The organism is Dyadobacter luteus (assembly GCF_003383615.1).
Classification (GTDB): domain Bacteria; phylum Bacteroidota; class Bacteroidia; order Cytophagales; family Spirosomataceae; genus Dyadobacter; species Dyadobacter luteus.
The window spans coordinates 57,672-99,337 of sequence record NZ_QNUL01000026.1; the positions used below are offsets into that span (position 1 = coordinate 57,672).

General features: G+C 42.8%; 34 protein-coding genes (1 of these 34 only partly in view). 9 read left to right on the top strand and 25 right to left on the bottom strand.

Going from position 1 to position 41,666, the window contains the following annotated elements; all coding sequences use genetic code 11:
• The 8 genes from DSL64_RS23270 to DSL64_RS23305 form a co-directional block, all read right to left on the bottom strand.
• Nucleotides 1–1,386, bottom strand: the 5' portion of a protein-coding gene (locus DSL64_RS23270) for a bifunctional UDP-N-acetylmuramoyl-tripeptide:D-alanyl-D-alanine ligase/alanine racemase (RefSeq protein ID WP_115833348.1). Its footprint begins 1,086 nt before the window's first position; the window shows 1,386 of its 2,472 coding nt (coding positions 1–1,386); its start codon is at nt 1,384–1,386; the stop codon falls past the left edge of the window.
• Between the two features lie 167 nt (nt 1,387–1,553).
• On the bottom strand, nt 1,554–2,246 hold the full coding sequence (locus tag DSL64_RS23275) for a hypothetical protein (protein WP_115833349.1): 693 nt from the start codon (nt 2,244–2,246) through the stop codon (nt 1,554–1,556).
• A gap of 10 nt (nt 2,247–2,256) precedes the next feature.
• A complete protein-coding gene (locus DSL64_RS23280; RefSeq protein WP_115833350.1) occupies nt 2,257–2,637 on the bottom strand; it encodes a GntR family transcriptional regulator in 381 nt (126 codons plus the stop codon).
• A 12-nt stretch (nt 2,638–2,649) separates the two neighbouring features.
• The gene (locus DSL64_RS23285) at nt 2,650–3,432 is read right to left on the bottom strand and encodes a hypothetical protein (RefSeq protein WP_115833351.1); all 783 of its coding nucleotides are present in this window, start codon (nt 3,430–3,432) and stop codon (nt 2,650–2,652) included.
• A 65-nt stretch (nt 3,433–3,497) separates the two neighbouring features.
• On the bottom strand, nt 3,498–4,334 hold the full coding sequence (locus DSL64_RS23290; protein ID WP_115833352.1) for an ABC transporter ATP-binding protein: 837 nt from the start codon (nt 4,332–4,334) through the stop codon (nt 3,498–3,500).
• A gap of 215 nt (nt 4,335–4,549) precedes the next feature.
• Nucleotides 4,550–5,146 (bottom strand): nucleotidyltransferase family protein, encoded by a 597-nt coding sequence (locus DSL64_RS23295; protein ID WP_115833353.1) that lies wholly within the window; start codon nt 5,144–5,146, stop codon nt 4,550–4,552.
• A 3-nt stretch (nt 5,147–5,149) separates the two neighbouring features.
• Nucleotides 5,150–6,349 carry an XdhC family protein gene (locus tag DSL64_RS23300; RefSeq protein ID WP_115833386.1) on the bottom strand — a complete coding sequence of 400 codons (1,200 nt, stop codon included), beginning with the start codon at nt 6,347–6,349 and terminating at the stop codon, nt 5,150–5,152.
• Nucleotides 6,336–7,493: a cysteine desulfurase family protein gene (locus DSL64_RS23305; RefSeq protein ID WP_115833354.1), complete on the bottom strand. Its 1,158-nt coding sequence runs from the start codon at nt 7,491–7,493 to the stop codon at nt 6,336–6,338. The genes DSL64_RS23300 and DSL64_RS23305 overlap by 14 nt, the downstream gene beginning before the upstream one ends.
• Nucleotides 7,494–7,723: 230 nt before the next feature.
• On the opposite strand from DSL64_RS23305, the gene DSL64_RS23310 reads away from it, so the two are divergent.
• Complete coding sequence (locus tag DSL64_RS23310; RefSeq protein WP_115833355.1) at nt 7,724–8,359, top strand: peroxiredoxin; 636 nt, start codon at nt 7,724–7,726, stop codon at nt 8,357–8,359.
• 76 nt (nt 8,360–8,435) lie between these two features.
• Here DSL64_RS23310 and DSL64_RS23315 read toward each other — a convergent pair whose 3' ends face one another.
• Nucleotides 8,436–9,140, bottom strand: coding sequence for a DUF6962 family protein (locus tag DSL64_RS23315; RefSeq protein WP_115833356.1), 705 nt, complete (start codon nt 9,138–9,140; stop codon nt 8,436–8,438).
• Between the two features lie 201 nt (nt 9,141–9,341).
• On the opposite strand from DSL64_RS23315, the gene DSL64_RS23320 reads away from it, so the two are divergent.
• The gene (locus DSL64_RS23320; protein WP_115833357.1) at nt 9,342–10,043 is read left to right on the top strand and encodes an MCP four helix bundle domain-containing protein; all 702 of its coding nucleotides are present in this window, start codon (nt 9,342–9,344) and stop codon (nt 10,041–10,043) included.
• 59 nt (nt 10,044–10,102) lie between these two features.
• On the opposite strand, the gene DSL64_RS23325 is transcribed toward DSL64_RS23320, so the two are convergent.
• On the bottom strand, nt 10,103–10,654 hold the full coding sequence (locus DSL64_RS23325; RefSeq protein ID WP_115833358.1) for a hypothetical protein: 552 nt from the start codon (nt 10,652–10,654) through the stop codon (nt 10,103–10,105).
• Between the two features lie 221 nt (nt 10,655–10,875).
• Here DSL64_RS23325 and htpG point away from each other — a divergent pair, with 221 nt between their 5' ends.
• Nucleotides 10,876–12,702 carry a molecular chaperone HtpG gene (gene htpG / locus DSL64_RS23330; protein WP_115833359.1) on the top strand — a complete coding sequence of 609 codons (1,827 nt, stop codon included), beginning with the start codon at nt 10,876–10,878 and terminating at the stop codon, nt 12,700–12,702.
• 59 nt (nt 12,703–12,761) lie between these two features.
• Here the strand turns inward: htpG and DSL64_RS23335 are convergent, their stop codons facing one another.
• The 4 genes from DSL64_RS23335 to rho all read right to left on the bottom strand — a co-directional run bounded on the left by DSL64_RS23335 (nt 12,762) and on the right by rho (nt 16,649).
• Nucleotides 12,762–13,286: a helix-hairpin-helix domain-containing protein gene (locus tag DSL64_RS23335; protein WP_115833360.1), complete on the bottom strand. Its 525-nt coding sequence runs from the start codon at nt 13,284–13,286 to the stop codon at nt 12,762–12,764.
• A 25-nt stretch (nt 13,287–13,311) separates the two neighbouring features.
• Entirely contained in the window at nt 13,312–13,797 is a 486-nt protein-coding gene (locus DSL64_RS23340; protein ID WP_115833361.1) for a helix-hairpin-helix domain-containing protein, read from the bottom strand.
• 19 nt (nt 13,798–13,816) lie between these two features.
• Nucleotides 13,817–14,728 carry an OmpA family protein gene (locus DSL64_RS23345; protein ID WP_115833362.1) on the bottom strand — a complete coding sequence of 304 codons (912 nt, stop codon included), beginning with the start codon at nt 14,726–14,728 and terminating at the stop codon, nt 13,817–13,819.
• A 148-nt stretch (nt 14,729–14,876) separates the two neighbouring features.
• Nucleotides 14,877–16,649 (bottom strand): transcription termination factor Rho, encoded by a 1,773-nt coding sequence (gene rho / locus DSL64_RS23350; RefSeq protein WP_115833363.1) that lies wholly within the window; start codon nt 16,647–16,649, stop codon nt 14,877–14,879.
• A 493-nt stretch (nt 16,650–17,142) separates the two neighbouring features.
• On the opposite strand from rho, the gene DSL64_RS23355 reads away from it, so the two are divergent.
• The 3 genes from DSL64_RS23355 to lptC are packed head-to-tail and all read left to right on the top strand — an operon-like array spanning nt 17,143 to nt 19,737.
• Nucleotides 17,143–17,862, top strand: a complete 720-nt coding sequence (locus DSL64_RS23355) for a type III pantothenate kinase (RefSeq protein WP_115833364.1) — start codon at nt 17,143–17,145, stop codon at nt 17,860–17,862.
• Complete coding sequence (gene bamG / locus DSL64_RS23360; RefSeq protein WP_229217202.1) at nt 17,849–19,141, top strand: BamG family beta-barrel-assembly machinery protein; 1,293 nt, start codon at nt 17,849–17,851, stop codon at nt 19,139–19,141. The genes DSL64_RS23355 and bamG overlap by 14 nt, the downstream gene beginning before the upstream one ends.
• Nucleotides 19,142–19,152: 11 nt before the next feature.
• Nucleotides 19,153–19,737: an LPS export ABC transporter periplasmic protein LptC gene (lptC, locus tag DSL64_RS23365; protein WP_229217203.1), complete on the top strand. Its 585-nt coding sequence runs from the start codon at nt 19,153–19,155 to the stop codon at nt 19,735–19,737.
• A gap of 1 nt (nt 19,738) precedes the next feature.
• On the opposite strand, the gene DSL64_RS23370 is transcribed toward lptC, so the two are convergent.
• The 11 genes from DSL64_RS23370 to DSL64_RS23420 form a co-directional block, all read right to left on the bottom strand.
• A complete protein-coding gene (locus tag DSL64_RS23370; protein WP_115833366.1) occupies nt 19,739–20,185 on the bottom strand; it encodes a c-type cytochrome in 447 nt (148 codons plus the stop codon).
• Complete coding sequence (locus tag DSL64_RS23375; protein ID WP_115833367.1) at nt 20,182–20,847, bottom strand: SCO family protein; 666 nt, start codon at nt 20,845–20,847, stop codon at nt 20,182–20,184. Before DSL64_RS23375 ends, DSL64_RS23370 begins: the two co-directional genes overlap by 4 nt.
• A 2-nt stretch (nt 20,848–20,849) precedes the next feature.
• On the bottom strand, nt 20,850–21,284 hold the full coding sequence (locus DSL64_RS23380) for a viral A-type inclusion protein (protein ID WP_115833368.1): 435 nt from the start codon (nt 21,282–21,284) through the stop codon (nt 20,850–20,852).
• Between the two features lie 37 nt (nt 21,285–21,321).
• Nucleotides 21,322–22,977 carry a DNA repair protein RecN gene (recN, locus tag DSL64_RS23385; protein WP_115833369.1) on the bottom strand — a complete coding sequence of 552 codons (1,656 nt, stop codon included), beginning with the start codon at nt 22,975–22,977 and terminating at the stop codon, nt 21,322–21,324.
• A 122-nt stretch (nt 22,978–23,099) separates the two neighbouring features.
• Nucleotides 23,100–23,345 carry a hypothetical protein gene (locus DSL64_RS23390; RefSeq protein WP_115833370.1) on the bottom strand — a complete coding sequence of 82 codons (246 nt, stop codon included), beginning with the start codon at nt 23,343–23,345 and terminating at the stop codon, nt 23,100–23,102.
• A gap of 15 nt (nt 23,346–23,360) precedes the next feature.
• On the bottom strand, nt 23,361–24,281 hold the full coding sequence (gene porD, locus DSL64_RS23395; RefSeq protein WP_115833371.1) for a type IX secretion system protein PorD: 921 nt from the start codon (nt 24,279–24,281) through the stop codon (nt 23,361–23,363).
• Nucleotides 24,278–25,486 carry a bifunctional phosphopantothenoylcysteine decarboxylase/phosphopantothenate--cysteine ligase CoaBC gene (gene coaBC, locus DSL64_RS23400; protein ID WP_115833372.1) on the bottom strand — a complete coding sequence of 403 codons (1,209 nt, stop codon included), beginning with the start codon at nt 25,484–25,486 and terminating at the stop codon, nt 24,278–24,280. The genes porD and coaBC overlap by 4 nt, the downstream gene beginning before the upstream one ends.
• Nucleotides 25,487–25,579: 93 nt before the next feature.
• Nucleotides 25,580–25,891 (bottom strand): DNA-directed RNA polymerase subunit omega, encoded by a 312-nt coding sequence (locus DSL64_RS23405; RefSeq protein WP_115833373.1) that lies wholly within the window; start codon nt 25,889–25,891, stop codon nt 25,580–25,582.
• A 54-nt stretch (nt 25,892–25,945) separates the two neighbouring features.
• Entirely contained in the window at nt 25,946–26,875 is a 930-nt protein-coding gene (locus tag DSL64_RS23410; RefSeq protein ID WP_115833374.1) for an outer membrane protein assembly factor BamD, read from the bottom strand.
• 73 nt (nt 26,876–26,948) lie between these two features.
• Nucleotides 26,949–27,563: a T9SS type A sorting domain-containing protein gene (locus tag DSL64_RS23415; RefSeq protein WP_115833375.1), complete on the bottom strand. Its 615-nt coding sequence runs from the start codon at nt 27,561–27,563 to the stop codon at nt 26,949–26,951.
• Nucleotides 27,564–27,751: 188 nt separating this feature from the next.
• Nucleotides 27,752–29,305, bottom strand: a complete 1,554-nt coding sequence (locus DSL64_RS23420; protein ID WP_229217204.1) for an OstA-like protein — start codon at nt 29,303–29,305, stop codon at nt 27,752–27,754.
• A gap of 193 nt (nt 29,306–29,498) precedes the next feature.
• Here DSL64_RS23420 and tilS point away from each other — a divergent pair, with 193 nt between their 5' ends.
• From tilS to DSL64_RS23435, 3 genes are all read left to right on the top strand, one after another.
• On the top strand, nt 29,499–30,842 hold the full coding sequence (gene tilS / locus DSL64_RS23425) for a tRNA lysidine(34) synthetase TilS (protein WP_115833377.1): 1,344 nt from the start codon (nt 29,499–29,501) through the stop codon (nt 30,840–30,842).
• Nucleotides 30,843–31,554: 712 nt separating this feature from the next.
• Nucleotides 31,555–35,922 (top strand): T9SS type A sorting domain-containing protein, encoded by a 4,368-nt coding sequence (locus DSL64_RS23430; protein ID WP_158547975.1) that lies wholly within the window; start codon nt 31,555–31,557, stop codon nt 35,920–35,922.
• 516 nt (nt 35,923–36,438) lie between these two features.
• Entirely contained in the window at nt 36,439–41,577 is a 5,139-nt protein-coding gene (locus DSL64_RS23435) for a T9SS type A sorting domain-containing protein (RefSeq protein WP_115833379.1), read from the top strand.
• Nucleotides 41,578–41,666 lie beyond the last annotated feature (89 nt).

Consider the following 41,666-nt stretch of genomic DNA (forward strand, 5'->3'; position numbering starts at 1 on the left):
TTCCAGCACTGTTCCATGTACCTTTTGCTGTAACCTGTGTACGATTTTCTCAAATGAAAATGGCCGGGCTCCCTTCACAAGAACCAGATTGTCATGTAAACTGGCATACGCGAAATCTCTCAGGAAGGCATCCGTATCAGCATAAAATTCCTTCTGTTCGATTTGAAATAAATCTGCCTGACTAGTGATTTCAGGGCCGATAGCGATAAGCCGATCTATATTTTTCTCTTTGAGCAACCGGGCTATGACATTGTAAAGTTCAGCAGGAGTTTGTCCGGTTTGCAACACGTCAGAAAGTACAACTGTCTTCAGTTTTCGTTGCTCTTGCTGTCCCAGGAAATTCAGCGCCATCGACAATCCCTGCAGGTCGTTGTTGTAGGCGTCGTCGATGATATAGCAATGATTGATTCCTTCTTTCAGTTCAAGTCTCATGGATACAGGACGCAGCACTTCAATTCTCTGTTGAATGATTGAGGCCGGTATACCGAAATCCAGCATGAATACCAGACAATGTATCAGATTTTCCAGAGATGCTTCGTCCCGGAAAATAGTTTCAAACCGGTGTGAGCCTAACGTGCCCTGTATACTAATGAGTGTGGTCGTTCTCTTGAAAGTATAGCTTACCTGTACATCTGCTCCGCCGTTTACACTCCAGCTTACTGTTTTAAGGAAAGGATTGACAGGCCGGAGTATCAGACTGATTTCTTCATCAATCTCCGTATAGTCTTTTCTGTAAATCAGCTTTTGAACTTTGGTGAAAAGGCGAAGTTTTTCTGTGATCTTTTGCTTTCTGCTTCTGAAACCATCGTCGTGTGCAGAGCCGATATTGGTAAAAATACCAGTTGTAGGTTGTATGATTTGTTGCAGGTACTCCATCTCATGTGCCTGCGAAATACCTGCTTCGAAGATCCCAAGCGTATTTTCCTTACTCATATTCCACACAGAAAGCGGAACTCCAATCTGTGAATTGTAACTCTTCGGACTCGCCACCAGACGCTGCCCAGGAGCAAGCAACTGCGCCAGCCATTCTTTTACAATGGTTTTGCCGTTACTTCCGACAATACCTATGACAGGTATAGAGAACTTACTTCGATGTGCAATTACGGTCTTCTGCAAAGCTTTAATACTCGATGCCACTACCCATATTCTGGCGTCGCTCCACGTACTGGTGAGTGTACGTAGCTCAGGTGTAAACGAACCGATCTCCAATACGAATTCCCTGACGCCCTTCTGGTACAGTTCCGGCAAAAACACATGACCATCATGACGAGGGCCTTTGATGGCGAAAAAGATACTTTGTGCAGGAAACGAAATCTGACGGCTGTCTGTCAGCAGGTAAGTGGCTCCGGTTTCAATGGCTCCGGCGGTATGTTCAATTGTACTCATTCCAATCAATTTATCAGTTTGCAAAGGTATCAATCCTTTAAATATGCAAGGATATAATTGTGGAAAATCGGATAGGAGATTTTGAAATAAGCGAAGCAGGAAAATGAAACATGCGCCATCTTTTCAGGATGACGCATGCGATAGGTTCACTGGCTAACAGATGGTATTTATAAGTATTTGATTTTCTTCAAGGTCTTGGCTGGCAGCTGAATTTTTACATTACTATCCGTCTTCATGGAGAGTGTGCCAAAGCTATCGTCCTCAGATGTGAATTTGCTGGAATCGGAAAGAATTAAAGAGGCTGTCGATAATTTATTTGTATTGAGAATGGTGATTTCAGCTCCTCCGGAGGTTTGGACGGTGAAATCTTCGAATTGATTATTGCTTAGTGAAGTAGCCATCCCTCTTTGCTGCAACGCAAATGTTTGGCTCTTGTGATCTTTAATTCTGGTAAATATGCCGTCTGAATCAAGTCCGTTTAAGGCTGGTACCTTAATAATCACATTGGGAGGAATATTAGTCCATTGCTCAAAGTAAGGTATCTTTTTTGCATTCCAATTGTAGTTAACAAACAGGGTGTCCTGCTTTACAGTCCAGGTCACGACCGGGCTTTTGTCTCCATTTTTAAGTTGGGTAGTGAGTATTTCATTGTCTTTACCATACTCAACCTGGGTTACGCCGTAGTAGTTGCCAGCCAGTTTTATGTAGCTGAATTCCTGTAAGATGTGTCGTTCAAAACCGTGATAAGGATTATGGGGATCTATCTCGTCAAACTGTTTTTTGATTGCCACATTCGAAGCCATCATGGCAACAAATGAAAATGCCAATAAGGCGATGATCAAAATAGTACTTTTTTTCATGAGTGTAATGTTATGGTGTTTCAGGGTATGCTTCTGACACAAAGGCCTCATATTTAGCCTGTAATTCTTCAATATTGATATTGAGCAGATACATCGTTTTGAAAAGCTCAGGAAGTTCATTTTCCATGAACCGCTCCTTACGATAGACGATTACGAGCTGGTCTGCATTCTCAGCAGCAGAATAGCCAATTCCCCGTTTATTGAAGATGATTTCTTTATTCTGCAAAAACTCATATGCCCGCATGACTGTGTTAGGATTTACTTCCATAATAACTGCCAGGTCTCTCACAGAAGCGATTCTTTCGCCTGGCGGCCACTTGCCAAGCAGAATCTGCTCGCAGATGTAATCTGCTATCTGTATGTATATAGGTTGCTTGTCTTTAAAATCCATTGGTGTCCGTGATTAAATCTCTTTTTCTTTCAATCGTACAAATGATATATACCACGTGGTCAGAAGGAATAGAATAGGAAAGGTGTAAAGTAATGCCTGCTCACTTTCTGAGTGCGCGAGATAGTAGTGTTTTCCTGATGGAGAATACCAGAGCTTCCAGGCTGAAAATGGGAAAGATACAACCTGTGCCGGGGAATCGGTGACCTTGTATATGTAAATGATATGTACAGCTGTGAAAGTGATCGCTATGAAAAAGAGCAAAACAGCGGTTTTAACATATGACAATTTGCGGAAGTAAATCGAACCCAGAAATACGCAACCCTGAATAATCATATGCAGGTAAATAAAATAACGCAATACATCATAAGGAATTGAACTGTATCTGGATGAACCTGTTTGGCTGCTGTTGGCAATGCCAATAAACCAGAAATGTAACTTTGAAAATAGAAATGTAACCGGAATGATGAAGATCAGGTTCAGTAACAGAGGAACCAGGAATTTTTCAAGTTGTGAAGCCGGTACCATCAGGGATGCAGTAGCGGTATCTGTAGTTCCGTATTGCGTAAAAACGGTGGAAGTATACAGGCTTCCTCCAAACATCACTACCATAAAAAGGGCAAGTGCATGCAGTAACATCAGTATCTGACTGAAACTGTTGGTAAGAATAATTGGCAGCATGAGCGTCATCATGATGACCAGCAAAAGTCCGCCTGTTAATAAATACTTTCTGCCTTTTTCTGCCCAATCAAGTTTAAGGAAGAGCCAGAATCGCTGTAGATCGAAGGTTTGGTTCATATTGAAGAAATGTGATAACTATTGGTATATGACTTAATATTGAGTAATAAGGAAATCTGGCTTTGCTATGGTCTGAAGATATGTCTAACCCGATCAGGATTTTTAGTGACGGCATTGAAAAGATGTTCCAGATCAACACGGCTTTCTTCGCGGTCAGAGTTTTCAAACACTGCTTTATAGCCACGTAAGGATTGTTCAGCATACAAAACCCGATTATCAAATTCCACGCTTGGAAGCGTTCCGAAATGCAGTCGTTCAGCTACTTCTTCCAGGCTGTGCTGAATCATAATCTGGTTGTTATCAATAATAATAACAGCATCTATCAGATTGTCGAGATCGCGTACCTGGTGTGTTGAAATCAGAATGAGCCGGTCAGGTTCAAGCGCTGAGGAAACTACCTTCCTGAATTGGCTTTTGGACGGAATATCCAAACCGTTGGTGGGCTCATCCATTAACAGGACTCTCGTATTCGTAGCAAGAGCAAACGCCGTGATCAGCTTTTTCTTCTGCCCATAGGACATGTCTGTGAGTTTGTTTTTCCTTGGGATATCAAACTGATGTATGTGTGACATAAACTGCTCGTGATCAAAACGCGGATAAAACGGAGCCAGAACTTTCACATACTGGTCAATGGTCACAGATGGCAGATAAATCTCTTCCGGAATAAAGAATATGTCTTTCAGGAAGTCGGGGAGACGCTTTTGAGGTATGAATCCATTAATATCAATAGTGCCGCTCAAAGGAAAAAGCAACCCCGCCATGTTTCTGATCAGGCTTGATTTCCCGGCTCCGTTTTTACCCAGCAGCCCATAGATATGACCTGGTTCGAGCTGCATGGATAAATTTTCAAACAGTAACTTCTGCTTACTATAACCGAATGATAATCGATCAAGTTTGATCATGGCTTAGTTGTTTAGTGTATTAGTTATATAGTACACTGTAAAAGTAAGCGTGTAATTTCATATTCCAAATGTTTATGGGAAATATTTTGAGTAAAATGATCTTAATACAAATGATGGACAGGGGTGTGCGGAGCTGGCAGAGGAGCCAATGACATTTCTTTTGATAGATACATACGCCTCTGTCGCTCTCTGTGTAACCTAAAAGTGGCAGGGTATCACATGTCATTCAGTTTGCGGTAATCCTCCTGGGTGTCAATATCAATTCCACCCAATGCAAAAGGGACAGAAGCAACGTTTTCCCGAAATTGCTTGATCAGTTTTTTCGCTCCCTCTGCTCCTTTTAATTCCAGCAGGGCATCGAAATATTCTTTCCCGAATAGTACAGGTGTACCAAGAGAATCGTCATAAAAACTGGCTATAATTCCTTTTTCTGATGACTGAGCCTTTTGAACAAGACTTAGGAATAGAGTTGAATCTACAAATGGCTGATCGCTTACAGCCAGGATTATGCCCTGAAGTGAAGAGGTATTATCAAGGGCTGTTATGCCCGTGCGAATGGAGGACGACATCCCTTCCTCCCAATTTTTATTGTGCACAACAATCGTGGAAGAATCATTTATTTCAGCGGAGAGGAGTGCTGCATTGGCACCAGTTACTATAGTGACAGGAGAAAGTCGTGCTTGTGTAGCAGCATCAATCACATTGCGAATCAGTGTTTTGCCATTATACTGAAGTAGTTGTTTGGGTTGTCCAAGTCGGGAGGAGTTACCTGCTGCCAGTATTACTATTCCAAAGTGATGCTCCTTATTCATACCTCAGATCGGATTTTGGATAGCGCAAAGAAATCCTTCTGCAACTGATTTGGAGTAATCCAAATTCTGACCGGCGCGATTGTGAATAGGCTCGGATTTTTCTCTTAAAAAAGTTCCCAGCCGGTTGTTCATCACAGCCTTGATCTCTGAGAGTACGGACAGTGCTATTTCTTCAGATGTTTCAGCGCCTATATCCAGTCCTGTAGGTCCGAAAATTTTACTTTTTTGCTTCTCGGTGACGGTAAGTCCATCCTTTTCAAGATCATCAAACATCCGATCCAGCTTCTTTTTCGGACCCAATGTTCCGATGTATGGACAAATGTCCAGCATGATAAGCTCCTTCAGAAGTGCAATGTCATAATTGTAATTATGGGTCATTAGCACAAAAAATGTCTGCTCATCTGGCGTAATATGTGTGAGCACGTCATTGGCTTTGGAAACCAACACCTGTGTGGCTTTCGGGAATCTTTGGTAAGTTGCATGACCATTCCGGCCATCTACGACAATGATATTCCAGCCCAAAACCGATGCCATGTCCATGAGCGGAATGGTGTCGTTACCTGCACCGGCAATCACAAGTGACGGAGGGGTTTTGAGATATTCTACAAAGCCTGTCAGATTTTGACCGTCAATTACAAAACTCTTAAAAAACGAATCCTGAATTTGTTGAGCATGTTCGATTTCTTTTAAGAAAACATCATTACTTACAATAGAAGCTACACTATACTCGGATATATTTTCTTTTTCAAGGTACAGACAGCATGTTCCTGGCTGAAAATCTTTCCGTCCTGTCAGAGAAAACAATGTGAGCAAAACCGCATTTTGCCTTTTTGCGGATGCACGCTTCAGTAAAGCAATAGGATTGTTAACCTGTTCGGGATCAATAGGTTCGAAAAGAATATGTACTATACCATTACACCCCAGTTGCACCCCCAGCGTATTGTCATCATCATCTGTGGTATCGTACGTTACCAGTTTGTTTTTCTGTTGAGAAATTGCCAAAAGTGCTTTCCTAAGTGCATCACCCTCCAGGCAGCCACCGCTTATAGCACCGGTCAGCTGTCCATCGTCAGTAACAAGCATCCGCGCTCCGGGTCTCCTGTACGACGAACCTTCCACATGAACCACTGTGGCCAGCGCCATGCTTTTTTTTGCCGAAACTGCTGCGTCGAATGCATTAATGATGTCCTTAATTTCTTTCACTGCGATGTGCATTTACAATTTTGGAAATTACCTCTATGGCCAGATCAATGTGTTCAGATGTGGTGAATCTGCCTAAACTGATTCGGAAAGAGTTGCGGATCAGTTCTACCGGAACGCCCATTGCCATTAACACGTGACTTGGTTGAATAGTTGCTGAGGTACACGCTGAGCTTTGGGAAAATGCAATACGTCCGGAAGCTTCCAACATCATCTTTTCTCCATCCACACCGGGGAAGGTAATGTTGGAGCAGTGAGGGAGTCGCGAGGAAGAACCGCTATTTATGATGACATCAAGGTTCCCCAATTCTGATTCCAGCTGGCTACGCAGGCGGCTCAAACGTGCAGCTTCGGATGCTAATTCTGTTTCTGCCAGTTCACATGCTTTTCCCAGGCCGACAATTGCCGGCACATTCAATGTACCGCTTCTGCGGTTTCTCTCATGCCCGCCACCATCAATTTGTGCTGTAAGTGTTGGCCCATTTTTCTTTTTAACGTAAAGAACTCCTATCCCTTTCGGACCGTATAATTTATGCGCACTAAAGGCCAACAGGTCAATATTGTTTTCCTGTACATCCACTGGTATTTTACCAACAGCTTGAGTGGCGTCGGTAAAAAAGTATATGTCATGCTTGGCTGCGATGTTACCAATTTCTTTGATGGGCTGAATAACTCCTGTTTCATTGTTGGCGAACATTACCGCAATGAGCAACGTATCTTTATTTATTGCTGCTTCAAGCTCATCCAAACGAATCAGCCCGTTTTCATCTACAGGCAGGTAGGTAACCCGCCCACCTTTTTTCTCAATAGCGAGGCAAGTATCCAACACTGCTTTGTGTTCCGTTTGGACCGTAATCAGGTGACTGGCTTTTTGACCGTTGCTTTCAAAAACACCTTTTACTGCCAGATTAACAGCTTCAGTGGCACCGGAGGTAAAAACGATTTCTTTTGGAGAAGCGCCGATTAAAGCCGCAATACTTTCTCTTGCATGTTCCACGGCTTCTTCCGCTTCCCAGCCAAATGAATGAGTTTTGCTTGCAGCATTACCGAACTTGTCCAGAAAATAGGGCAGCATTTCTTCCAGCACACGAGGATCCATCGGTGTGGTGGCGTTGTTATCAAGATAAACGGGTAAATGGGAATTCATGGTGGTGAATATACCTTGATTTTGGTTACAGGGCAGTCAGTCAAAGTAAGTAAATTAACTGAAATTTCGAAAACTTGTAAGAATATGAAGCTATTCAGTAGGCTTATTATACCTTTTATTAAATCTTAGATTCTGGCCCGGGTTTTTCTCTATAATGAAACTAATTATTTAAATTTGTGTTAAACTCTATAAGTTTAATAGATTATTGTTTCATTTAAAATCTTAAAATTATGTCACTTCGACTTGGAGATATAGCCCCTGATTTTGAGGCTAACACTACACAGGGGCAGATCCAATTCCACGAATGGCTGGGTAGCAGCTGGGGATTGTTGTTTTCTCACCCTGCTGATTTTACACCGGTTTGCACCACTGAACTTGGAAAAACTGCGCTTTTGAAAGGTGAATTTGAAAAGCGTAATGTGAAAGTACTTGCCGTGAGTGTTGATGATATCGATTCACACAATCGCTGGATTCCGGATATCAATGAAGTCAATAATACGGAGGTTAACTTTCCGATCATCGCTGATGAAGGCCGCAAAGTAGCTGAATTGTATGACATGATCCACCCGAATGCAAGTGAAAAAGCGACAGTTCGCTCTGTATTTGTAATCGGTCCTGACAAGAAAATTAAACTGACACTGACTTATCCTGCTTCTACAGGACGTAATTTCAATGAAATTTTGCGTGTTATTGACTCTTTGCAGTTGACTGCTAATTACTCTGTAGCAACTCCTGCAGACTGGGCGGACGGAGATGATGTGATCGTTGTTCCGGCTGTTAGCACAGAAGATGCTGAAAAGAAATTCACAAAAGGTCTGAATATTGTGAAGCCATACCTGCGCTACACGCCACAACCAAATAAGTAATATCTGTTATTTTGATATAGAAAAAGTCCTTCATTACACAGCGTAGCGAAGGACTTTTTTATTGTTTCGGAGCTCTTTAGTTCTCGGTATAATCCTCACCATAATATTTCATATCTCTGGCTCCCAGGTAATAGTAATAGATGGACATCGCCATCGGAATGTGAGCAATGTCGTTATAATTGAACCAGGGGCCAAAACTGAATTTCAGCGCATGAAAACCGGCTGAAACTGCCCCAAGAAAAGTAGCGATAAAAATGTAGCGGCTTCCCGGGTCACTCTTCTTCCGATATACATAAATTTCTATCAGACATAACATCAGGAAAAGGCCGTAGAATGCATGCACTTCCACAACAATAAAGTTGAGGGTGACAAGAGCCAGTACAAAAAAAATGGAAAGCTCTATGTAATTAAGCCATCCCAGATATTTTCCTATTTTTTGTGAGAGTAAGGGTTTTACATGCCAGATAGCTGCGCGTTCAAAAAGGGCTACCGCAATCATACTTGAAAACCAACCGGGAATTTTTCCAGGCTGCCCGGTTAGATATAGAAAGCCATGTCCGAGTATACCGCCGATTGCTGTTGCCAAACCCATAAATAGGAAAAAGTACTGGGTTTGTTTGTACATCCTATGTGTTCTGCCCAGTTGGTTGAGCTTCACAAATCCGTACACACATACTGCCGTCATCATCAGGCTGGATAAAACAGAAGAAGGTTCCAGAATGGTGATACCAAACAATTGGATCTGGTGTACCTTACTGAAATCAATGGCTAAGACATTCATAAAATTAAAAGTATTGCAATAACGCTGTTATCAGAATTTCCAAAGTAACTACAATTGAGCCGTTATCCCATCATTTGAGACCATGTTATGACTGTTTGACTACATACAAGGAAGCTGCTATGAAAGAGTAGGTGGTGGTATTTGTATATATTTCATGTATTTATTGTACTTTACGTTTGTGTTTTAGCTAATTTTCTATTTATGAAGTGGTCGTTTGTTATTCAGCAAAAATTCAAAACAGCAATTATACTGGGCGGAATGATGTGTATGATCGTTGCTGCTACACTGATATCCCGAATGAATATGCAGGGGATAGATAAATCATTTTCATCCATTTATCAGGATCGGCTTATTCCGGCTACCAACATTATCTACCTTACAGAAAACCTCTACGGCAAAAGGCTCTCACTGGAGAAATTCTTATTATCTGATGAAATGTGTAACTCAGAAGAGATTGCCGCAGGGTTGAGTTCGCATAACAATCACATAGATTCCCTGATCAAAGCATTCGAGAAAACCTATCTGGTAGATCAGGAAGCGAAGAGTTTGGGGGCGTTTAAAAACCGCGTTGCCGAGTATGCGTTGCTGGAAAAGGTGATCATCAACCTCTATGCATCCGGCCATGTGGCTGCTGGCAAAGAGCTTTTTGAAGGTGCGGGTGCCAGAACATTCCAAAGTACCATTCATAATTTGAACGAACTGACGTCAATTCAATCCAGAGTAGGGCAGGAGTTAATGAAGGAAACCAAAAGTGATATGGCAAGTTTCAGTCTGATCTCCTTTCTACAGATTGCACTTGCGATCATCATTGGCCTTATTGTGATTGTCCTTGTACAGAACTCTACGATTATCAGTAAGTCAAAGGCAAGCAAAGACAGCGGGGGCTATTTCAATCTGAACTGACAAAAAAAGGTCCGGTTATGAAAAACCAGACCTTCATTGTTAAATATATATCGGGGAGATTAGTTACCTACTTTTCTGCCTTTAAGCGTTTCACGGGAGTTTTTAACTTGTTTCAAAAGATCCTTCTTCACAAACAGACGTGCTCCGTTGCCTCCCTGAAGATCAAATGTACGTTCTTTATAGTCGAATTTGTTATTAGGCAAAACATCTAAAAAGTAGTTCTGACCACTCAGATTGAACTTCATTCCTTTCTGATCCTGTTGCGTATCATCCCATGAAACGTTGATAGTTCCGTTCCCTGTACCAAGGGCAACTCCCGGAGTAAATGGTAGCACATTGATTGTTTGAATGCTTTTACCATTACTCATCGTAATCTGTCCTTCCGGATTTACCTTGATGTCATTCGGATCTGAAACCTCGCGACGGATATTGATCGCCTTGTCGTTGAAAAACTGAACTTTTTCCAGAGGAATATTTGCAGATTCAAGATCACGTCTCAGGTCTTCGGTAAATACTGTATAATTAGATAGAGGGACGGAGTTCATGGTTGTGCAGGCCGAAACTGCAGAAAACAAAAGAATACCGGCAACAAATTTTTTAACAAGATTCATACGTATTGGATAGTCTAGATATTCAGTTCAGAATAAGATTTGGTGTCGCAAATTAAGAAAAACACTTACAGTTAACAATATACCATTTTAATATTGAGGTAACGGATTTTTATGACAATCTGTCAGCCCCCGACTGATTGATTGCTAATGGAACGCAAATTTTCATCGTGTATTGCAAGAGCTAAATTATTTCTAAAATTTTAAACCAAACTGCGACTAATATGGAGACAGGGATTCAGGAAAAAGGAAATTTAAGTATACACACCGAGAATATTTTCCCGATTATTAAGAAATTCCTTTACTCAGATCATGAAATTTTCCTGAGAGAACTTGTATCGAACGCTGTAGATGCAACTCAGAAACTGAAGAAACTTTCCTCATACGGAGAATTCAACGGAGAGCTGGGTGAATTGAAAGTGGTTGTGAAGTTGGATAAAGATGCCAAAACTATCACGATCAGCGATAATGGTATCGGTATGACTGCCGATGAAATCAAAAAATACATCAATCAAATTGCATTTTCGGGAGCTACTGAGTTCGTTGAAAAATATAAAGATAAAGGAGACGAGGGCAAAATCATCGGAAACTTTGGTCTTGGATTTTATTCAGCCTATATGGTTGCAAAAAATGTAGAGATCATCACGAAATCTTACAAAGATGATTCTGAGGCTGTACGTTGGGAATGTGACGGTTCAACCGAATTTACACTTTCTTCTGCCGAAAAGGCTGATCGGGGATCGGACATCATACTTCATATTGCAGAAGACTCGGAAGAATTCCTGGACGACTACCGTTTGCGTGGAATTCTGGAGAAATACGGAAAATTCCTTCCTATTCAAATCGAATTTGAAGATAAGGTCATCAACAATACAAGCCCGATCTGGACAAAGAATCCTTCAGAGCTGAAAGATGAAGACTACATTGCGTTCTACAAGGAGTTGTACCCGATGAGCGAGGATCCGTTGTTCTGGATTCACCTGAATGTGGATTATCCGTTCAACCTTACCGGGGTTCTTTATTTCCCTAAACTGAAAAATGATTTCCAGGGGCAGCGCGAAAAAATTCAGTTGTACAGCCGTCAGGTGTTTATTACTGACGAAGTAAAGGATATCGTGCCTGATTTCCTTCAGTTACTTCATGGTGTGATCGACTCTCCGGATATTCCTTTGAACGTTTCCAGAAGTTACTTGCAGGCTGATGGTAATGTGAAAAAGATTAACGGCTACATTACACGTAAAGTAGGGGATAAGCTCGCTGAGATATTCAAGAATGATCGCGAAAGTTTCGAGGCGAAGTTTGACGATATTGGTCTTTTCGTGAAATATGGTATCGTAAGCGACGAGAAATTCTATGAAAAAGCCAAGGATTTCTGTTTGGTTAAAAATGTGGATGGTAAGTTCTTTACCTTCTCTGAATACAGCGAGTTGGTTAAAGAAAACCAGACTGACAAAAATGACACGCAGATCTGGCTTTACACGACTGACGAACAGAAACAAGATGCCTTTATCCAGTCAGCTAAAAAACGCAGCTATGATGTGCTGTCTCTGACAAGCGTTATTGATGCACATTTCATTAATGCATTAGAGCAGAAGCTTGAAAAAACTTCGGTGAAGCGTGTGGATGCTGATACTTTGGACAAGCTGATCGAAAAAGATGTGAAGTTAGAAAGCATCTTGTCTGCTGATGATCAGGAAAAGGCGAAAAAGCTTTTCGAGGAAGTCGCTGACTCAAAAAGTGCGCACATTGCAGTAGAAGCTATGCCGGTTGATGAGTTGCCGGTGGTGATTACATTCCCTGAATTTATGCGCCGTATGACAGACATGCAGGCTACATCAGGTCAGCGTTCTATGTTTGGCGATATGCCTTTGATGTATACAGTGTCACTGAATGCGAATCACCCGATTATCGGGAAGGTTTTGCAAACGGAAAACGAGGAGGAACAGAAATCACTTGCCAAGCAGGTTTACGATCTTGCGTTACTTTCGCAAGGCTTGCTTACAGGAAGTGACCTTACTAAGTTCATCCAGAGAACTGTCACTACGCTTTAAGATGCTGAATAAAAACAAAATAGCCGCTTTCTTTATTGAGAGCGGCTATTTTGTTTTTATTATCTTCCTCCAATCAGTTTGTCTTTAAGGGCGTTAAGCTCTTCCCATTTTCCTTCATGGGCCAGGGTCGCCTGTTCCGGCCAAGTCGTAGGATCGTGCATCTGAAACCTGGGGCCTGCTCCTTGTAATATCCTGGCTATACGTACTGCCGGAATTGCAGACAGCTGCGAATAATTCTGTATCCCGTTTTTGTTCAGAATTTCTTCAATCTTGGGTCCGATTCCCTCTATTACTTTTAAGTCCTGACAGATACCCGGATCCGGTTCCTCAATTGGATACACGGTTTTGAAAGCTCCTTTCCTTGGTGTATCTGCTTGTGCAATGGGAATCGGTTGTACAGGACGAGACCGGCATTCATCCAGTTCAAGTTGTTTTTCCGAAATTTCCTCTTCAATTCTGGTGATGGCAGCACGAGCCACCAGGCGAGCAAGAAAGTAACCTACAGCAGCAGCAATCAAAAGTATAATGATGATTTCTGTAAATGCAACCGGTCTTGAAAATGGTGTTATCTCTATTAAAAGCATTGTTGTAGCGAATTTAATTTTGGTGTCAGGATTCGAAACGTCCTTTATTAAGTTCTTTTTGCAGCTCTTCGAGCTCATTCCACATCCCATTTTGAGCTAGTGTCGCCTGCTGGGGCCATGAGCGTGGATCATGCATCTGAAATTTACTGCCGTCCTTTCTTAGTATATCTACTAACTGGTCGGGTGGTGTTTTTCCCAATTGAGAAAAATTGTAAATACCTTCAGAATTGAGAAGTTCTTCCAGTACCGGCCCTATACCTTCAATTATTTTAAGATCATCTTTGACTCGTAAAGTCGCTGCAGTGTGTATAGTATTATGTGCAAACGGCTGTTTTTCAAGAAGGCAACTGTCCAGATCAGTACTTATTCTATGCAGTTTTTTTTGTAGTAATCGCCGTTTATTTTCTGCGGAAATGTATCCGATGATATAGCCGATAACTGCTGCTCCGAAGATCATCAGCAAATGCTGCCATAACGCATCCGGATTATTGAGAGGATTTAAATCAATCATATTCGTTGTGTTTTAATTATTACTTAACGACAATAGATACACGCCGGTTTGCCCGTTTGCCCTGAGCTGTTTCGTTAGATGCCTTGGGTTCCGATTCACCTTTACCATCGGTAATGATACGGTTTTCGGGTAGTCCGAGAGCCACAAACTGCTTCTTTACAAAATTGGCGCGTTTTCTGGAAAGAACCAGATTCCATTCAGCACTGTCTTCATTGTCAGTATGGCCAGTCAGCATCAATTTTTTATCTGCATGGTCCGAAAGGAACTTCTTCGCTTCAGCAATAAATAGTTGGTTTTGATCAGTTTTGATATATTCAGAACTTGCCGTAGGGAAATACAAATCAATTGGCTTAAATATGCTTTCAAACCTTTCTTTGTTTGCCAGATCCGTTTCGGACTGAGGAGCAGTTGTAGCAGGATTAGAAACTACGATGTTTCTAAAACCAAAGTCTATTCCGCCATACAAAGTATCTTGCTGGAAAACCAGGTTCTTTGCTTCCACACTATTCACTACAATGAGTGAATCGGGGAGGCCTTTGGATAAAAACCACTGTCGGATTGCTTGCGCTCTTGCTTCGCCCGGATTAGCAAAAGTGGTATGGTTGACCTCTGAAGGTGAAAAGCTTCCCGTTATTACTATTTGTTTACCGCTTTTGGCCGACAAATACCTGTATACAGAATCCAATTCAGGTAGAACAGATGTGAAGTTTGTAGTAGCTCCGTTTTTGGCAAAAGCAAAGTTTCCATTGGCTCGTAACTGAAGAGACGAACTGTCGCTGATGACCAGAGGTTCGACAACAGGAATGACCGAAGAACTTTGCGGAAGTGCAGGTTGCGCATCGCACAATTGCTTAATGCGACATACATGCCAGTACGAGGAACCGGCGATCCACACGGCGAGTAATACCCACCATATTTTACTGTTTGACATATTCTTTTTAGGGTTGATTCAGACATCTGACTTAAAATTAATTATTTAGTCACACATTGTGAATTTTCCGGGATATTCGTACTTAGCATAAATGAAAAAAGCAGTCTGTTCATAGAACAAACTGCTTTCAAAGTCTATTTCGATATAATTATCGGTTCATCGAAATAAGGAATTCTTCATTATTTCTGGTGCCTTTCATGTGTTCAAGCAAGAAATCCATAGACTCCATTGCATTCATGTCTGACATGTGTTTTCTGAGAATCCACACTTTTTTAAGTGTTTCTTTATCCAGAAGCAAGTCTTCACGACGTGTACCTGAAGCCATAACGTCAATAGCAGGGAACACGCGTTTGTTAGATAACTTGCGGTCAAGCTGAAGTTCCATGTTACCCGTACCTTTGAATTCTTCAAAGATTACTTCGTCCATTTTGGAACCTGTATCAATCAGTGCAGTAGCTATAATAGTCAGAGAGCCACCATTTTCCACATTTCTTGCAGCTCCGAAGAAACGTTTCGGTTTGTGAAGTGCATTGGCATCAACACCACCTGATAGTATTTTACCTGACGACGGTACCACAGTATTATAAGCACGGGCTAATCTTGTGATAGAATCCAGCAGAATCACGACATCATGTCCACATTCCACCATTCGTTTCGCTTTTTCCAAAACAATGCTCGCTACTTTAACGTGGCGATCTGCCTGCTCATCAAATGTAGACGCAATTACCTCAGCACGAACGCTTCTTTGCATATCAGTAACCTCTTCCGGACGCTCATCAATCAGCAGAATCAGAAGGAAAACTTCCGGATGGTTTCTGGTAATGGCATTAGCCACTTCTTTAAGAAGAACTGTTTTACCAGTTTTAGGTTGGGCAACAATCATTCCTCTTTGTCCTTTTCCGATAGGAGCGAACAGGTCAAGAATTCTTGTTGAATATTGATCCGGACGTGAGCTGAGTCTCAGGCACTCGTCAGGAAATAATGGTGTCAGATATTCAAATGGGATACGGTCACGTATTTCTTCTGTTGTTTTTCCATTTACAGTTTCAACACGCAACAGCGCAAAATATTTTTCACCTTCTTTCGGAGGTCTTATCTGGCCACGCACCGTATCTCCGGTTTTAAGACCAAAAAGTTTTATCTGAGAAGGTGATACGTATATATCATCCGGACTAGCCAGATAATTGTAATCTGCAGATCTTAAAAATCCATATCCGCCATCCTGCATAATTTCCAGAACACCTTCATTTACAATAAGTCCGTCAAATTCACGAACATAGTTATTGTAATTCTTTTTGATCTTTGAAGAAGGATCTTCGCGGGATACGTTTGGCTGGTGAGGTCTTTCCTGAGTTTCTGCCGGTTGTTTGAACGCCTTCTCTTCTGTTGCGGCAGTTTCTGTAGCTGCCTCTGCAGGAGCTTCTTCCTGTTTTTCAGGTTCTGTTACAGTTGATTCAGCAATTACAGGTTCTTCTTTTCCAAGATCATTCAATGTGTCATCTTCCGAATCAACTTCCGGTGTGATATCAAGGTTTCTTGTCTTTTCGGCACGATGTGGCTGCGCTGCCGGTTTGCTGCGCTCTTCCGTCTTTTCGGGATTATCAAAAAGAGGAGCAGAAGACGGAAAAGGATTTGTACTCTCTTTTCTCTGTCTTGCAGGGCGATTAGCAGCCGGCTTGGATTCAGCAACTACCGCTTCTGTAGAAGGAGTCAAACGCCGGGCCCTCTTTTTCTTAGGCTCATCATCCTGATTTGCATCAACTTCCGGTTCAGCAGGTACTGCTGTTGCCTCTTGTTGAGCAAGGATACGGTTAACAATTTCCTTCTTTGGTAGTTTGGCATAGTCTGGAATACTGAGGCTTCCGGCAATTTCTTTGAGCTCTGAGAGAAGCTTAAGATTCAGTTCATCAATTGTAAGCATACAGAAAGTAAAAGGCAAAGAAGTGCTTTACCTGTCGGATAATGAGTTTGTGAATGGTAAATGGAATATTTTTTGAGAACGCATACCTTGTGGTCACGTAAGAATTATGGCTGTATCAGAATTAATTCAGGCCAAGTGAATGACTTTACCGGCCGGGAAAAAAATGTTGGATCAACTTGAAAAGTTAGTAAATACACTCAAATGGAGTATTGAAAATAACTGGTAAGAACCTTATAACCTTGGATAACGCTGAAAGCTATCGGGAGACGGGTAACAGAACTTCAATAGTTGAGTTGAGGATTTGTTGGGCGAAGGTAATCAAAATTTTGGTAAATGCAAATTTATAGGGAAAAACAATCTTTTTTCTTCAACATTACTTCTCAATATCATGGAGATAGGTCAGATGTTTTAACATAATTTAAGGCAATATCGGGCATTATAGTTACAGTCTGCGCTAGCTTTTCTCAGAGGAAAAGAGGACTTTTGCACTATTATGAATATTGCGATTGACGCAGGGAATACATACGCAAAAGTCGGATGGTTCGAAAAGGACAATCTGGTACGTTACCAGAACAGACTTTTATGGCCTGATCTTATCTCCGAAATACAGCAGAATGAGCCGGAGAGGATCCTATTTTCTTCCGTAGGCAATAGTGTAGAGGATTTCAGAAGTGCTTTGCAACGAGACATTGAGGTTATTGATTTAACACCTGATACACCGTTGCCCATATCGAAAAATTACGATACACCGCAGACGTTAGGTGCAGACAGAATTGCGGCAGCCGTGGGTGCGCAGTTTCTTTATCCGGGCGATGACCTGCTGGTAATTGATATGGGAACCTGCATCACCTATGACTTTCTTGATAAAGAGGGAAGTTTTCAAGGGGGAGCAATATCTCCGGGTGTGAAAATGCGATTCTCTGCCTTACATACGTTTACTAAACGATTACCTCAGCTGGAGCCGGTTCCTGAGGCGGAATTGATTGGGAAGAGTACTAAGGGAGCAATAGAAAGTGGCGTCATGAATGGAATGCTGGCAGAAATTGAAGGAATAATTGAAAGATATCGCCACATATCTTCTGATTTACGTGTAGTTGTATGTGGGGGAGACGTTCCTTTTTTTGAAAGTAGGTTGAAACCGACCATCTTTGTGGTTCCGGAATTGGTATTAATTGGATTGAACAGAATTTTAAGATATAATGTCGCTTTATAAAAGAATAGCAATACTCGCTGTTGCACTTACCTTAGGTTATAATGTTTTGGCTCCAATTCAGGTTAATGGCCAGGGTCTGGGCAATTCACCTTATTCATCCTTAGGTGTCGGGGAATTATATGGTGACGGCTTTTCTGATAATGTCGGAATGGGGCAGTCGGGTGTCAGCACCGGTAATGGGTTTCAGATCAACAATCTTAACCCGGCACTATGGTCAAGAAATAAATATACCACTCTGGATGTCGGTTTGATTGGCCAGTACAAGGATGTTGTTTCGGGTAATAACAAACAACAGACACTGGGCGGGAACCTTGCCTATGTAGCTCTTGCATTTCCGGTAAGCAGAAGATGGACACTGGGTGGTAGTTTAAAGCCGTATAGTTCTGTCGATTTTGAAAATACTTCCACGCGGGTTATACCGGGAACGCCAGACCAGGCTGTTTACTTCAATACAGGAAAGGGTGGAATTAATAAAGCATCCATTACAAATGGTTATCAGCTAGGTAAATATATCAGCTTGGGTCTGGAAGCCTCTTACTATTTTGGAAATGTGAGAAAGGCGACGGAAGTGTTAATACCTTCCTCTACCAATTATCTGATCGGTATTAACGATAGGATTGCCTATTCAGATTTTGGTGCACGTGCCGGGGTGGCTGTCAGAATACCTGTAAAAAAGGATAATAAACTTAATCTGAATCTTGGTGGAGCTTACAGTTTTAAAACAGATTTGAACGGTACGCAGACAAGAACTTTGGAGCTAAGCCAGGACTCATATGTAATACCAGGCGCAACCGATACACTTAGTAAAAATTTAGCTGGATCCGTTACCGTACCCACACAATATCAGGTTGGAATGAGTTTGGAGTGGCCTTTGAAACTGGTTGTATCTGCGGATTACAATCGTCAGGAATGGTCTCAGTATAAAGCTTTCAGAAACTCTTCGAATGATGGTTTGAGAAACGTTAACCGTTTAAACTTAGGTGTGGAGTACCTCCCGCGCTTCCTTTCTCTTAATTATTTTGACCGTGTTCGTTATCGGGTTGGATTCAGTCATGGTAACAGTCCGTATGTAATCAACGGGAAAGGCGTAAACGATACAAATATCAGTCTTGGTTTTACATTCCCTATGGGATATGGATATCAGAACTTCCTTTCCATTGCTTTTGTAGGCGGTCAGCGGGGCGTAACTGGTACAGGGCTTGTTCGGGAGCGTTATGGTCGTGCGGTATTGGGGATTACCTTGCTTGAAAGATGGTTCCAGAAACAAAAGTTGGACTAAACATCAATAGTATGTTACGGGTATTTCAAAGTGCTTATCACAGGCAAAACATGTTTTGCAGCAGGTTTTTTGCAGTACTCGTAATTACCGGCCTTGTAGGGCTGAGTTCTTGCAGCAATAATGACAAGAAAATCGGCGCTTTGTATGAAGGACCTATTGAAATCGTCAATAATGTGCAGATCAGGTATAGTGAGCAGGGATTGCCAAAAGTTCAAATGGTAACACCTCTGTCTATGACCTACAGCAATCAGAATAAAATATTTCCGGATACGGTCAATATCAACTTTTTTGACCCCACAGGAACGATCATTACCCATCTGCGCGCCGACTCAGGACGCTTCGATCATGCTACGAATGTATATATCGTAAAAGGTCATGTGAAGGTAATTAAATCCCAGACAGAAGAAACGCTTACCACTTCTGAGTTGAGCTGGAGTCCGGTAACCAAAAAGGTTTTTACCGACAAACCTCTCACAGTAAGAAATACAAGAACATCTGAAATCACCAAGGCAGTAGGTATGGATGCAGAGCAGGATTTCACCCGCATCAAGTTCAGAAAGGCGACGGGTATTTATAAATTCTCAGGAGTGCCGTGAGCTAATGATCCTTACAAGCAGCCAGTGATTTCTGAACGAGTTCAATTGAAGTACGGGTGCTGTCCTGTCCCCATTTCATAGTTACGAAAGAGACAATTTCTGCAATTTCCAGTTCTGTTAATTTGGGATTAGCAGGCATAGGGCGGCTAAACTTTTTGCCAGCTACCAGAATCGTGTCACTCATTCCATTTTTGATAATGCAGGCCATCAATTCTTTATTTTTTAGTATTGATGAGCCCTGAAGCGGCGGATACAGATTCGCCATACCCTTTCCATCGTCCTGATGACAGTTTGTACAGTAAGTTTTGTATAGCTGATAACCCTCTACAAAGTATTGTTCTGACTTCAGCTGTTCAGAGCTCTGGCAGGAATAAAGAGTGGCAATGGCGAAAAGAAAAAGGGCCTTCAGCAACTTGCTGATAAGCCCGTTAGAATTGTAGCAGCTCATTTCTTATACTCATCCAATAGTGTCTGAATATCGGCGATAAGCTTTTTAGTACCTTCTTCGGTAGTACCGTCATACATTCCACGAACATGCTTGTCCTTATCAACAAGAATAAATGCTCCGCTGTGTAAAAAACCTCCTTCGGCTGTTTTTTCCTCTTTGGCTACGACCATATAGTTTTTCAGACCAAGCTCATAAGTCTTTTCTTTCGGACCGGTCAGAAACTGCCATTGTGTACCGGTTACATTCAAATCTTTTGCAAAAGTATTTAATACCGAAGGGGTATCGTGCTCAGGATCAATTGTGTGCGATAGGATCATCAGTTCAGGGTTGTCCTTGAACTTCTCATAGACGGTAAGCATTTGTTTTTTCATCACCGGACATATAGTCGGGCAGGTTGTAAAGAAAAAGTCAGCTACGTAAATTTTATCCTTCACGATCTGTTCTGTAATCGTATCACCGTTCTGATTTACAAAGGAAAATGGCGGAATGGTATTGTAGATAGTATCTACGACTTCTTTACCATCCACGGTTTTGGTGGTCCAGTCTCTTTCTCCGAGGATCGGTAATTTCTTGCCGGCGTTATCACAACTGGTGATTACCAGTGCTACAATAGAGGTTAATAGTATTGATTTTAATACAAATGTTACTTTTACTAAATTCATGGTTATTTGTCCAAAAACGATTTTGCTTCGTTTATGCTTTTAAGAGTTACTAGTTTTACTTCTTCAATTTTTGTCTTCTCATTTTCAAAATACAGAATAGCGGCATCCGCACTTAGTTTCTTGGCCGAGTCTCCGCGGTACTCATTCATCCAGCTCATCATGGCTTTATCCGATTCGTTCAGTTTTTGATTCAGATCCGCCGCTTTTGTACGTTCTTCTGCAAGATTATTGCCGGTAATCCCTTCATTCTGGAGGCTATCAAGTTCAACGATCTTCTTAGACAACCGAATTTTTAATGACATAATTTCATCCATTTTCGGCATCACTTCGTCGTGCATTGTAAGCACTTGTCCTTCAAGTTCGTGTACCTTTTCTTTGTCACTGGTACAACCGAATAAAGTACTGGCGATAATTACAGCTGGTATAAGACTTTTCATAATTCCCGGGAGGTTTTTAGAGTTAATGAATATTGAATTAATTTTTTTGGATCATCTCACGGGCATTGTCCAGAACAGATTCACTTGGATTATGCCCGCCAATCATCTGCGCTATTTCCATGATTCTTTCATTCATAGACAGTTTTTTTATTTTACTCACCGTCTTTTCTGATGAATGATCTTTATAAACAAAGTAGTGAGAATTACCACTGCTTGCAATCTGATGAAGGTGTGTGATGGCAATGATCTGATGTTTCTCAGCCATATTATGCATCATTTTAGCCATTTTCTTGGCAATTTCACCCGATACTCCGGTATCTATTTCATCGAAAATAATGGTAGGTAGCTTGCGTTTGTCTGCCAGTATATACTTGATAACCATCATTAAACGGGAAAATTCTCCTCCTGAAGCAACCTGTCTGAGCTCCTGAGGTGCAACTCCTTTGTTACCGCTAAACAGAAAAATGACTGAATCAATTCCATTGGAAGAGGCAGGTATTTCGTTGATGCGTATCGAAAGCGAGGCATTGGGAATACCTAGTTCTATTAGTCTTTCCAGCAGAAGCGATTCGATCTGAGCAGTGACTTTATGCCTTTTGTTCGATAGCTTCTTAGCACTTTCCAGCATCGCTTTTTCGGTTGACTCCGCCTTGCGTTGTGCTGCTGCCAGATCCTCATCCAGGTTCAGTACTGTATTCAGCTTTTTTTGTAAAGTGTCTTCGAGCTTGATCAGTTCATCAATTGTAGTCAGCTGATGTTTTTTCAAAAGCAGATATATCAGGTCTAATCGTTCACGCACAATTTCAGTACGGTTCTGATCCAGATCAACAGAAGCATTAGCACTGTCGATTTCATCTGTGAGATCCCGAAGTTCAATAAGCGCACTTTGTGCCCGTTGGTGCAATGCATTGTAAGTAGGGACGAGCCTGGCAGCCTGGGCTAAAGAGTTTACCGCCATTTTCAGTAATTCCAAAACAGAACCTTCCGGGCTATCCAGATAAGTATATGCTGTCTGTAATCTCTCCCTAATCTCTACAGCATTTTCCAAAATGGCAAGTTCCTGTTCGAGGCTGTCCTGTTCACCTGCTACCAGAGATGCTGCATTGATCTCCTGAAAAAGGAACTGGTCAAAATCAAATTCCCTTCTCAATCGCGATGCTTCATTCCGTAGATGCTCCAGCGCTCTTGCAGCATCCTTGTACTGCTGAAACCGTAGCTGGTAATCTGCAAGCAAATCAGCATTTCCGGCAAATGCATCCACAGCTCTTAACTGAAATTCGTTGGTTCCCAACATCACCGAGTCGTGCTGGGAATGTATATCAAGTAGCTGGCTGCTTATTTTACGAAGTGTTTCCAGGTTGACCGGCGTATCATTAATGAAAGCTCTGGATTTTCCGGAAACAGAAATTTCGCGCCGGATGATACAATCGTCAGAAAAATCAAGATTTTCTTCTTCAAAGTTTGGCGCCATATCGTACCCTGCCAGATTGAAGGTTCCTTCGATGATGCACTTTTCGCTTGAATCAAATAAAGATTTGGCGTCAGCACGATTCCCGAGGAGTAAGCCTATGGCACCAAGCATAATGGATTTTCCAGCTCCTGTTTCTCCGGTGATAATATTCAGGCCGGGGTCGGGTGTCATTTCCAATTGCTTGATTAAAGCATAATTCTTGATCAGTAAATTAGAAAGCATTTCAGGTCAATCAAATGAAGGGCGTGTATATACGCTGGTTGTTTCTGTAAATAAGGATTTCCTTAATTGATTCGAATATAACCACGATATCTTTCAATCAAAAACTGAATACAATCAGGTAACTATTTATTTACGATCTCTTCCAGTTTCGCAGTGGTATCCATTACGATTTCATGTATGGTACCAACAGGCAATGCATGAATGTGTTCCCGCGTGTCGCGGATTATAACTGTGTCCTGGCTAATGGTTTGCAACTTGCCGAAATAAGTGGTGCCGTCTTTCAAAACAACATTGATTTCGGTATTAACCAGTCCGGTAAGTTTGTTAAAGGCATCTGCACCCTGGATTCTTATCAATCTTTTACTCATTGGGGAAGGTTACGCTTACTGGTTAAGTCTTTGATATAGTTGAGTTTTAGAGGGATCCAGACTTACCAGAACGGTATACGCGTCTTTTTTCTGTTCTGCTGTACCTTCAACCATGATCTTACAAAGCTCATCCGATTTTGCATCGAAAAATGAATTGATCACAATACTGCCAGGGCGTGTGAGCGCAACTTCTTTAAGTGTGTTTAACACAGCCAGTACTTTCGCTCTGGTTTGAACAGGGTTTTGTATCGCTACATCCAGTCCCTCCCTGTAGTAGCTGTACATCCCTTCACGGAATGGTATAAATTGCTGGCTCATCAGGTTTTCGATCAGAGAATACCGGCTGTTGGTATTATTGGTGCTGTTATCCCATGCACGTTTATTGCCGGAAGCATTTCTCGCCTGATTTGAAATATTGAATGCTTTTTGCAAGTAAGGACTTCCGCCTAATTTGCTGAAGGAGTCGTAATCAAATATGTGCGCCAAATAGGCATAAAAAGCAAGGGAGTAGGGGAGTTCGTCAGTGAAGCTCGCCTCATTAAAATAGAGCTGATTTCCTGGTAAAAAGTTAAAATTGAAGTTCCTGTCCACGTAAGTGAAAAGCACAGTTTCGTAATTGGAGTTAAACACCGGCCGGGATACGACCAGCTGTGCATTTCCCTCATAACTGCCCAGTGCTACTGATTTGGTCAGGTTGATATTCAGTTTGCACTTGATTCTCTCTTCCTTTGCAAATACGTCGTCCGACCATCTTGTGTTGTTCAGAAAGTCATTGATATAAGTCTGCAGCTGTGTCATGCTCTGCGGATCTGTCTTTTGCTGTGCGAAAAGCTGATCAGAGTTTACAGTTACAGAAAATAAAGCTGACTGCGCCGATAGCACTGCTGAATAAACAAGCCCTATGCATAGAGCGAAAACAAATACTGATTTTTTCATACTTCACTCCATTTATTCAGCACGATATCAAGAATATCCTGTGCCACTTCATCTTTGGATTTCATGGTAAAATGAGTTACTTCTTTATTTGTATCAATAACGGAAATTTTGTTGGTATCGTGTGCAAATCCTGCTCCCGCATCATTCAACGAATTGAGAATAATGTAATCCAGGTTTTTTCGCTGCATTTTATCAATGGCATATTCCAGCTCTTTCTCTGTTTCAAGGGCAAAGCCTATAAGCAATTGACCGGGTTTCTTTTCAGAGCCGAGAGTACCGGCAATGTCTGTTGTCTTTTTCAGGTTAAGAACCATTGCGGAGCCCTGCTTTTTGATCTTTTGACTGGCAACTTGCTCGCTGGTATAGTCTGCTACAGCCGCTGAGAATATCACAAGATCGCTGCCCTCAAAGTGAGATTCGGTTGCTTCAAACATCTGCTGTGCCGTCTGAATATGGATTACGCTGATATCCGTATCTGACACTTTTATTGATGTGGGGCCACTTACCAAAGTGACCTGAGCTCCCGCCATAGCAAAGGCATTTGCGATGGCATAGCCCATTTTGCCGGAAGAACGATTGCTGATGTATCTTACAGGGTCTATAGGTTCGGCTGTAGGCCCGGCTGTGATCAATACGCGTTTACCTTGCGCCACTTGCCTGAAAGCGAAGAATTTTCTCAGTCGATAGACAATGGTTTCCGGCTCTGCAAGTCTGCCGTCACCCACAAGTCCGCTGGCCAGTTCTCCGTGTTCAGGAGCAATCAGATGGTTACCATAAGACAGCAAAGTTTTGATATTGTTGACGGTAGAAGGATGTAAAAACATGTCCACATCCATGGCTGGGGCAAAAAATATAGGGCAGCGTGCGGAAAGGTATATGGTTGTCAGAAGATCGTCGGCATGACCGCTGGCCAGACGCGATAATGTTTTGGCGGTAGCGGGTGCTATGATGATGGCATCGGCCCATAAACCCAGGTCAACATGGTTGTTCCAAAGATGGGTGCTTTCGTTGACAAACGAAGTAAGTACTTGTCTTTTGGATAAAGTAGCCAGTGTGAGAGGTGTTATAAATTCGGTTGCAGCCTGCGTCATCACAACCTGCACATCAGCTCCTTCCTTTACCAACAGACGAATCAGCAAAGCAGATTTGTACGCAGCTATGCTACCTGTCACGCCCAGAATTATTTTTTTACCCTGTAGATTCAATGTCTTATTGCTTTACCGGAATGTACTATAAAAGAAAACCAGCCGTATGAATAAAAAATTATTGATACGGCTGGCTATTAAATACTTCAGAGACTATTCTTCTGAGTTGTCGCGCAGACTGTGGTAAGTTTTTCCTTCGATGAATTCATCAATGGCAATACTTCCTGCTTTTGGCATACGCTCATAAAACTTAGAAATCTCGATTTGCTCACGGTTTTCAAAAACCTCCTCCAGATTGTCAACACCCGACGCGAATTCAGCCAGTTTGTTATTCAATTCCTCTTTCATTTTGCTGGAGATCTGACGAGCTCTTTTTGAGATCACAGATACTGATTCATATAGATTTCCTGTTACATCCGCGATTTTATCGGTATCGCGGGTAATGATGGATGGATTCGTTGCCATACTTACTTAATGGATATAGTTTAAATTTTTAAAACGTAATTGAGCTCACAAAGATCAGTTCTGAATCTTTGTTTCTGCAGTTGCGGGAGCCGTCACCTTCGCAGGTTTAGCACCGCCATTTGTATCCGGTTTGGCTTCCAGTAACTTTCTTTCAGCTTCCGCCTTCATGATTGTAGCAATTTGTTCATTGCTGTTGTCGAACATTCTTTCCGCATCACGTACGTACTTGCCCGAAGGATATTTATCTACCAGTTCTTCATAGAACTTCACAACGTCCTGGTATCTTTCCTTTTGTTTGTCGTAAAAACTATTCGTAGCCAGGTTGTACTGGGAGTCTACTTTCAGGAATGCCAGTTCTTCGTTGTATTTAGAATCCGGAAAATCCTTTTTGAAATTGTCAATAGAAATAACAGCCGACTTCAGCGATGCCATGTTAAAATCACTGATTTTATGGTACAGCTTCGCTTTTTCGTAAGCCTTACGCTCCAGCTTGGATCTCAGCTCCAGAATGTACTTTGTACACTCTTCACGGAAAGGGCTGTCAGGATATGCATTAATAAAGTCCTGTAGTGAGCCAATGGCTGTATGCGTACTTGCCTGGTCAAGGTTGAAAGGAGCAGAGTCCTTGTATAGCGAAAAAGCATGCATGTAAAGTGCTTCCTGAGCGTAATCACTTCTTGCATACGTATCGTAAAACTTTTTGAAAAGAAACTGACTGGTGTTGTACTGCCCCTGCTGATATTGCGTGTAAGCATAATAGAACTGCGCAAGCTCCGATTCTGTACTTCCTTTCAGAAGAGGTATTAGTTCTTCAAAAAGTAAACCCGAACGATAAAAATCGCCCTTTTTATAATAGGTCATTGCGGCATCGTACTTCTGCTGGTCCGTACCCGTCTTCTGTAATTTTGAAAATTTACTACAGGAAGTAATGACTAATACTGTAATAATGAGCAAGAAATAACTTGCCAGACTGTTTTTTCGCATATAACCGCAAAGGTAATAAAAAAGCTACACCATCCATAACGAAAGGGTAGCTGAATAAAGTGTTTTGAAAGTACTATTGCTGATGACGTACAAGCATTTTCTTGGTTGCAACCTTTTTGCCTTCCAGCGAAAGCTGATAGAAATATAATCCGGTAGGCATCACTGTGGTATCCACGGTCAGTTTCCGGTTGCTTTTGGTTAATGCGTACTCGTTCATTTTTGTGCCTAATACGTTATAGAAGATGACTTTGGCATCTCTCAGATCTCCTGTAATGTTATAATCCAGTTCAGCACGTTCGCTGGCGGGATTAGGATAAATATTGGATACTGTAATTACGTCGCTGATATAAAGTTGTTCTTCTGTTTTGATAGCAGTTTCTACAGGGGCAGACTTTCTCTCAATGTTTTTCACCACTAGTTCTGCTTCCTGTACGCCGGTGCTTTCCGAAGCAGCTGCATTAGAAAACAAAAATGTTCTGTAAAACTTATTGAGTGCCTTTGGACTCTGTAAAGACAAAGGCTTATAAGTAAGACCTGACGGTTTGGCAGCAAATGGCAGATTAGGGGTCGAATCGTTTTTCTTCGTAGCGGTCATATTCAGCCTGCTACCGCTGGGAACTGATTGAGCTGCCAGACCCTGCCAGGTCAGCATCGCAATGGTCAGTAAGTAAAGTATAGTTCTTTTCATAGCTTAGGTTCTGTGATAACTTCAAAAAATTAGGAACGTCCCCTCGCTCTGTATTCCTGTCAGAAGTATATTACAAAAATATATAGAAATATATGTATTTTCAAAATATATTGTGCAAGCGGGCATCTTTATTTTTAAAAGGAAAAAATCGTGCCCACAATGGCTCAAAAGCCCTTAAATATTAATTTTTATTCTAACCACATGGTTTTGCCCCTGGTTGGCTTGTCTCCGATCCGCCAGTTGAAACCATCAAGCTGTCTTTCCTGTGGTTTTATCTTTGTTGGTGGAATTAATTGCCCATCCGGTTTCCCGATGAATGCAATCCTCCTTACCTGATTTTCTTCAAACTGCAGGTTCATTTTTCCACAAATTACCCTGTTAAGTCCGATCATTTTCTGTTTATCATCAATGGCGTAATAAACACTTTCGCCATTACCGTCCACTAAAACCTGTTTGAGGGCATTCTTCGCTTCGAAATAGGCATTGATGGTTCGGCCCTTTACCTGATTGTATTGCTTTACGAGCGTATCCTCAGTTATTACGAAGGCCTTGCCTCTTAGTAACATCCTGTTAATCTCATTGTTCACCAAAAAAGCGGTGATCGTGTCGGCTTCCATCTGGTAATAATCATTGCTCCAGAGAATTGGCTTTTGGAAAAACCTGATCACCGAGTCGGCTGTATTGTAGGTGATCGAATCACATTTTCCCTGGAAATCAGATTTATATATGAAAACGTTTTTGTTTCCCACCAGCTTTCGCGTGCTGTCGCGCTGATTTTCATAAGAGTACAGTGTATCAGCCCTGATGAAAAGTGTGTCATTGGAAACTACATTTCTTACATATGCATGTCCGAAAATTTTAGAAAAACCCGCATCTTTCCAGTAGTATCCCTCGTCACCATTGAGCACGGTATTATCTTTTTTTGCCACAATCACCACATTCCCTTTCCCCTGGCCATTGTTGGTTTTGCCATCTACAGCCAGTGAGTCAGCGGTGAGGGTATACGTCTCGTTGTCAACCGTTGTTCTTGTACTGAATGACGACTGGGTCGTTTCTGTATTGTATCTGCCTTTTGTCCCTAACACTGTTCCGTCTTTGTTGACAATTTTAGTTTTTCCAAAGAAGTCAGACCATTTGGTTAGTGAGTTGTAAAGCAGCGTATCAGTGGTTAGCGTATACTTTTTATTAACGAGCTTTACTTTTTTGTAATAAGTGAACTCCTTTGTCGCTGTATTGTAAAATCCTTCCTGGCTTGTGAGTATGTTTTCTTCATCTACAGTGCGACCAGGTTGCCTGTAATTGGCTATGCCGGCGGCCATGTCATACTCAATTTTACGGGTTGTCAGCGTTCTTTTCTGATCTTTAAGTACTGTTTTGCGCCCGCTTACAATCGCCATTCTTGTATTTCCGTAATAAAACAGTGTATCACCCGTCACGGTGACAGTATCGCCCTGGACAATTTTTACGTTTCCATAGGCTTCAATCACATTGGTATTAATATTCTGAATCGCGAGATTGCTATGCAGAAATGCTCCCTTGTGTTTAAAAATACCATTGATAACCCTTCTGCTGTCTACGCCGTTTTCATTGATAATTTCGAGCTCGTCCGATTTGATTATTTCAACCAGATCTTCGCCCGGTGCAGACTGGGCAGGGGCTGAAACCCGCTGTGCAACAGCTGACAATGAACTTAACAGGAAAACAAGGAACGCCAGTTTATACATATTGTCTTTGATAAACATGACGCGTAAAAGTTTAAAAGGGTTGCAAGCGTTGCTATATATTTTTTTATTCATGTTGCTTCTGTTTCCCTTACCTTTGAACCTACATTTTTAACGGTAAGGGCGTTGTTCTGATAATCCGTTCTTCTTTTCTGAGAAGAAGTAATTCTTTAATGAATAGGGCAAAATTACATCAATAAAGTTCCACGGTCATATGTTAGCTTCTTTTTTAACTTTTATTAACCAGCTCGGAGTTGACCTGAACAGCAAACCAACCTTACTTACAGTAAGCGGAGGTGTGGATTCTGTTGTGATGGCCGACCTGTTTCATTCAGCAGGATTAAAGGCTGCTATCGCACATTGTAATTTTGGATTGAGAGGTGAAGATTCAGATGGCGATGAGTTGTTTGTGAAGGATCTGGCGAGCCGCTATCAGTTTCCTTTTTATGTCAGACATTTTGAGACAAAAAGTTACGCAAAGCAAAACGGTGTTTCCACGCAGATGGCTGCCAGGGACTTACGTTATAATTGGTTTGAAGAAATAAGAAAGGACGGTTTCGGGTATATCGCCACTGCGCATCATGCGAACGACGCACTGGAAACGGTGTTGCTCAATCTGGTGAGGGGAACAGGGATTGCCGGACTTTGCGGTATACACCCGGTGAAAGGAAATCTTTTGCGGCCCATGTTATTTGCCGATAAAGATCAGATTATTGCCCATGCTCATGAGCGCGGATTGTCCTGGCGGGAAGATGTATCCAACGACTCTGTAGACTACAAGAGAAATCTTATAAGAAAAGCAGTAGTGCCGGTGTTAAAACAATTGAATCCGTCATTGGAAGATACATTTCAGGTTACAGCTGAGAAGATCAGAGCTGCGGATGGGTTGCTAACTGCTCATTTGACCGATTGGAAAACTGATTTTGAAGAAAAGGAATCGGGAGAACTGGTCATTCCGAAAGTTAAACTGACTGGAATACAGGATGCAGCCTATTTGCTCTGGTCGGTTATTGAGGACCTGGGTTTCTCGTATATTCAGTCCAGACAAATTGTCTCTGTTATGGACGGCGAACCAGGGGCGTTCTTTTTCTCAGCTACGCATCAACTATTGATAGAAAGAGATGCTCTGATTGTAAGAGCGAAGTCTGTTACGGAAGGCAAAATCAGGACGTATATGAATGGCGTTGGAGAGTTTGTGTCCGACGGCGCCAGAATTACCGTCACAGAAGTCAATGGCGAAATAGAACCAGGCAAAGACCGGCATATCATTTATCTTAAATCGGAAGCACTTAAATTTCCTTTGATCGCCAGGAACTGGGAGCACGGAGACGTATTCTGTCCTTTCGGAATGAAAGGGAAAAGGAAAAAAGTCAGTGATGTACTCATTGACGCCAAATATTCCAGGTTTGAAAAAGAGAAAGTAAAAGTGCTCACCGATGCTGATGGACAAATTCTCTGGCTCATAGGAATAAGAACCGACGAACGCCAGCGAATAGGAGAGGGCGTTCAACAGCTTTTCAGGGTGGAGTGGAAGGAAAATGCAATTCGTCTAAACTGAACGCTGAGCTTTCACAAAACTTTTGAAAAGGAGCTATCCACGATAGTTCCTTTTTTTTGTCTCCACCCATTTGTAAAGGTGTACATAGGAAATTTCGTTTCCAAAAACGCTTCAGGTTGGGTACTTAATCGTACCTGTCAGTATAAACTGTCTACAGATCAACTGCGTGGTTGTGTGGTGAAAACTATTTTTCATACTACATTTTTATCGTAAAATCTCTATGAGGTAGAATGTTTAACTACCTGATAACTAGATTTAAATAGGGTGTCCTTCTCCTCTGTTGCGTATTTGTTCGCAGTGTAGCCGCGAACCGGTTACATAAACGGTCAAAGCAAAATTTTTCGACCATAATTGAAAATTTTTTCACCTATCCGAGTCGTCAAAAGTTAATTATTTAGCACCTGTTTATAGACGAATGTTTGCTGTATATGTAAATATGTTCATGCATTTGTTTGTTTTTCCTCACATTATAACTAAACCACTCATACATGCACTAGACATTATCTTCTTCTCATTCCTTCATAGCGCTGCTTGCTATGTGGGAGTACCTTCCCGGAAAACCATACTGAAAATCAGTATTGGTTCTCAACTAGCTTGATTTCGATACACAACTATTCCAATCAACAAATTTTCTATGCTAAACTATTACACAACACAAAACTGCTTAGTCAGAAACGTCAGTCGCATGGTATGTGCGGCTGTCCTATTATTGATGGCAATTACTTTTGCTAACGGGCAGCCTTGTCCAGCAATTCCTGCAACTACAACAAATCTTAACTTTGTTACAGGTACCAACGACACGCACGTATATCCTTCGATCCGCCCATCAGGCAGGCCTGGAGTTAACAACGCGGGCGGAGGTATTTTAGGCACGTCGGCAAGTGCAGGAAGTATTTATCCACTTAAAACTTTCACTGTTCATCCTGAATGGACAGATGGGACGATGGGCTGGACCGTACTTAGATTTGAATATCTGGTAACACGCGGTGCGGCATTCGAAATTAAGGTATACAATGGCGATGGGACTTCCACAACGCCAGTACATACCGTAACACCGGCAAACGCCGCCAGCTACAGGGATCAAGCCACTGACGTGGCTTTCACGCACGCCTACCAGGGACCTGTAACGGTGACGTTTCAAAGTACCTCTCCCGGTACTGCTGATAATTTTGATATCGAAATTAATTACCAAACCGGTGACAAACTCATAACGACTCCGTTGGGGTATCAGACTACTTACTGGGAAAGCTATATTACGCCCAACTCGTATCTTTTTATCGATTCGAAGCCCGGGTCTGCTTCCACGAAAGCAGTTGGTTACTTTGGTGCAAACAAACAATTGGTTTCAAGCGAAGCATCATGGTGCATCGACTACGGAAAGGGATCACCTCGCCGTGGCAATTTTTTCATTGGACAGTACCGGTATTACCCCACTGCACGCCCGGATCTTGATAACGACGGAACTGTCACGAATGATGATAAACTCATGACTGCGCGACTGATTTACATTCTTCAACACGCGCCTACCCCGTTAACTACTTTTGCGAATAGCAACGAGGTGCGGGCGGCTATAGATGACATTACGCATTTTAAAACTGGTGGGCCGGCTTTAGCAGCAGCGGCGATTGCTGCCATCCCAAGTCTGCGTTCCCCGGCGGAACCTACTTTCTCGATCACAGGTCCTGCGGCACCTGTGCCCGCGGGAACTAGTCAGGATTTTGTAGTCAACCTGACCAATGATGGCGGGCACCCGAGGGTTTACAAACTGAAAATCCCGGCTGGTGTAACAGTCAATTCCGTTACCGGTACAGGGGTAACCTACAATAGCGGGGATCAGACCATCACGTTTGGCTCTGCTACTGGCTCAGCCACGGTTAAGGTTACCAGCGTCACTGCCGGAACTGCCACGATTGGTGTAGCTTATGAACAACCAGGTTTCTGGAACGTTGATAATCTCGTTGTATTTGAGCCTTGTGACTCTCATCCTACCCATCAAGGCTTCTTAGGACTGAGCAAATCGGAAAAGCCTTATCCGTTCCGCGAAGCATCAGGTACCTGGAGCGCTGCTTTGGATTACGGTGACTTGCCAAATGGCTATGCTACCGCCAGTGCATCCAACGGACCTTCCCACGCAATTACTGCATACAATGCAACCACACATACATCCAGCCTGATGCTGGGTTCTCAAATTGATGCGGAAGCAGATGGTGTAGCAGGTGCGGTAGCTGATGGTGATAACATTGCAGGCTTAAACGATGAGGATGCCATTACACAGTTTCCTACACTGGCTATCGGTCAAACGACTTACAGCGTTACAGTACCGGTTACAAACACAACTGGAGCGACTGCTACCGTAAAAGGCTGGATTGATTTTAACCGGGATGGTGCTTTTGGTGCCGGTGAAGAAGCGACTCAGACTGTTAATAATGGTGGTACTTCTGTTACACTTAGCTGGTCGGGCTTTACTCCTGCGGCAGCTGCCGGAGCTGTCTATGCACGTTTCCGTATTGCTTCTGTTGCCTCCGAAATTGCTTTGCCAACGGGAGCAGCCAACAGTGGAGAAGTAGAAGATTACAGATTGTTTATCGGCGTTACAGTTTCAGGAACCGTGTTCCACGACATGAACTATAACAGAATCATTGATTCAGGCGAAAATTTCACAAGCCTGCCTGCACCGATGTATGTATACATGGTTAAGGATAACGTCATTGTGGATGCGGCAACAGTAGCTGCCAACGGTACTTATTTACTTACTGCCCCTGCCAACGGGACTTCTGCGATACACCAATCTGCACTTCAGTATCCTATCGGCACAAACACCAGCACCACTCCGATCGACCGCACACCGCCAACCGATTGGAAAAGGACAGGTGAAAATGCCGGTGGTAATAACAATGGTACCAACCCGGACAACACTGCTGACGGTATACTTTCAGTTACCGTGACCAACGTAAACCTGATCAACAGAAACTTTGGTATTATTGGCAACGCCGGTGCAAGTGGTGGTTATGATGTCTGTATATCAGATCAATCCGTCCTACCTCTTGCCGACTTCATTTATGGACAAGATCTCGGGGGAACATGGTCATATGTGTCCGGATCTGGGATAACTTTCAACGCGGCTGCAGGTACTATTCAATTGACAAGTTCGGCAACGACAAGCACCTATCGCTACGACGTTGGTGGAAACTTTAGCATCGCAACTGTTCGTGTCAGACAGCTACCGGTAAAAACCCAAAGTATTACGATTTGCGAGGGGCAGTCCTATTGTGTCACAAACCCTGCCGGAGGAGATGCCAGAGTGATTGCACGTGGGGATACATACTGCCACACGACAGGTGGTGTGTATACGGACACTTTAAGTATGGCTGGTCAATATGGTTGTGACAGTATTGTGGTCACTACGCTGACAGTTATCCCAACACCGAATGCAGGTGCGGATGGTAATACAGCTGTTTGTTCCAACAGCACCACACCAATCAACCTGTTTGACCTGATCACAGGCGAACAAACCGTCGGTGTATGGGCCAGAACATCGGGTACAGGCGGTACTTTCAATGCAGGCGCGGGCACATTCACCCCGGCAGCTGGTGCAACGAACAGCACATTTAGCTATACCGTTACGGGTGCTAATTCATGCGGGAGCGATGTAAGTGTTGCCACTGTCACGCTGAACAATTGTTCTGTACTCATTGCCGGAAGTGTCTGGAATGACGGTAATGGCAATGCTGTAAAAAATGCAGGTGAATCTCCGGTAAGTGGAAATAACACCAACAACGGCGGTGCCTCAGTGCCAACCGGCGGAAATGTTTATGCTAATCTGGTGGATGGAACCGGTGCAGTATTGCAGTCGGTTCAGGTGAATCCGGACGGAACTTTTGCCTTTGCCGGAGTTGCTCAGAACCTTCCTTACAAGGTAGTTCTTACAACAACTTCTCAATCTGCCGGAACCGTTCTTACAGCCGGAAGCGGACCTGCCAACTGGCTACCGACTGGTACCAGCCTGAACGGAGTACCAAGTGCAGGCAATACAGCCTATGTTATAGATCTTGGAACTGTAACGGCGAATGTAAGTAATGCGGATTTTGGAATCCAGAGACCACCGGTAGCAGATGCGAAGACTTTCGTGGTAGCTAATACTGCATTTAGTCCAACACCTTCGTCTCCTTTCCCTGCGGTGACAGGTTACCAGGCTATTCCGGCTTCTTCGTCTTCTTTAACGGGTTACCCAACGGGAGGTTCTCTTTCCGGATCCGATGCAGAGGATTGTGCTGCTGCTGGTACTTGTAACACAGGAACGGGTACGACGTTCACGATAGAGACGATTAATTCGAATACCAAGCTGTATTACAATTTCGGATCAGGACCAGTAGAAATCACCGGAAACACTGTAATACCAAATTTCAACGTAAATAATCTGGTGATTTATGGACAAAATGGTGGCGGAACTACCGGAAACGAATTTGGTTTCGAGTATACCATTACAGACAAAGCAGGAGTTAAAAGTGCTCCGGTGGTCTACGAGATCCAGACACAATCTGCGCTTCCTGTAACGTTGATCAGTTTCGATGTAGTGGCAGAAGGTAAAACTGCAAATCTGAAATGGGCTACATCAAGCGAAGCTAACAGCAAAGGTTTTGAAGTTGAGCGCAGTGTAGAAACCGGCTCATGGACAACAATCGGGTATGTTGCGTCGCAGAACAGTAACAGCAGTTCTCAGCTGACCTACAATTTCAGTGATGCATCGCCAGCGAGAGGCATCAATTACTATCGTCTGAAAATGATAGACCTGGATGGTACTTCTGCTTACAGCCGCATCAGATCGTTGAAAGTTGATAAGGCAGCGATGAGTTTGGTAGCTTATCCAAACCCTGTTGTGAATGGCAAACTTACCATTGATGTATCAGGTTCAGGATCGTATCAGGCAGATGTATACAACCTGAGTGGTGTGCTTGTACTGCAGCACAATCTGGGTGCGAGTCGTGAACTGAATGTGAGTAACCTTACTTCCGGCATGTATTTGCTACGGGTTAAGTCTGCTGACGGAGAAGTGAAGACAAAGACATTTGTTGTGAAATAAAAGTCTGTTGGATTATTGTATACAGAAAAGGCATGAGGTTTTGACCTCATGCCTTTTCTGTTTTATCCTCTTAAATATATTTTAAATTCAAGCTGTTATTAATTCATAAAAAGTAACATTTAAGTGTGATTTTTTATGCGTACAAAAAAATCAGTCTTTAAAGGAAAGAATTTCTACCATTTGTGTCATGTAAAATATTAATATTTATCACTGTGAAAAATTATCATTTTAACTATCTGCTTATAGTGTTTAATTTTTTACGATAAGCATAACAGACCTAATTATAGTTTTCAATTCATTTAAGTGTTATTTGTGTAAATAATTAATTATTGTTTTGGTAATCAGTTGTTTGTGTTTTCTAGTTGATGCATACTGTATTTTTTATTTATAAAATATAGTATGCATTTGTTTTTTAAATATTCGTCATTAATTTATTATTAATGATTTTAAAAGGATAGGTAATATTCCTATTGTATAGATAAAATTTAATTCTAATTGAACCAAAAAAGTAACGTTATGAAAGTTGACATTTACAAAAAGTATTATCTCCTTTTACATTATTTGAACAGGAGGAGGTTTCGGATACGGGAGTTGCTGTTTTTTATTTTATTGCTTTCTCATGGTGTAATTGTCAGGGCGCAGGTCATCACTGATTATGTGATTAGCGGCACCGTCTATCAGGATACCAATGGAGCCATAGGAGGCGTAGGCGGCACCCCCATCAATGGCACAACTATTCCGTTGTTTGTCAATCTGTATCGTCCAAACGGGAGTTTTCTGGCGAGTGGGAGCGTCGCCGTTAACGGTACTTATTCAATTATTGGAGTTACGGCAATGAATGGTTACCGCGCGCAATTGAGTAGAGTTCAAGGAACCAGTAGCAGTACTTTTTCGGCCGGGGCGCCATTACAGAGTGGTCTGGTAAATGTAAGCAGCAGCGAAACACCGAGCGATGCAGATGGAGTAATAACAATTAATGCGCCTGGCAACATCAGTGGTAACAATTTTGGAATCCAGTACGCACCCATTGCAGGAAATGGAGCTAATATAACTGCAAATTTGGGTGGCACTTTGCAGGCAGCTGTACCGGGAAGCACGTTTAATAATCTGACGATCAGTCGTGATCCGGATGGTACGTTAGAGAAAATCCGAATTACTGGTTTTCCTACAAATACCACAAGCATCGTGATCAATGGTACGTCTTACACTTCGGGTTCATGGCCTGCCGGCGGTGTGACAATATCTACTACGGCAACGGGTAGTCCCATTTGGCCTATAAGTGTGGATCCGAACTTTGAAGGAAATAGTAGCACTGTCACCATTAGTTTTGTAAGTATAGATAATGCGGGCAGCCAATCCTCCAATATGGGAACTGCAGTAGTTAGTTTTACCGCACCGCCAGTTAGCGTTACCGGTACAGTGTATGAAGATACAAATGGCAACGCGATCTTGGACGGGACCGAAGCAGGTACCAGGGCCAATGCTACAGCACTGTATGCCTATCTGGTAAACAGCGTTGGTACTGTGGTGTATGCGGGAGAAGTGACTTCGAATGGAACTTACAGTTTGCTTGCCAGTCAGAATCAGAGCTATACCATACAGCTTTCGGCTTTGCAGTATCCAGTAGGTACCAGTGTTTTGATAACACCTGTTAATCATAATTTACCAACGGCTCCCAAATTCTGGATCAACAGCAGCGAGAATGGCAATAACAACAGTGGCCCGGGTGATGGTACTCCTGATGGAATATTGGCAGTTACGGTAGGTACGAGTAACGTTGCCAACCAAAATTTTGGTTTAGCGGACAGGTGTGATCCGGTTGCTTCCGGATTACCGGATTCGGATGGAGACGGAGTAACTGATGTGTGCGATCTGGACGATGACAATGATGGTATTCCTGATACTGATGAAAATGCTTGTGTAAGCCTCAATGCACTGTTGGGTGGCTATCCTGGCAATGTGACAATGATATTGCCGTCTCATTTTGGTGTTCCGAACAGTGGTACGCCTCAAATAGGTCTTTCCCCCATGACTGCTGATCTCAGTCATCTTTTCGGTTACCCCAATAACTCCGGTGCTGTAATTATTACTGTAACCAATGCCAACGTACATCCCACCTCCGATGCATTTTATGTACGTGGAGATTTGCCCGTAACAAAATGGCATATCGGTGGTTCGGTGGCATCAGTCGGTGTTGTAGAGCATGGACGCGAATATTATGGTAACCAACGCAGGACCATCAATCTTAAAACGCATCAGTCAGGATTAACCAATCAAACGGCAACGCAAGCGAATGAATGGATAAGCGGAGTGAATGCCAACGAATTTTACCTGGAGAACACCAACAATAGTTATACTCAGGAAATTTCGAGGACAGACGGGACCTTATTCCTTGCACTGCTGGATTACGAAGAAAAGAATTTTGAACTTCATACCAATGATGTGGGGCTGGCGCACTGGAGCACCTATTTTGTCAGAATTACAACTGAATGTGATAATGATAAAGATGGTATTCCTAACCGCCTGGATTTGGATAGCGACGGTGATCTTTGCTTCGATGCCATTGAGGGGACGGGTAACTTCACTTACGCGGACGTGGACGCTAATGGTCGTCTTACTGCATCCACAAACGCAAACGGACAGCCGGCTGTTACGCCGCAGGGTGTTGGAAGCAGCCTTAACGCAGCAGTGCAAAATTGTAATTTCAGCATAAGCGGTACCATATTCAATGATAACAACGGTACCATCGGAAATGCTGACGGTGTACCAGTTAACGGAACTGGCACCGGAGCCAATCCTCTTGATCTTGTAGTGAATCTGTATGATGCTTTAGGAAATTTCATTACCAGTGCAGCAGTACAAAGCAATGGTACCTACACCATAACCAACGTTCCGACCAATACAGGATATCAGGTGCAGTTGAATACGGCAGCCAATGTAGGCCAGGTTGGAGAAAATATCACTGCTAATCCAGGTACATTGCCAGGCACTTTTGCACATGTGAGTAGCAGCGACAATGTAACTCCGACAGATGGTATCAATATAGTGGATGTAACACAGGTGGTTACCGGCATTAATTTTGGTATTAATGAACCACCCGTCGCTGTAGGAACTTCCCCTTCATCGCAGACCAACCCTGGTGGTACTACAAGTGTGGATGTAAGCAATAGTTTCGTCGGAACTGACCAGAACAGTGGTAATATCACAAGTCTTACAATTACAACTTTCCCAACTGGTGCTACCAGTATTACGGTAGTTACAACAACCTACTATCCGACCCTGGGAGACATTCCCGGAGGGTGCTCAACCTGTGCTGTGTTCCCGCCAACTGGTATTTCTGTATCTACCAGTAATGCTGGTGTTCCCACTGAGCCCATCAGTGTAGATCCGGCTGCGGACGGTGCAACTTCGGTGGGTATTCAGTTTACAGTTACTGACAATGCAGGATTGGTAAGTCCTCTAGCCACACTGAATGTGCCATTTGGAGCTTCCACTGTGCTTACAGTTAGTGGTACGGTTTACAATGATGCGTTTGGTCTGAACGGGACGCCTTCCAATACCGTTGATGGCACGCCGATGCAAACGGCTACGACCTCACCGCTGCACGCTAACTTGTTTACAGCAGGGGGGATTTTTGTTACAACTGTAGCAGTGGATGCATCAGGTAATTACAGCTTCCCGGTAGCAGCCGGTACCGACTATCTTGTAACAATAAGTTCTACGGCAGCTGTAATCGGCAGTAGCCCGGAAGGTTCTGTTGGTTTGCCGGATGGATGGGTCAACACTGGCGAGTTTGTTGGATCGGGAGAAGGAAATGATTTGACCCCCAATGGTATTCTGGCGGTTAGCGTAGGTGCTTCGAGTGTTGCAGATGCCAATTTCGGTCTTAACCAACGGCCATCCAGCAACAATGTGAGCCATGTCCTAAGTTCACAACCTGTGCAGGGTATCGAAATTTTACTGGATGGAACGGATGCCCCCCTGATGAATGGTAGCGACCCTGAGGACGGTACTTATTTGGGAGCAACAGGAACACCAAATAATAATCCGCAGGGAGTTGTGATCACCTCTCTGCCGACCAATGGCCAATTGTGGTACTATGGTTTTGGTGCGCCTGTTGTCGTTGATGCAACGTATGTTACCAATGGTACTTTGTTTGATGATCCAACGTTATTTACTGTCGTGCTTACCGGACCTGGCTACACGAGTACCAGTTTTAATTATGCTTATGTGGACGCAGCAGGTGTTGCAGATCCTACGCCTGCAACCTATGCCATTAGCTGGGTCGATCCACTCACTCCTGCTTTGACGGGTACAGTCTATAATGATGCAAATGGTCTGAATGCGGAACTGGATGAGCATGGAAGCCCTATTACGCCTCTCAACACTGTGGATGGTACGCCGGTTGGATCTGCCGGCACGACGCCACTTCATGCAAACTTATTTACTGATGGAGGCGTCTTTGTGGAATCGGTTCCTGTGGATGCATCCGGAAATTACAGGTTCATTGTCGCCGAGAATACAGATTATATCGTCACGATCAGTACCAGACCATCGACAAGTATAGATACGCCTGCAAGTTCTGTTCTATTACCTGCCAACTGGGTTTATACAGGAGAAAACGTGGGAAGTGGAGAGGGGAGTGATGGTACACCCAATGGTATCCTGTCCGTGAGTGTGGGTACTTCAAATGTAGCCGATGTGAATTTTGGAATTGACCAGCGTCCAAATACAAATAATGTGACACACGTTTTAACCACCCAGCCCGTAGCAAACGTTGATTTCATGCTGGACGGAGTAGGAGCGCCATTCATGACCGGTAGTGACCCGGAAGACGGCACCTATACGGGCAACACAGGTACTGAAAACGATCCACAGGGCGTAGTGCTTACATCATTGCCAACAAATGGAACGTTGTGGTATTATGGTTTTGGTGTGCCTGTTGTCGTTGATGCAACGTATATTAGCAATGGTACTTTGTTTAATGATCCAACGTTATTTTCTATTGTACTGACCGGCTCTGGCTACACGAGTACATCATTCAATTATGCCTATGTAGATTTTGCCGGTGTTGCAGATACTACCCCTGCGACCTATACCATCAGTTGGGCCAGCCCGTTACCAGTTAAGCTTGTTAGTTTTAATGCTTCTCAGGAAGGACAGACTGTTAATCTCAAATGGGTAACATCCAGCGAAGCGAATAGTGAAGGTTTTGAGATTGAGCGAAGTGCTGACGCATCCTCATGGACAAAAATCGGCTACGTGTATTCACAGAACAGTAATAGCGCCAGTCAGCTAAACTATACTTTTCATGATGGAAAGCTGTTGAATGCAATCAGTTATTACCGTCTGAAAATGGTGGATCTGGACGGGAAGTTTGCGTACAGTCAGATCAGGTCTGTAGGTTCTGATAAGGCTCAGAAGACGATGGCCGTGTATCCGAATCCAGTTGCAGGTGGTAAATTGACTATCGGTGGGTTGGGAGCAGATGCAAGTCAGGCGGAGATTTACAACCTTAACGGGATACGGGTACTGCAACAAAACCTGGATGCAGACCGGGAGTTAAATGTAAGCGTACTATCATCGGGTATGTATCTGCTGCGCGTAAAATCAGCGGATAACCAGGTACAGACAAGTACATTTGTAGTTAAATAGCTAAGCGTGTAGAGAGGGTGTCTCAAATCAAATTGAGTCACCCTCTTTCATTTACTTAAACTTCTTTGAGGATTTGGTGTTTAAAAAGC

Excerpts from the sequence above, each read along its gene's own strand:
- DSL64_RS23340 (WP_115833361.1), bottom strand. The coding sequence starts at position 13,797 with ATGATTGATTTAAATCCTCTCAATAATCCGGATGCGTTATGGCAGCAT.
- bamG (WP_229217202.1), top strand. The coding sequence starts at position 17,849 with ATGTCGCTTTATAAAAGAATAGCAATACTCGCTGTTGCACTTACCTTA.
- DSL64_RS23415 (WP_115833375.1), bottom strand. The coding sequence starts at position 27,563 with ATGAAAAGAACTATACTTTACTTACTGACCATTGCGATGCTGACCTGG.
- DSL64_RS23355 (WP_115833364.1), top strand. The coding sequence starts at position 17,143 with ATGAATATTGCGATTGACGCAGGGAATACATACGCAAAAGTCGGATGG.
- rho (WP_115833363.1), bottom strand. The coding sequence starts at position 16,649 with ATGCTTACAATTGATGAACTGAATCTTAAGCTTCTCTCAGAGCTCAAA.
- DSL64_RS23435 (WP_115833379.1), top strand. The coding sequence starts at position 36,439 with ATGAAAGTTGACATTTACAAAAAGTATTATCTCCTTTTACATTATTTG.
- DSL64_RS23325 (WP_115833358.1), bottom strand. The coding sequence starts at position 10,654 with ATGAATCTTGTTAAAAAATTTGTTGCCGGTATTCTTTTGTTTTCTGCA.
- DSL64_RS23275 (WP_115833349.1), bottom strand. The coding sequence starts at position 2,246 with ATGAAAAAAAGTACTATTTTGATCATCGCCTTATTGGCATTTTCATTT.
- tilS (WP_115833377.1), top strand. The coding sequence starts at position 29,499 with ATGTTAGCTTCTTTTTTAACTTTTATTAACCAGCTCGGAGTTGACCTG.
- DSL64_RS23380 (WP_115833368.1), bottom strand. The coding sequence starts at position 21,284 with ATGAAAAGTCTTATACCAGCTGTAATTATCGCCAGTACTTTATTCGGT.
- DSL64_RS23345 (WP_115833362.1), bottom strand. The coding sequence starts at position 14,728 with ATGTCAAACAGTAAAATATGGTGGGTATTACTCGCCGTGTGGATCGCC.
- porD (WP_115833371.1), bottom strand. The coding sequence starts at position 24,281 with ATGAAAAAATCAGTATTTGTTTTCGCTCTATGCATAGGGCTTGTTTAT.
- DSL64_RS23285 (WP_115833351.1), bottom strand. The coding sequence starts at position 3,432 with ATGAACCAAACCTTCGATCTACAGCGATTCTGGCTCTTCCTTAAACTT.
- lptC (WP_229217203.1), top strand. The coding sequence starts at position 19,153 with ATGTTACGGGTATTTCAAAGTGCTTATCACAGGCAAAACATGTTTTGC.
- DSL64_RS23320 (WP_115833357.1), top strand. The coding sequence starts at position 9,342 with ATGAAGTGGTCGTTTGTTATTCAGCAAAAATTCAAAACAGCAATTATA.
- DSL64_RS23410 (WP_115833374.1), bottom strand. The coding sequence starts at position 26,875 with ATGCGAAAAAACAGTCTGGCAAGTTATTTCTTGCTCATTATTACAGTA.
- DSL64_RS23370 (WP_115833366.1), bottom strand. The coding sequence starts at position 20,185 with ATGAGCTGCTACAATTCTAACGGGCTTATCAGCAAGTTGCTGAAGGCC.
- DSL64_RS23315 (WP_115833356.1), bottom strand. The coding sequence starts at position 9,140 with ATGAATGTCTTAGCCATTGATTTCAGTAAGGTACACCAGATCCAATTG.
- DSL64_RS23390 (WP_115833370.1), bottom strand. The coding sequence starts at position 23,345 with ATGAGTAAAAGATTGATAAGAATCCAGGGTGCAGATGCCTTTAACAAA.
- DSL64_RS23280 (WP_115833350.1), bottom strand. The coding sequence starts at position 2,637 with ATGGATTTTAAAGACAAGCAACCTATATACATACAGATAGCAGATTAC.
- DSL64_RS23375 (WP_115833367.1), bottom strand. The coding sequence starts at position 20,847 with ATGAATTTAGTAAAAGTAACATTTGTATTAAAATCAATACTATTAACC.
- DSL64_RS23295 (WP_115833353.1), bottom strand. The coding sequence starts at position 5,146 with ATGAATAAGGAGCATCACTTTGGAATAGTAATACTGGCAGCAGGTAAC.
- DSL64_RS23290 (WP_115833352.1), bottom strand. The coding sequence starts at position 4,334 with ATGATCAAACTTGATCGATTATCATTCGGTTATAGTAAGCAGAAGTTA.
- recN (WP_115833369.1), bottom strand. The coding sequence starts at position 22,977 with ATGCTTTCTAATTTACTGATCAAGAATTATGCTTTAATCAAGCAATTG.
- DSL64_RS23405 (WP_115833373.1), bottom strand. The coding sequence starts at position 25,891 with ATGGCAACGAATCCATCCATCATTACCCGCGATACCGATAAAATCGCG.
- DSL64_RS23420 (WP_229217204.1), bottom strand. The coding sequence starts at position 29,305 with ATGTTTATCAAAGACAATATGTATAAACTGGCGTTCCTTGTTTTCCTG.
- DSL64_RS23430 (WP_158547975.1), top strand. The coding sequence starts at position 31,555 with ATGGCAATTACTTTTGCTAACGGGCAGCCTTGTCCAGCAATTCCTGCA.
- DSL64_RS23305 (WP_115833354.1), bottom strand. The coding sequence starts at position 7,493 with ATGAATTCCCATTTACCCGTTTATCTTGATAACAACGCCACCACACCG.
- DSL64_RS23335 (WP_115833360.1), bottom strand. The coding sequence starts at position 13,286 with ATGCTTTTAATAGAGATAACACCATTTTCAAGACCGGTTGCATTTACA.
- htpG (WP_115833359.1), top strand. The coding sequence starts at position 10,876 with ATGGAGACAGGGATTCAGGAAAAAGGAAATTTAAGTATACACACCGAG.
- DSL64_RS23310 (WP_115833355.1), top strand. The coding sequence starts at position 7,724 with ATGTCACTTCGACTTGGAGATATAGCCCCTGATTTTGAGGCTAACACT.